Source organism: Achromobacter sp. 01N37 (genome assembly GCF_056399725.1).
The window spans coordinates 1-55,807 of the sequence record NZ_JBFTRX010000019.1 but is presented as its reverse complement, the minus strand read 5'-3'; the positions used below and the strand labels follow the sequence as shown (position 1 = coordinate 55,807).

The 55,807-nt window shown below is 64.3% G+C and carries 54 protein-coding genes and 1 other annotated feature; of the genes, 24 read left to right on the top strand and 30 right to left on the bottom strand.

Annotated elements, in window-relative coordinates; all coding sequences use genetic code 11:
- Nucleotides 1-43: 43 nt before the first annotated feature.
- A complete protein-coding gene (pdxR, locus tag AC1DSJ_RS27090; protein WP_476760422.1) occupies nt 44-1,468 on the bottom strand; it encodes a MocR-like pyridoxine biosynthesis transcription factor PdxR in 1,425 nt (474 codons plus the stop codon).
- Nucleotides 1,469-1,577: 109 nt separating this feature from the next.
- Between pdxR and AC1DSJ_RS27085 the strand changes: the two genes are divergently transcribed.
- From AC1DSJ_RS27085 to AC1DSJ_RS27075, 3 genes are all read left to right on the top strand, one after another.
- On the top strand, nt 1,578-2,024 hold the full coding sequence (locus AC1DSJ_RS27085) for a GNAT family N-acetyltransferase (RefSeq protein ID WP_054422168.1): 447 nt from the start codon (nt 1,578-1,580) through the stop codon (nt 2,022-2,024).
- Nucleotides 2,021-2,644, top strand: coding sequence for an FMN-dependent NADH-azoreductase (locus tag AC1DSJ_RS27080; RefSeq protein WP_476760421.1), 624 nt, complete (start codon nt 2,021-2,023; stop codon nt 2,642-2,644). Before AC1DSJ_RS27085 ends, AC1DSJ_RS27080 begins: the two co-directional genes overlap by 4 nt.
- Nucleotides 2,645-2,841: 197 nt before the next feature.
- A complete protein-coding gene (locus AC1DSJ_RS27075) occupies nt 2,842-3,261 on the top strand; it encodes a hypothetical protein (RefSeq protein WP_175168927.1) in 420 nt (139 codons plus the stop codon).
- Between the two features lie 10 nt (nt 3,262-3,271).
- On the opposite strand, the gene AC1DSJ_RS27070 is transcribed toward AC1DSJ_RS27075, so the two are convergent.
- The 13 genes from AC1DSJ_RS27070 to AC1DSJ_RS27010 all read right to left on the bottom strand — a co-directional run bounded on the left by AC1DSJ_RS27070 (nt 3,272) and on the right by AC1DSJ_RS27010 (nt 19,902).
- Nucleotides 3,272-5,788: a fused MFS/spermidine synthase gene (locus tag AC1DSJ_RS27070; RefSeq protein ID WP_441372172.1), complete on the bottom strand. Its 2,517-nt coding sequence runs from the start codon at nt 5,786-5,788 to the stop codon at nt 3,272-3,274.
- A gap of 88 nt (nt 5,789-5,876) precedes the next feature.
- On the bottom strand, nt 5,877-6,881 hold the full coding sequence (locus tag AC1DSJ_RS27065) for an HAD family hydrolase (RefSeq protein WP_441372171.1): 1,005 nt from the start codon (nt 6,879-6,881) through the stop codon (nt 5,877-5,879).
- Nucleotides 6,878-8,143 (bottom strand): BatD family protein, encoded by a 1,266-nt coding sequence (locus AC1DSJ_RS27060; protein WP_441372170.1) that lies wholly within the window; start codon nt 8,141-8,143, stop codon nt 6,878-6,880. Before AC1DSJ_RS27060 ends, AC1DSJ_RS27065 begins: the two co-directional genes overlap by 4 nt.
- 161 nt (nt 8,144-8,304) lie before the next feature.
- A complete protein-coding gene (locus AC1DSJ_RS27055) occupies nt 8,305-9,936 on the bottom strand; it encodes a vWA domain-containing protein (RefSeq protein ID WP_441372169.1) in 1,632 nt (543 codons plus the stop codon).
- Nucleotides 9,921-11,012 carry a vWA domain-containing protein gene (locus AC1DSJ_RS27050; RefSeq protein ID WP_441372168.1) on the bottom strand — a complete coding sequence of 364 codons (1,092 nt, stop codon included), beginning with the start codon at nt 11,010-11,012 and terminating at the stop codon, nt 9,921-9,923. The genes AC1DSJ_RS27055 and AC1DSJ_RS27050 overlap by 16 nt, the downstream gene beginning before the upstream one ends.
- Nucleotides 10,999-11,508, bottom strand: coding sequence for a DUF4381 domain-containing protein (locus AC1DSJ_RS27045; protein ID WP_441372167.1), 510 nt, complete (start codon nt 11,506-11,508; stop codon nt 10,999-11,001). Before AC1DSJ_RS27045 ends, AC1DSJ_RS27050 begins: the two co-directional genes overlap by 14 nt.
- Entirely contained in the window at nt 11,505-12,455 is a 951-nt protein-coding gene (locus tag AC1DSJ_RS27040; RefSeq protein ID WP_441372231.1) for a DUF58 domain-containing protein, read from the bottom strand. Before AC1DSJ_RS27040 ends, AC1DSJ_RS27045 begins: the two co-directional genes overlap by 4 nt.
- A gap of 8 nt (nt 12,456-12,463) precedes the next feature.
- A complete protein-coding gene (locus AC1DSJ_RS27035) occupies nt 12,464-13,435 on the bottom strand; it encodes an AAA family ATPase (protein WP_175169507.1) in 972 nt (323 codons plus the stop codon).
- A gap of 52 nt (nt 13,436-13,487) precedes the next feature.
- A complete protein-coding gene (locus AC1DSJ_RS27030; RefSeq protein ID WP_441372166.1) occupies nt 13,488-14,654 on the bottom strand; it encodes a formylglycine-generating enzyme family protein in 1,167 nt (388 codons plus the stop codon).
- Nucleotides 14,655-14,735: 81 nt separating this feature from the next.
- Nucleotides 14,736-15,749, bottom strand: a complete 1,014-nt coding sequence (locus AC1DSJ_RS27025; RefSeq protein WP_245636283.1) for a SphA family protein — start codon at nt 15,747-15,749, stop codon at nt 14,736-14,738.
- Between the two features lie 21 nt (nt 15,750-15,770).
- Nucleotides 15,771-17,147 (bottom strand): DUF1254 domain-containing protein, encoded by a 1,377-nt coding sequence (locus tag AC1DSJ_RS27020; protein WP_441372165.1) that lies wholly within the window; start codon nt 17,145-17,147, stop codon nt 15,771-15,773.
- Between the two features lie 332 nt (nt 17,148-17,479).
- Nucleotides 17,480-19,060 carry a TerC family protein gene (locus AC1DSJ_RS27015; protein WP_175168935.1) on the bottom strand — a complete coding sequence of 527 codons (1,581 nt, stop codon included), beginning with the start codon at nt 19,058-19,060 and terminating at the stop codon, nt 17,480-17,482.
- A 383-nt stretch (nt 19,061-19,443) separates the two neighbouring features.
- Nucleotides 19,444-19,902, bottom strand: coding sequence for a hypothetical protein (locus AC1DSJ_RS27010; protein ID WP_054422158.1), 459 nt, complete (start codon nt 19,900-19,902; stop codon nt 19,444-19,446).
- 116 nt (nt 19,903-20,018) lie between these two features.
- Here AC1DSJ_RS27010 and AC1DSJ_RS27005 point away from each other — a divergent pair, with 116 nt between their 5' ends.
- The gene (locus AC1DSJ_RS27005) at nt 20,019-20,825 is read left to right on the top strand and encodes a gluconate 2-dehydrogenase subunit 3 family protein (RefSeq protein ID WP_441372164.1); all 807 of its coding nucleotides are present in this window, start codon (nt 20,019-20,021) and stop codon (nt 20,823-20,825) included.
- A complete protein-coding gene (locus AC1DSJ_RS27000) occupies nt 20,818-22,584 on the top strand; it encodes a GMC family oxidoreductase (RefSeq protein ID WP_476760420.1) in 1,767 nt (588 codons plus the stop codon). The genes AC1DSJ_RS27005 and AC1DSJ_RS27000 overlap by 8 nt, the downstream gene beginning before the upstream one ends.
- 45 nt (nt 22,585-22,629) lie before the next feature.
- Here the strand turns inward: AC1DSJ_RS27000 and AC1DSJ_RS26995 are convergent, their stop codons facing one another.
- On the bottom strand, nt 22,630-22,878 hold the full coding sequence (locus tag AC1DSJ_RS26995; protein WP_441372163.1) for a hypothetical protein: 249 nt from the start codon (nt 22,876-22,878) through the stop codon (nt 22,630-22,632).
- Nucleotides 22,879-22,934: 56 nt separating this feature from the next.
- On the opposite strand from AC1DSJ_RS26995, the gene AC1DSJ_RS26990 reads away from it, so the two are divergent.
- The 6 genes from AC1DSJ_RS26990 to AC1DSJ_RS26965 all read left to right on the top strand — a co-directional run bounded on the left by AC1DSJ_RS26990 (nt 22,935) and on the right by AC1DSJ_RS26965 (nt 29,559).
- Entirely contained in the window at nt 22,935-23,579 is a 645-nt protein-coding gene (locus AC1DSJ_RS26990) for a c-type cytochrome (RefSeq protein ID WP_245636281.1), read from the top strand.
- A gap of 373 nt (nt 23,580-23,952) precedes the next feature.
- Complete coding sequence (locus AC1DSJ_RS26985; RefSeq protein WP_054422154.1) at nt 23,953-24,273, top strand: hypothetical protein; 321 nt, start codon at nt 23,953-23,955, stop codon at nt 24,271-24,273.
- Nucleotides 24,274-24,538: 265 nt separating this feature from the next.
- The gene (locus AC1DSJ_RS26980; protein ID WP_441372162.1) at nt 24,539-25,252 is read left to right on the top strand and encodes an MgtC/SapB family protein; all 714 of its coding nucleotides are present in this window, start codon (nt 24,539-24,541) and stop codon (nt 25,250-25,252) included.
- A gap of 48 nt (nt 25,253-25,300) precedes the next feature.
- A complete protein-coding gene (locus AC1DSJ_RS26975; RefSeq protein WP_342065443.1) occupies nt 25,301-25,705 on the top strand; it encodes a DUF2946 family protein in 405 nt (134 codons plus the stop codon).
- A gap of 48 nt (nt 25,706-25,753) precedes the next feature.
- On the top strand, nt 25,754-27,901 hold the full coding sequence (locus AC1DSJ_RS26970; protein ID WP_441372161.1) for a TonB-dependent receptor: 2,148 nt from the start codon (nt 25,754-25,756) through the stop codon (nt 27,899-27,901).
- A gap of 105 nt (nt 27,902-28,006) precedes the next feature.
- Nucleotides 28,007-28,059 (top strand) — a sequence feature (sul1 is cis-regulatory element that is thought to sense ions involved in sulfur or methionine metabolism; They are found in Alphaproteobacteria).
- Nucleotides 28,060-28,092: 33 nt separating this feature from the next.
- Entirely contained in the window at nt 28,093-29,559 is a 1,467-nt protein-coding gene (locus AC1DSJ_RS26965) for a SulP family inorganic anion transporter (protein WP_054422151.1), read from the top strand.
- Between the two features lie 97 nt (nt 29,560-29,656).
- Here AC1DSJ_RS26965 and AC1DSJ_RS26960 read toward each other — a convergent pair whose 3' ends face one another.
- The 4 genes from AC1DSJ_RS26960 to AC1DSJ_RS26945 form a co-directional block, all read right to left on the bottom strand.
- On the bottom strand, nt 29,657-31,330 hold the full coding sequence (locus tag AC1DSJ_RS26960) for an ABC transporter ATP-binding protein (protein WP_441372160.1): 1,674 nt from the start codon (nt 31,328-31,330) through the stop codon (nt 29,657-29,659).
- 158 nt (nt 31,331-31,488) lie between these two features.
- Nucleotides 31,489-32,592: a DUF748 domain-containing protein gene (locus AC1DSJ_RS26955; RefSeq protein ID WP_441372159.1), complete on the bottom strand. Its 1,104-nt coding sequence runs from the start codon at nt 32,590-32,592 to the stop codon at nt 31,489-31,491.
- A gap of 202 nt (nt 32,593-32,794) precedes the next feature.
- Nucleotides 32,795-32,971, bottom strand: coding sequence for a hypothetical protein (locus AC1DSJ_RS26950; RefSeq protein ID WP_175168944.1), 177 nt, complete (start codon nt 32,969-32,971; stop codon nt 32,795-32,797).
- A gap of 350 nt (nt 32,972-33,321) precedes the next feature.
- Nucleotides 33,322-34,227: an EAL domain-containing protein gene (locus AC1DSJ_RS26945; protein ID WP_054422148.1), complete on the bottom strand. Its 906-nt coding sequence runs from the start codon at nt 34,225-34,227 to the stop codon at nt 33,322-33,324.
- Nucleotides 34,228-34,532: 305 nt separating this feature from the next.
- Here AC1DSJ_RS26945 and AC1DSJ_RS26940 point away from each other — a divergent pair, with 305 nt between their 5' ends.
- Entirely contained in the window at nt 34,533-36,662 is a 2,130-nt protein-coding gene (locus AC1DSJ_RS26940; protein ID WP_476760419.1) for an FUSC family protein, read from the top strand.
- Between the two features lie 177 nt (nt 36,663-36,839).
- Entirely contained in the window at nt 36,840-37,676 is an 837-nt protein-coding gene (locus AC1DSJ_RS26935; protein ID WP_441372157.1) for a universal stress protein, read from the top strand.
- Between the two features lie 8 nt (nt 37,677-37,684).
- On the opposite strand, the gene AC1DSJ_RS26930 is transcribed toward AC1DSJ_RS26935, so the two are convergent.
- From AC1DSJ_RS26930 to AC1DSJ_RS26920, 3 genes are all read right to left on the bottom strand, one after another.
- On the bottom strand, nt 37,685-38,641 hold the full coding sequence (locus AC1DSJ_RS26930; RefSeq protein WP_441372156.1) for a 2-hydroxyacid dehydrogenase: 957 nt from the start codon (nt 38,639-38,641) through the stop codon (nt 37,685-37,687).
- Between the two features lie 178 nt (nt 38,642-38,819).
- Entirely contained in the window at nt 38,820-38,972 is a 153-nt protein-coding gene (locus AC1DSJ_RS26925; protein ID WP_006222114.1) for a DUF3309 domain-containing protein, read from the bottom strand.
- 131 nt (nt 38,973-39,103) lie between these two features.
- Complete coding sequence (locus tag AC1DSJ_RS26920; protein WP_175168948.1) at nt 39,104-39,265, bottom strand: hypothetical protein; 162 nt, start codon at nt 39,263-39,265, stop codon at nt 39,104-39,106.
- A gap of 205 nt (nt 39,266-39,470) precedes the next feature.
- On the opposite strand from AC1DSJ_RS26920, the gene AC1DSJ_RS26915 reads away from it, so the two are divergent.
- Nucleotides 39,471-40,529: a DNA topoisomerase IB gene (locus tag AC1DSJ_RS26915; protein WP_441372155.1), complete on the top strand. Its 1,059-nt coding sequence runs from the start codon at nt 39,471-39,473 to the stop codon at nt 40,527-40,529.
- Here AC1DSJ_RS26915 and AC1DSJ_RS26910 read toward each other — a convergent pair whose 3' ends face one another.
- Complete coding sequence (locus AC1DSJ_RS26910; RefSeq protein WP_054422143.1) at nt 40,530-40,781, bottom strand: hypothetical protein; 252 nt, start codon at nt 40,779-40,781, stop codon at nt 40,530-40,532.
- 148 nt (nt 40,782-40,929) lie between these two features.
- Between AC1DSJ_RS26910 and AC1DSJ_RS26905 the strand changes: the two genes are divergently transcribed.
- Nucleotides 40,930-41,262, top strand: coding sequence for a four-helix bundle copper-binding protein (locus AC1DSJ_RS26905; RefSeq protein WP_054422142.1), 333 nt, complete (start codon nt 40,930-40,932; stop codon nt 41,260-41,262).
- 76 nt (nt 41,263-41,338) lie between these two features.
- Nucleotides 41,339-41,680 (top strand): ElaB/YgaM/YqjD family protein, encoded by a 342-nt coding sequence (locus tag AC1DSJ_RS26900; RefSeq protein ID WP_054422141.1) that lies wholly within the window; start codon nt 41,339-41,341, stop codon nt 41,678-41,680.
- Nucleotides 41,681-41,752: 72 nt separating this feature from the next.
- Here AC1DSJ_RS26900 and AC1DSJ_RS26895 read toward each other — a convergent pair whose 3' ends face one another.
- Nucleotides 41,753-41,926, bottom strand: a complete 174-nt coding sequence (locus AC1DSJ_RS26895) for a CsbD family protein (RefSeq protein WP_054422140.1) — start codon at nt 41,924-41,926, stop codon at nt 41,753-41,755.
- 164 nt (nt 41,927-42,090) lie between these two features.
- On the opposite strand from AC1DSJ_RS26895, the gene AC1DSJ_RS26890 reads away from it, so the two are divergent.
- Entirely contained in the window at nt 42,091-42,978 is an 888-nt protein-coding gene (locus tag AC1DSJ_RS26890; protein WP_441372154.1) for an SDR family oxidoreductase, read from the top strand.
- Nucleotides 42,979-43,007: 29 nt separating this feature from the next.
- On the opposite strand, the gene AC1DSJ_RS26885 is transcribed toward AC1DSJ_RS26890, so the two are convergent.
- Entirely contained in the window at nt 43,008-43,598 is a 591-nt protein-coding gene (locus tag AC1DSJ_RS26885) for a hypothetical protein (RefSeq protein WP_054422139.1), read from the bottom strand.
- A gap of 144 nt (nt 43,599-43,742) precedes the next feature.
- Between AC1DSJ_RS26885 and AC1DSJ_RS26880 the strand changes: the two genes are divergently transcribed.
- Entirely contained in the window at nt 43,743-44,021 is a 279-nt protein-coding gene (locus AC1DSJ_RS26880) for a hypothetical protein (RefSeq protein WP_054422138.1), read from the top strand.
- A 28-nt stretch (nt 44,022-44,049) separates the two neighbouring features.
- Here AC1DSJ_RS26880 and AC1DSJ_RS26875 read toward each other — a convergent pair whose 3' ends face one another.
- Nucleotides 44,050-44,355 (bottom strand): hypothetical protein, encoded by a 306-nt coding sequence (locus tag AC1DSJ_RS26875; RefSeq protein WP_441372153.1) that lies wholly within the window; start codon nt 44,353-44,355, stop codon nt 44,050-44,052.
- A gap of 141 nt (nt 44,356-44,496) precedes the next feature.
- Between AC1DSJ_RS26875 and AC1DSJ_RS26870 the strand changes: the two genes are divergently transcribed.
- The gene (locus AC1DSJ_RS26870) at nt 44,497-44,880 is read left to right on the top strand and encodes a hypothetical protein (protein WP_054422137.1); all 384 of its coding nucleotides are present in this window, start codon (nt 44,497-44,499) and stop codon (nt 44,878-44,880) included.
- A gap of 120 nt (nt 44,881-45,000) precedes the next feature.
- Here the strand turns inward: AC1DSJ_RS26870 and AC1DSJ_RS26865 are convergent, their stop codons facing one another.
- The gene (locus AC1DSJ_RS26865) at nt 45,001-46,386 is read right to left on the bottom strand and encodes a sigma-54-dependent transcriptional regulator (RefSeq protein ID WP_441372152.1); all 1,386 of its coding nucleotides are present in this window, start codon (nt 46,384-46,386) and stop codon (nt 45,001-45,003) included.
- A 262-nt stretch (nt 46,387-46,648) separates the two neighbouring features.
- On the opposite strand from AC1DSJ_RS26865, the gene AC1DSJ_RS26860 reads away from it, so the two are divergent.
- Together AC1DSJ_RS26860 and AC1DSJ_RS26855 are read left to right on the top strand one after the other, a co-directional pair.
- Nucleotides 46,649-47,593: a sigma-54 interaction domain-containing protein gene (locus AC1DSJ_RS26860; protein WP_338077793.1), complete on the top strand. Its 945-nt coding sequence runs from the start codon at nt 46,649-46,651 to the stop codon at nt 47,591-47,593.
- Nucleotides 47,594-47,697: 104 nt separating this feature from the next.
- Nucleotides 47,698-49,194: an RNA polymerase factor sigma-54 gene (locus AC1DSJ_RS26855; RefSeq protein WP_054422135.1), complete on the top strand. Its 1,497-nt coding sequence runs from the start codon at nt 47,698-47,700 to the stop codon at nt 49,192-49,194.
- A 130-nt stretch (nt 49,195-49,324) separates the two neighbouring features.
- Here the strand turns inward: AC1DSJ_RS26855 and AC1DSJ_RS26850 are convergent, their stop codons facing one another.
- The 3 genes from AC1DSJ_RS26850 to AC1DSJ_RS26840 all read right to left on the bottom strand — a co-directional run bounded on the left by AC1DSJ_RS26850 (nt 49,325) and on the right by AC1DSJ_RS26840 (nt 53,596).
- Nucleotides 49,325-49,681, bottom strand: a complete 357-nt coding sequence (locus AC1DSJ_RS26850) for a superantigen-like protein SSL4 (RefSeq protein ID WP_175168951.1) — start codon at nt 49,679-49,681, stop codon at nt 49,325-49,327.
- Nucleotides 49,682-49,813: 132 nt separating this feature from the next.
- The gene (locus AC1DSJ_RS26845; protein ID WP_441372151.1) at nt 49,814-52,810 is read right to left on the bottom strand and encodes a GAF domain-containing protein; all 2,997 of its coding nucleotides are present in this window, start codon (nt 52,808-52,810) and stop codon (nt 49,814-49,816) included.
- 72 nt (nt 52,811-52,882) lie between these two features.
- Nucleotides 52,883-53,596 (bottom strand): DUF2325 domain-containing protein, encoded by a 714-nt coding sequence (locus AC1DSJ_RS26840; RefSeq protein WP_346553326.1) that lies wholly within the window; start codon nt 53,594-53,596, stop codon nt 52,883-52,885.
- A gap of 294 nt (nt 53,597-53,890) precedes the next feature.
- Here AC1DSJ_RS26840 and AC1DSJ_RS26835 point away from each other — a divergent pair, with 294 nt between their 5' ends.
- The 3 genes from AC1DSJ_RS26835 to AC1DSJ_RS26825 all read left to right on the top strand — a co-directional run.
- On the top strand, nt 53,891-54,220 hold the full coding sequence (locus tag AC1DSJ_RS26835) for a flagellar transcriptional regulator FlhD (protein WP_346553325.1): 330 nt from the start codon (nt 53,891-53,893) through the stop codon (nt 54,218-54,220).
- A 291-nt stretch (nt 54,221-54,511) separates the two neighbouring features.
- The gene (locus AC1DSJ_RS26830; RefSeq protein WP_054422131.1) at nt 54,512-55,030 is read left to right on the top strand and encodes an Hcp family type VI secretion system effector; all 519 of its coding nucleotides are present in this window, start codon (nt 54,512-54,514) and stop codon (nt 55,028-55,030) included.
- A 110-nt stretch (nt 55,031-55,140) separates the two neighbouring features.
- On the top strand, nt 55,141-55,807 hold a 667-nt coding region (locus tag AC1DSJ_RS26825), incomplete at its 3' end, for a type VI secretion system Vgr family protein (protein WP_476760418.1).

Here is a 55,807-nt window from a genome sequence, read left to right as displayed (position 1 = left end):
ACGTGGGCTCGGCTTTCCTAGGCCCCGTTCGCGACACCCCCGCCTACATCAACGCCCGGATTTGCAGGCCGAGCTCATGGGCCTGCTCTTGCGAGGCGATGTTGGTGAAGCTCAGCAGCAGCCCCGACGGCGGGTTGGGCAACGACGACCACCGCGATAAGGGATGCGCGTACATGCCCTGCTCCAGCATCCTGGCGGCCAATGACCGGTCGCTAAGCTTGCCATCCATGCGCGCCACCAGATGCATGCCGCCGGGCTGCGGTTCGATGTGCATGCTGGCGCCCAATGCCGCGCTCAACCCGGCCGCCGTGGCGTCGCGCCGTTCGCTGTACAAGCGGCGCATGCGCTGAATGTGCCGGCCAAAATGGCCTTCGGTGATGAAGGCCGACAGAATCGCTTGCGTGAAACCTGGCGCGCCACCCGACAGCAGGCGGCTGATCCGGTCGAATCGTGGCACTTGCGCGTCAGGCACCACCAGATACGCCAGCCGCATGCCGGGAAACAGCACCTTGCTGAACGACCCGGCGTACAGCACCCGCCCCTGCGTATCCAGACTTTTTAACGCCGGCAACGGCCGGCTGACATACCGGTATTCACCGTCGTAATCGTCTTCCACAATCCACGCCTGCTGCCGTTCGGCCCACTCCAGCAACGCCTGCCGGCGGGGCAGTGACAAGGACATGGACAATGGGCTTTGGTGCGCCGGCGTGACAACCGCCGCCCGCGCCTGCCCGGCGCGCGCGATGCCTTCACTGACGATCAGCCCATCTGCGTCCACCGGCACCGGCACGGCCTGCAAGCGCGCCTGCGCCAGCAATGCGCGCGTGGGYGGATAGCCGGGGTCTTCCACCCATACGCGGTCGCCCGGTTCCAATAGCGCCTGCGTGATCAGTTGCATGGAATAGTTGTAGCCCGAGGTGATGAACACTTGCGCCGGCTGGCAGTGAATGCCGCGCGCCACCTGCAAGTACGCCGCCACTGCCGTGCGCAAGCTGGCCAGGCCGTTGGCCGGCGGGTAGGACAAGTCCGGCGCTTGCAGGCTGCGCAGCTGCCGCGCGCCCAAGCGGGCCCACAGCTTGCGCGGAAACGCATCAAGCGCGGGCAAGCCCATTTGGAACGGCAGGATGCGGGCCGGCCGCTGCCAGCCGTGGTCATCGTCGGYGGCGTCGACCAGGGGCGCGGTAGCCGGTGCGGGCGGCTGGGGCTGCAAATCAGGGGTGACGATCGTGCCTGCCTGACCGCGCGTCTGGATATACCCCTCGGCGCCCAACAAGGAATAGGCGACTTCGATGGTGCCGCGCGCCACGCCCATTTCCTTGGCCAAGGCGCGCGCCGACGGAATACGGTCACCCGGTTTCAAGGTGCCTTCGGCGATGGCGTTCCGAAAGCGCTCATAGACCTGTCGGTACAAGGGTTCGGCGCTATTAGGCGCCAAGGGCGGCAGGTCATCGGCGTGATCGCTGATCATGGCATAGTCCAAAGTTCAATTTATGGCCCTTCAAATTATGGCATGGCCTTTTTACGATGAGGCCTGACGCATTCGAGCCCATTCGTACTGCCTTCTCCTGATGCCATTCATGACCGACACCGATCTCAAACACCTCGACACCGACGACGACATTCAGGCCTGCCTGCCCTTGATGCGCGAGCTACGCCCGCATTTGGCGGATGCCAGCGAGTTTGCCGCTCGCATCGGCCGCATGCGTGCGGACCACTACCGTCTGTTGGCTGGCATCGACGCGGGCCGCGCCGTGGCGCTGGCCGGCTATCGCTTCCAGGAAAACCTGATCTACGGCCGCTTCCTGTACGTGGATGATCTGGTGGTGGACAGCACGCGCCGTGGCGGCCGTTGGGGCGCGCGCCTGCTGCACGCCCTGGACGGCATTGCCCGCGAGGCCGGCTGCGCCAAGCTGGTATTGGACACAGGCTTGTCCAACGCGCTGGCCCAACGTTTTTATTTCCGGCAAGGTCTGTTGACCAGCGCCATTCGTTTCAGCAAGAACCTGGATCTTCCCACCGCATGAGCATTCTTCACATCATTTGCAGCCCGCGTGGCCGAGACGCCGAAAGCCATCGTCTGTCGCAACGCATTATTCAACGCTTGATCGCCACGGCGGGCGACACGCCGCCTGCCGTGGTTGAAATCGACGCCACCACCCTGCCCCATGTTGATCAGGACTATGCCGCCGCCTTGAGCGCCCCGATGGACCCGGCCGACGACGTATTGGCGCGCGGCGCGCTGCGGCAATCGGCTGAGTTGATTCAGGCGCTGCTCGACGCGACGCACATCGTCATCGCCACCCCCATGCACAACTTCACGGTGCCCGCATCGCTGAAGGTGTGGATCGACCACGTGGTGCGCGTGCGCAGCACGTTCCGCATCACCGCGGAAGGCAAGATTGGCAACCTGCCCGACCGGCCCGTGTATGTGGCGGTATCGTCGGGCGGCGAATTCTCGGGGGATACCGCGCGGCAGCCCGATTTCCTGACGCCGTACCTGAAGCACGTATTGGGCACGATTGGCCTGACGACCGTGACGTTCTTTTCGGTGGAAGRCACGGCGCGCGGCGAGGCGGCGCTGCATGCCGCGCGCGCGGCGGCGGATGCCGAAATTGCCGCACACCCAATCCTCGGCGCTTGGTAATTCCAGAACCGTACGCATGGACCGGGCATTTCGGCCACGTCCAACATCATGGCCGGCGTTCATCATTCACCGTTCAGATTATTTAATCGGGTCGCATTGACACTGCGGAAATCAGCGCACTACGCTAGGCCGCGACAGCTTGCGCCATCAGGCCTACGGCGTATTTTCTGACCCACTAAATATGCTGGAGACGCGTGATGATTTTGCACCGGTCATTATTTCTGGCGATCGTTTCGATTGCGATTTGGGGTGGTTTTTCTTCACCGGCTCACGCGGCATGCAGCGATAAGAAAATACTGTCGATGTCCGACGAAGGGAAATCCGTTAAAGCCATTGCCAAGTCTTGCAATATGCCGGTGGCCAAGGTGCGTGCGGTCGTCGAAAGCGATGACAACAACGACGACGTCGCCGCAGCTTCACCCTCGCCTTCCGCAGCCCCCTTGCCCCGCAAGTTGCCATCGGGTGCGGGCCTGGCCAGCTGCGACTGCAAGGGCTCCATCCCGTACGGGGAAAAAGCACCTGAACTGCGCTGCCAAAGCGGCGTCTCCATTGCCATGCCCTGCGCGGGCTATTGCCCGCCGCGCGGCATTGCGCCGTGGCGGCAGGTGTGCAGTTGACGGCTAAGCGCTATTTGCCGCCGTCCCCCATGAACCACCGGTAATAGGCGTTGTCGCCATCGTTGCGGGCCAGGCGATTGATCTCCCGGCCCCACGTTTCCCGGTCGCCCGCGTAGGCGGCCAATGCCGCCCGGTAGAAGGTGTCCAGGCGCGCGCGTTCAAGCTCGATGCCGGACAGCAGCTCTGGCGTGGCGCCTTGCAATGGCGGCTCGTTGCGCTCGGCCAGCAGCGCTGGCAATACGCGGGCAATCTCGCGAGGCCGCACCCAGGTGGCGTATTCAATACCCGGCCGGTCATCCGTGACGGCGGGCGTGTCCCCGGCGAAGCGCGCCAAGCCCTCGCGATCCGTGACCCACGTCGCCAGCAACGCCGACGCAGACGGAATGCCCACTGCCTTCAAGGCTGCCGCCGTGTTCGGCTGCGCATAGCGCGCCTGAATGCGCGCCGCGTCCAGATCCAGCGGCTGCATCGATCCCACCAACAGCATTTCATGCAGCTCGCTCGTCCATAACGACGCGTGCGGAAACACCTGGATGAAGCTGGCGATCAGCGCCCGCGTGTCTTCCTCGTTCTGCGTGGGCAATGGCAGCCATTGCGCCACAATGCCCTGCGGCGCCAGACGGCTGGCGGCCAACTGATAGAAGTCACGCGAATACAGGTTGACCACGCCCGTGGCCGACGGTGGCGGCGGTTCAAGTGTGATCAAGTCCCACTGTTCAGTGCTGGCTTGCAGCGCGCGGCGGCCGTCGCGCAGACGCTTTTCCAGCCCGGGATCGGATGCCGCCTGGAACGTGCCTTGGAAATGGGGCGCGGCGCGCAATACGGCAGGCAGCAGTTCGGCAACCGCCCGCTTGTCCAGCCCCGGGTATTGCGACAGCGCGCCCGCCGTGATGCCCGTGCCATAGCCCACGACCAACGCGGATTTCGGGTCGCCGTTGTGCACGATCAGCGGCAGCAACGCCTGCAAGCGCATATAGCGCAGCGATGGCATGGCGTCACCCGAATTCGATACGCCCTGAATGTACAAACGATGAAAGCGCGTGCCTTGGCCGGGCTGCTCAACCACCGCCACCGTGCCGCCATGGCTTTCTTCATAGAACACCAGGCCCGCGCCGCTTGCGCCCGGCAGCAGCCGCGCGAATTGGTCCACGGGCAACAGCACCGCCACGGCCAACGCCGCCATCCCGACCAGGGCCGTCGCGATACCCGAAGTGGCCGTGCCGGTCACCCGCCCGCGCCACGCCGCAATGACCCCGATCAACGCCGCCATGGCCGCAAGCACCCCCAACGTGCGCACGAGCCCCAAGGCCGGCAGCAGCAAAAATCCCGTTAGCAGCGTGCCAGCAATGCCGCCCAGCGTATTGCAGGCCAGCACCGCGCCCACCTCGCGGCCCACTTGGCGGTCGCCCACGGCAATGCGCAGCACGGCCGGAAAAGCCGCGCCCAGCAACACCGTGGGCGCCAGCACAAAGCTTGCCGCCGCCACCGCAAAGCGCGCGCACATGCCGGCGATGGCGCTGCCCGTCAGCTGCACGACGGCCGCCTCCGCATGCGTCTGCGCCACAACCAGCCACTTGCCCAACACCGCCACTTCCAGCACGGCGAGCAGGCCCGCACCGGCAATCAGGCAGCCGAACACGCCCCAGGGGTTGCGCACCCGGTGCGCGTAACGGGCGTACACGGCCGCGCCAATGGCCAAGCCAGCCAGATACGTCGCCAGCACAATCGCAAACGCAAAGGCGCGCGTGCTCATGAACGGCACGATCATCTGCGACCAAATGACTTCATAGCCCAGCGCCACGCCACCCGCTGCGGCGTACAGCGCCACCGCCAGACGCGCCTCGCCCGATAACGGGGCGGTGGCGCTTGGCGCGGGCGCGGCCAACGCCCCCGCCTTGCGGTCCAGCGTCCAGGCGCCCAGCGCGGCCAACACATTCAACGACGCCGCCGCCAACGCGGCGCCTTGCACGCCAAAACGCGGAATCAGCACAAACGCCGGCAGCAAGGCCCCCAGGATTGCGCCACAGGTGTTGGCGGCGTACAGGATGCCGCCGCGCCGGCTGGCCGCTGCATCCTGGCGATTCACGGCGCGCATCAGCACGGGCAAGGTGCCGCCCATCAGAAAGGAAGGAATGGCAAGCAGCAGCCCGATCATCAGCCAGGCGGCCAAGGGGCTGAACGACTCCACCGCCACGAACAGCGCCGCGCTATGCGCCAGCGCCACGGTGACGGCCACGCAGGACACCGCGACGCCTGCCTCCAGCCACGCGTAGAACCGCACGGGCCGATCCACGCGGTCGGCCTTGCGGCCCAGGAACCAGCCGCCCAGGGCCAGCCCTAGAAAAAACGCGCTGACCGCCCCGGCGATGGCGCTGACCTCCACGCCCACCACCAGCGACAACTGCTTGATCCACAACACCTGGAACACCAGCGCCGCCGCGCCCGACATCAACAGCAGCGCCGCCGGGCGAGCCGTTGTCAATGTGCGTGCGCCGCTATCCGGCCGTTGTGTGTCCAAGCCTTCCATTGCTGCCGTCCCCATCCGCATGCCGCTGTTCCTCTAGCGTGTTGCCCGGCGCCGTGCTGGCGTCGGCCTGGCCTTCTGGTTTCCCAACTTATCTTGGCGTTTCAAACGCGTAGACGCGTTTCCATTCGCGTGCCATGTCCACAACGACCCAGCCCTTGCTGTTGGCCTCGTCCAAGGCCTTGTCCAGTTTGCCGATTTTTGAATCGCGGTCATACGCCCATTCGCGCTTGGCGTCGGTGTGATGCACCAGACCGGCAAAGCGCTTGCCCGGCCCGGCCATCGTCCATTGCAGCATTTGCAGGTCGCCGTCCGAATTGCCAAAGGCGAAGATGGGCTGGCGGCCGATGAACTTGTTGATCGACACCGGTTTGCCCGGGCCGTCGTCGTTGTAGTCCAGCTTGGGCGTGCGCATCAGCACGGGCTTGCCGTCCTGCATTTGATATTCGGTGACAACGGTGGTGCCGATTACCTGCTCGGGCGGGATGCCGTAGACATCCTGCGCCCAGGCGCGCATGAACCCCACTTCGCCGCCTGACACGATATAGGTTTTGAAGCCGTTGCCGCGCAGATAATCGAGCAGTTCGCGCATCGGTGCGAAGGTCAAGCTGGTGTAGGGCTGCTTGAAGCGCGGGTGCTGCGCGGTCTTGACCCATTGTTTGACCTCGCCCGAGAAGGCCTGGGTTGTCATGTTGGTGTGCGTTACGCCCACGATTTTCATCAGGCCGTGCATGCCGGACTCGGCCAACGTCTTGTGGTCGCCTTCAAGCGCTGCCTTATACGGCTGCTCTTGCGACCATTCCGGGTGCTTGGGCGCCATAAGCTTGAGTTCGTCCAGCGCGAATATCAGTTCGAAGTAAAACGGCTGCTCGCTCCACAACGTGCCGTCGTTGTCGAAGACGGCGATGCGGTCGGCCGGCGCGACGTAATCCGCCCCGCCCTCTTTCGTGACCGCCGCCACGAACTCCACGATGGCTTGCCGTGACGGCCCATCGTTCCAGGACGGCAGTGGCGTCTGGGCGTGAACCATGCCGGCCAGAAACAGCAGCGCCAGCATGGCGAACAGGCGTTGTGCGGTGCGCAGGGTCAAGGTCATCGGTGCTCTCCGGAGTGGCGGTCGATCTTGCGGGGATTCAGCGGCAACAGGTCTTCTTGGTGCGCCTGGGCAACGTCGGCACGAAACGCCTTTCGCCAGCGCGGTGTGGTTTGGCGCAAAGCCTGGAGCCCTCGGGCGGGGTTCGGCGTGGCGCCGTAGCAATCGCGCATCGCCGCGGCGCCGCCGTTGCGCAGACCCGGCGGCAGGCTCGCCGTAGCGTCAGCGATCGAGACCGAGCGGCGGCTCAGGCGCAGCCAGTGATACAGCGCGTTCAAGCGTCCCTGAGGCTGGGCCAGTTCTTTGCGCATGGCGCGAGCGGCATACGGTTCCGACGCTTGCCAACGGGCGCGTAAAGCCAGCGCGCGTTCGCGTGTCCACCGTGTGATGCGGCGCCAGCTTGGCCGGCCAAGCCAGACCGCCAGCGCCACGACGATCAACACGGCCGCCACCAGCAGCCAGCCGCCGGGGATGCGAACCTGCACCTGCCGGCCAAGATCACGCAGGTCTTGCTGGATTGAAAATGGCGTCTGGTACGCGGCTCCAGCCTTGGCCTCGAACCGTTGTTCGGGCAACACGGCGCGATCCGCTTTGTTCGTGGTCAGGTTCCACCACGGCAGTTCGACGTCGGGCAACGCATAGGCGCCGGCGCGTTCAACCACGTAGTCGATCCGGTCGACCCGTTGTCCGCCCAGAAATCCGCCGCGGCTATCCGACAACTGCGTCAGCACGGGTTCTGAGCGGTACGCCTTCAGGCCCGGCACATCGGGGCTGGCAGGCGGTGGAATCAGCATGGCCTGCGCGCCTTGCGCCTGCACGGTGATGACACGGCTGATGTGGTCGCCCACCGACGGCGGTTGCGCGGAATACTGAATCTGCTGGGTCAGTTGCACAGCCGTTGCCGCCAGCAGATGCCCCGAACCCGCCGCGCCCGCCGGCGGGCCAGAAGCCTGTACGTCGAGCGGCTGGGTTTGCGTGCTTAGCGGCGCTTTGGCCTGGCCAACCTGGGCGCGGATCGACATGGCGGGCACCCGCAGCGCGCCCGCCGTCGTCGGGCTGATCAGGTACGCAAAGCGCAATCCGCTGTAGGGCACACCGTCGATGGTGTCGCGGATCAAGGTGGCGTCGCCGGTGGGGCCCGTCACCATGGCGCCGGGGATGTTCAGCGGTGGCAGTTCTGGCGGCTGGGTAAACCAGGTGGACGTCAGCACATCAACTTGCAAGGTGGCGGTGCCGCCTACCGTCAACGGTGTGTCGGTGGCCATGCGTGCCGTTGCGCGGAGTTGTGGGCCGGGGTCGGGCGGCTGGGTTTGAGTTTGAGTTTGAGTTTGCGCTTGAGCTTGAGTTTGGGGTTGGGCTTGCGCGAACGAGCCGAGCGCGATCAGCGCCAGCACCCCCATCAGCATTCGCAGCCTGAGCATCAACGTCATGGACGCGCTCCCGTGGGAACGGACGCGCCCCTGCGCGCGTCTTCAATCGCGAACTTCTGCTTCAGGAACCCGGCGGGCGACAAACTCAGGTTGCGCAGCCAGACATCATCGGACGACGCCTTGGCCACCTCGACCTGCGTCATCTTGCCCGCGCCCTTTTTGTTGTCGCGGGCCACATCGTCGGGCTTCTCGTTGTTGTTGTCGTCTTCTTGCTCGGCCTCGATGGCGGCTTGCAGTTTGGCGACAAGCTCGCGGTTCTTCTTGGCTTCGGGAAAGTCCGCGCGCTGACGCAAGGCGCGGTCATACGCGGCCAGCGCGTCGTCATAATGGCGCAACCGAGCCTGGGTATTGCCTAAATAGAAGTTCGCCTCGGCCGTGTCCAGCCGGGCAAACGCCGCCAAGGCCAATGAGTAGTCGCCCGCGTCATAGGCGGCGCGGCCCTTCCAGTACGGGTCCTGGAACAGGGCGGCGGCGCGCGTGTAATCGTGGTGCTCGTAGGCCCAGCGGCCTTGCTGGTCGGGCGTGAAGAAGGCGTTGGCGATGGCGCTGGCGACAGGGTTGGCGCTCGCGTTGGGGTTTGCGTAAGTATTGGGCGCATACAAGCCCGCCAGACTCGCCAGCATCAGCCCAGCCAGCCAGTTGACGTTCCAGCCGCGCCGCAGGCACAGCAGCGCCAGGATGGCGAGCGGCCAGCACAGCCAGTAGCCCACGTCCTTCCAGTGCACCGCCTGCCCCGCGTTCTGCACGTCCTGGAAATGCCGTTGCGCGTGCAGCGTCACCCAGTCCAGGTCATCATCATTCAACGTCAGGCTGCCCAGCGGTGCGCGGGCGGCGTCGGCCAGTTGCTTGATGGCGCCGGCGTCGAACGTGCCCAGCACGGGCTTGCCGTCCTTGTCCATGCGCGGCTGGCCCCGGGCGTCGCGCAGCACGCCGCCATCCGACGCCCCGGCGGCCAGGACCAGTATCTGGAAGTCGGCCGCTTTGGCCAGTTGCTCCACCTGCGGCAACTGGCTGGTGTCCGCGCCGTCTGTCACCAGCAACACCGTGCCGCCCGCCTGCGTGGATTTCAATACCGAGGCGGCCACGTTGATTGCCCCGGCGGCGTCCTTGCCCGGCGCGGCGATCAGCTCGGTGGATAAGGACTGGATGAACAGGTCGACAAGACTTGGGTCGTCGGTAGGCGGCAGCACCAGATGCGCGGAGCCCGCGTAGGCGATCAGCCCCGTCTTCGCGCCCGCGCGGCGCGCGAGCAGGTCATGCAGCTTGTGCTTGGCCGCCTGCAAGCGGCTGGGCGGCACGTCTGCCGCATCCATCGATGGCGATAAATCCACGGCCACGATCAGCGGCGCCTGGTTGTCGAGAAACGGCGGCAGGTCTTGCTGCCACGTCGGGCCGGCAGCCGCAATGCCGCCCAGCATCAATAGCGCCGCCACGGCATGGATCGGGCGCGGCCCCCGGCTGCCCGGTGCGTTCACGATCAGGTACGGCAACAAGGCAGGGGCAATCGTGCTGCCCCAACCCACGCGTCCGCCTTGCGCCCGGCCCAGCCAAAGCAACAGCAACGCCAGCGGTACCGCCAGCAGCCACCAGGGGCGCAGAAAATGGAAGGCGCTCAGGTCGACGTCCACGCGTCCTCCTTGGCTGCTGCACCGCCAGCACCGCGTGCTCTGTCTGCTCCACCTACTCCGCCAGCCCCGCCTGCGGTGTCTGCCCCGTCTGCCGAGCTGGCCGATCTGGCTGCCCAGCGCGCGCGCAGGCTGGCGCCCATGTGCCACACCGCCAGCAACAGCACCGCCAGACCCAGCGGAATCCAGAAAAAATCCTGCTTGGGTTGATGGCGCAGCTCGCGCACCTCGTGCGGCGTAATGTGGTCCAGCGTGGCGTACACCTGTTGCAGGGACGCCTGATCCTGCGCCGAAAAGAAGCGTCCGCCCGTGGCCTTGGCGATACGTTCCAGCGCGGCGAAATCCACCTTGTCTTCCCCCTGCGCCTGCGGGTTGCCAATCCCGATCGTGTGGACGGTGATGTGCCGGTCGGCCGCCATCGACGCCGCGCGGTCGGGCGGCACGGCGCTGCCGGTATCGTTGCCGTCCGTCAGCAAAATCAGCACCTTGTCGCGTTCTTTGGCTTGTTCAAGCTGCTTGATGGCCACCCCGATTGCATCACCGATGGCGGTGTTTGGCCCCGCCATGCCGGTCGTCACCTGGTCCAGCAGCAGGCTCAGGGTGGCGTGGTCTTGCGTCAGCGGCGCTTGCGGATACGCGGCGGTGCCGAACACGATCAGGCCCAGCCGGTCGTCCTTGCGGCGCGCGATGAAATCGGCCACCACGGCCTTGACGCCACTCAGGCGGTCCTTGCGCTGCCCCGACGGGTCAACGAAATCCTGCGTTTCCATCGACTGGGAAATGTCCAGCGCCAGCATCAGGTCGCGCACGGGCTGCCGGTGTTCCAGCGGCGGCTCAACGCGTTCCGGGCGCGCCAACGCCAACACCAGCAAGGCCCAGACCAGAACGTTCAGCGCCAGTTGCCAGCCGTCGCGCCGCACCCCGGGGCGCTGGGGAGACTGCCCTATCGTCCGCGCGACGGATTCAAAAAATGGAATGCGCAAGGCCCCACGCCGCTGCACATAGGCGGGCAGATAGCGGTACGCCAGCCACCCCAGCGGCAGCAGGATCAGCAGCCAGGGATAGTCAAGCCGCCACATGATGCCGCTCCATCCACTGCCGGCTGGCGGCAAACAAGGATTGCAAGCGCGCGGGCGGAATGGCGCGCACCGCGTCGGGCGGCGCGTAGGCCAGCACCCGCAGCAGCGCCTCGGTATCCGGCGTGAACGCGCCGCCATTGCGCGTAATAAATGCCAGCCAGGCCTCGCCCGTCATGGCTCCAACTCGCGCGCGCTCAACCTCCGGCACCGACGACAGGCCGACGCGCTTGAGCAGAACGGGTAATTCACGCGCCGCCAGCGCATCGGCCTGCGCCGCTTGCCGCAGCGCTTCCAGGCGCTGCAAGCCCGCACGGCGGTAGGCGTTGCGCTGATGCTTACGTACGGCGCGCCATGTGAGCCAGCCGCCCAGCAGTAGCGCCACGGCCAGCACCACCAGCCAGCCCCAGGTTTGCGGCCAATAGCTGACCGGCGCGGGCAACGGCAGTTGCACTAGCTGGTCCACCGAGGGCAATGCGTCGTCGGCGCTTACCGTCATGTGCGCCTCCCTGCCCCGGCTTCGCGGCCCAGTTCGCGGCGCAATTGCGTCAAGGTGTCGTCGGCGGTGTCGATAGACAGCAGCGGCACATGGCTGCGGCGCAGCAGTTCCGCCACGTCGCGCAGCCGGCCCGTGAAGAAGTCCGACAAGGGCTGATGCACCTGCCGCTTGTCGGCCGCCACCTCAACCTGCAACTCGCCTTGCGTCACCACCAAGCGGCCGCGCAACGGCATGTGCACCGCCAAGGGGTCGTAGACCAGCGTCGCAATCACGTCGTTGTGCGCGGCAAGGGTGCGAAGCAGCCGCAAGGTTTTGTCATTGGCGCCGGCAAAGTCGCTGATCAGGCAGATCAGGTTGTCGTGCGGCGCCTGGGCCAGCGCGCCCTCAAGCGCCTGGTTCAAGCGGCCGGCCGCATCCACATCCGGGGCATCTGCGCGCAACGCCTGGTTGCGCCGGACGATAGCCGCGAATAAGGCCTGGATGCGTTCGCGGCTGCGCAAGGGGCGAATCGCGTCGATGCCGTCGTCGCTGAACACCAGGCCGCCGACCCGGTCGCCCGCCTGATACCCCATCCATGCCGACATGGCCGCCAGCCTTGCCGCCACCACTGATTTGAAGCTGCGCACCGAGCCAAAGTGCATGCCCATGCGCTGATCGACCAGCACCAGCACCGGGCGGTCGCGCTCTTCGCTATAGGTGCGTATGTAGGGCTTGCCCAAACGCTGCGACGCCCGCCAGTCCAGTTGGCGCAAGTCGTCGCCCGGCAGATAGCGGCGCAGCTCTTCGAAGTCCAGCCCACGTCCGCGCAGCCGCGACCCATGCTGGCCCGCCAGGATGCTGTTGATGGGCTGCCGGCTGGAAAAGCGCAAACCGCGCGCCGCCGGTTCCAACGCCATCAGGTCCGGAATACGAACATGGACGTCGGGCGCGGGCGTGGCGGTGGGCATGGGTGCGCTCACACGGGAATTGCCACAACATCGAGCAATTTGCCGATGACCTGATCGGCCGTCACCCCATCCGCCACCGCGTCGTATGACAAGTGCAGCCGATGCCGCAGCACGGGCTTGGCTGCGGTGCGCACATCATCGGGCGACGTATAGTCCTGCCCCGCCAGCCACGCGTGGGCGCGCGCCACCTTGTCCAGCGCAATGGCGCCGCGCGGGCTTGCGCCCACCTGAATCCAGCGCGCCAGATCGGCATCGTAATCCGCGGGGTGGCGCGTGGCATTGACCAGGTCGACCAGGTAGCGGTCCAAGGTGTCAGACACATGCACCTGGTTGATCTCGGCCCGGCACGCAAAGAGCGTTTCCTGCGGCAGGCGCGCATCAGCGGGCGCCCCGCTCTGTTGTGATTCCCCGCGCAGCAGCGACAGCATGCGGATTTCGCTGGCAGCGTCGGGGTAGTCCAACACAATCTTCATGACGAAGCGGTCCATCTGCGCTTCCGGCAAGGGATACGTACCCTCTTGTTCGATCGGGTTCTGCGTGGCCAGCACCATGAACAGCGGAGGCATGCGGTGCGTGGTGCCCGCTACGGTGATCTGCCGCTCTTCCATCGCTTCCAGCAAGGCCGCCTGCACCTTGGCGGGCGCACGATTGATTTCGTCGGCCAGAATCAAATTGCCGAACAACGGACCCTGCTGGAACTGGATGCGGCTGTTTCCTTGGGCGTCCTGCTGCAAGACTTCCGCGCCGGTGATGTCGGACGGCAGCAAGTCCGGCGTGAATTGGATGCGGCTCATGTCCGCCGCCAGATGCGCGGCCAGCGCCTTGACCGTGCGGGTCTTGGCCAGGCCCGGCAGGCTTTCCAGCAGCACATGGCCATCGGCCAACAGGCCCAGCAACACCTCGCGAATCACACTGTCCTGCCCCAACACGGACTGGGCGATGGCACGCTCCAGTTCCAGGATGCTGTCGCGGTTGGCTATCGGCATGCCCTATTCCTTTGCGTGGTTCCTGCGTCGTTGCGACGCGACGGCGTCATCGGCTGGCAACGCCGTGCTTGCTGGACTGCGCCAGCTTCCATTGCTGCGTGGTCATGACCGTGCGAAAGCCCAGGTGCGACATCCCGTTCATCGGGTCCGTGCCGCGCCGTGCGCTGGTGCGGTAGCTGATGCAATAGGTATCGCTGCACAGGAACGAGCCGCCGCGCGTGACGCGCTTGGGCGCACCGGCGGGCACGATGCCGTCATCCGGGTCGAAGCTGTCTGACGGGCCGGCCGGGTCAACCGGCGGCTTGCGATACTGCGCCTGAATCTTGAAGGCGTCGGCGCGATACCAGTCTGACGTCCACTGCCAGACGTTGCCGGCCATGTCATACAAGCCATAGCCGTTTGGTGAAAAGCTGCCCACGGGCATCGTGCCCACCTGCACCTTTTCGTCTTTGACCACGGGGAATGGCTGCTGTTGCTGGGTATCCCAGATATTCGCCATGGGCTTGCCCTGCGGCAGCAACTCTTCGCCCCACGCGTAGGTGGCTTGTTCCAGGCCGCCGCGCGCCGCCATTTCCCATTCCGTCTCGGTCGGCAAACGCTTGCCCGCCCACTTCGCGTAGGCCTGGGCGTCTTCATACGACACCTGTACGACGGGGTGATCGTCCTTGCCGGCAATGGAGCTGGCCGGCCCTTGCGGATGGCGCCAGTTGGCCCCCGCCACATAACGCCACCAGCGCGAGTAATCACGCAGCGATACCTCGGACTCGGTTCCGACAAACACCATCGCGCCCGGCACCAGCAGGCTGTCATCCGGGCGCGGCGTGCCGGGGGGCAGCTGCACTTTCAAATCTTCCCATTTCGGCTTTTGCTCGGCCGTGGTGACGTAGCCAGTGGCCTCGACGAACCGGCGAAACTGCGCGTTCGTCACGTCGTTCACATCCATCCAGAAGCCGCTCACCGATACCTTGTGCGCGGGCATCTCATTGGGTTGCGCCAGCTTGTGGCTGCTGCCCATCAGGAACTCACGCGCCGGCACCCATGCCATTCCGGGCGGGCCGCTCTTGCCATCCCCCAACACCACCTTCACGGCTTCCGGGCGGCCATCGTCGCCCAATACCAAATAGGCCGTGCTGGCGGCGACACCCAGCGCCACGCCGCCCAGCAGCAATGCCCCAACCAGGCGGGCCTTGTGTTTCGTTTGCGTTGCCGTCATCTGAATCACCATCCGATATCAAAGTCATTACCGCTGCCTGCTGTCCGGCTTGCAGGCAGTCCATTGATCGACGTGGTCGCCCTAAAACACCAGCGTGGCCGTTCCCATGAACGTGCTGGTGCTGTCCAGGCGATTGGTGCTGCTGATTGTCGGCACCCAGCGCAGGCCGAGCGACAGTGAACGCTTGTCGGCCAGCTTGGTGTCGTACGTGACGATCGGGCCCAGCGCCCAATCCCTGCCTTTGAACCCGTTGAGCCTGTCGGCCGTGGGGCCGGTGTCGCTGCCCAACTGCTGAATGGTGCCCAGAATCATCCCCACACTGACGCCATTGCTGAACATCTTGCGGCCCATCACGTCCATGCTGAAGAGGGGCGCATTCTGGTAGTCGGTGGCGTTGTTCCGGGTAAAGAACTGCACGCCCGCCACCGTATCCAGCTGAAAGCCAGACTCTGGAAAGATCTTCGTATAGGCCACCTGCGGAATGAACGTCCAATTGTTCAGGCTGGGGTTGGCCATGTCCTTGGCGTTGTACTTGCCGGTGGGCGCCCACACGTTCAGGCTGAGCGCCATATGCGAGGTTTCGGAAAAGTGATAGCCCGCGATGATCGGTGAAAAATACAGATCGAACAGGTTCGAAGCCTTGTCGGTCTGCCCCACGGCGCGGCCGCCGGGGCCAGTCAATGTGGAGTCCACTTTCGTGTAGACGTACGGCAAGGTGAAGCTGGATGCAAAGTTCCAGCGCCCGGGGCCGGTGTCCCAGGTTTTGAGCACGGTGGCCAGCGTGAACGCAACCTGCCCATCCAAGCCCAACGACGTCCTGCCGCCGACCGGCACTTCACGGCTGCCGCCTACCGTGCCGTCCAGATAGATCTGGGCAAAGTTCACTGCCCAGATCGGCTCGGGCGACACGATGCCCGCGTTGGGCTGCACATTGGTGCCGGTGATCTGCCGGCCCAGTGCGCCTTCGGTGGCATGGGCCGCGCCGGATGCGCCTAGGGCCGCCAAGGCCAGTGACGGCACCAATGTGTTACGCCAGACCGATTTGGGCCAGACCGATTTTGGCCACAAATTCGAGCGCGCGTTTTTCGACTTCATTGCTTCCCCTTCCCCTACGCATCAAGGCGCCAGCTCGGCCTTGGGCAATTTCCATGTGCCATCCAGGACAGCGGGTTTCGGGCCGTAAAAGCGGGCCACGATATTGAATCGGCCTTCCGGCGCGGGAAGCCAATTTGATTCCTTGTCCTTGTCGGGGTTGGCGTGCTGCACATACAGCGTCAAGGAACCATCCTTGCCGCGTTTCAAACCGCGCGTACGGTCACCAATCGCGTAGCGATTGATCGGGTTCGCCACCAGATGGCGGCCCGGCAAGTCGTACATCGTCATGGACCAAAAGAACTGCACGGGCGGCAATTGGCCCGGTTCGAACCGGATCACGTACGACTTGGAACCGTCCAGCGGTTGCCCTTGCGCGTCTTCTTCGTATCCCAGATAGACGGCCTCTTCCGACGAATTGCCATAGATGCCCATCGCCGCGGCCACCGCCCGCTTGGTGTAGTCACCCGCCAGCGTCTCGCGCGATCCAAACAAGCCGATGGACGACCGCGTCTGTTTTTCCGCCTGCAGCAAGGCGGCCTTGCCGTCTGCAACACCCTCCTCGATCGCCTGGCGCGTGACCGGGTCCAGCTTGGACGCATCAAACGGTTTGCCCGGTGCGATGCCGATCTGGGCAAAGCGCCGCATCATGTCCTGCTCGGAAGCGGGTTGCGGCTGCGTGAACGCCAGCAACTGATTCAGATAGGCAATGAAGTCGACCGATGTCGCGCGCTGTTCGTCCCAAGGCAGCCAGTCCACATCAGGTGCAGCGGGCGGCGCGGGTTGGTGCGCAAAGACATTCAGCGGGCGCAGTTGGTACTTGGCTTGCAAGGCCTGCACGGCCTTCTCGTCGGACGGGCCGTTCAGGCTGGTGCGGCCCAGGATGGCGACGAAATCCGTCTCCGAACGCAGCACCTTCGTAATACCTTTGGGCGTATCCCCCTTCCAATGCGGCCCGGCGATCAGGTAATTGCCTGCACCAAAACCGGTCGCGCGCACCCCCGCATAGGCGAAGTTGTAGGTGTACATATCCACCATCTGGAAGACGTTGTAGCGGTCTTTCGGCGTGGCGGGCAGGCTCAACACCCAAGGCTGCGCGCGCAGATCGAGCCAGGCCCAGGAGTACGGCGTGTCGTTGTTGGGGGTGACAATCTCCCGATTTTCCGGCGTGTACGGCTGGGAGTAATGACGGAATTTTCCGAAAACGCCTACGTACTCCTTGCCGCCGGGCTGGATGGCCTGCACGGACATCGTCTTGTAGTTGTAGAGCATCGGGTAGGCATACAGGTATGCCTCTTTGGCCGCGCTGCGCAACGCTTCATCCTGGATGGGCGCGGGTTTGCTGGCGCACGCCGCCAGCGTGGCCAGCGCCGCGGCCGCCAGCAAGCTGCGCAAGGTCATCACCCAGCACAACCCAGTTCCTCTTCTGCCTAACTCCCTTGCCTGAGACCTCGTACTGCCCATGCGATGCTCTCCAAACCAGAGATAACAAAATGCAAAGACACGCCGTCGAACTAGGAATCTTCTTTTAATTGTTAATAAAGAAAATGAGAAGAGTTAAATCTGAAGCAATATTCGCACAGAGTGTTGCTTTCCCCAAGGGATGAGTCAAGGCGGATATTCCCGCCCGATCCGCTATAGAAAACGGCCCGATTGCCCATTTTGACGTTGCAAAAAAACAGCGGAGGCACCTATTGAGGTGGCTCCGCTGTGGGCGTTATAGAAGAAAATAATCAGCGCATGGGGGCATTTTCCTGCGACACCGAACGCGCATGCACCTGGTCAATGCGCAAGCCATCGCGGCGCGTGACTTCAAAGCCCCAGTCCCGCAGGGCGATGGTGTCACCCGCCTCGGGAATGCGGCCCACGGCACGCAGCAGGCAACCGGCCAGCGTGGCGTCCTCTGGATAGTCTTCGGCCAGCGCCGGGGTATTCAACAGCCGCGCGGCCTCACCTACCGACAAACGCCCTTCCAGCAACCAGGAACCGTCAGACAACTGCAAGGCTTCGGGCTGGTCTTCGCTGTGTTCGGGCAGTTCGCCCGCCACCGCGGTCAGCACGTCCATCGGCGTGACCAGGCCTTCGCAGACGCCATGCTCGTCCACCACAATCAGCATGTGGTCGCGGGAAGCGCGCAGTTCTTCCAGCACCCTTAGCACCGGCGTCGTCTCCAGCACATAGCGCGGTTCGCGAGCCATTTCCACCAGGTCAATCGGGCCGGGGTTCTGCAAGAGCGGCAGCAAGTCCTTGAAATGCAATATGCCCAGCACGTTCGACACGTCTCCCGCGCAGAGCGGCAAGCGCGAATGGCCGCTGGAGAATTTGCGCACGATGACGTCAGGCGTATCGGCCACATCCAACCAGACCATGTCCCCGCGCGGCACCATGATGGAGCGCACGTCGTGCGTGCCGACGGACAGCACGCGTTCGATCATGGAGCTTTCCTCGGGCGCAAACGCAGGTTCGTCGCCCGCGCTGTCCACCAGCGCGACCACCTCGTCGGCTTGCTGGCCCGCCTGGCCGGCGCGCCCCGCGTGCAACAGGCGCAACACGGCCCGCGCCGTGCGCTGGCGGCGTCCCAGCGCGTGCGTGCCTTTGGCGCGATTACGACGGGCTAGCTGGTTGCACAGCTCGATCAAGATCGAGAAGCCAATGGCCGCATACAGATAGCCCTTGGGCACGTGGAAGCCCAGGCCCTCGGCAACCAGGCTGAAACCGATCATCAGCAACAAGCCCAGGCACAAGATCACCACAGTCGGGTGGCGGCCCACAAACGCCATCAGCGGACGGCTCGCCACCATCATGACGGCCATCGCCACCACGACCGCAATCATCATGATGCTCAGGTCTTGCACCATGCCGACCGCGGTGATGACGGAGTCCAGCGAGAACACGGCGTCCAGCACCACGATCTGCAAGATCACCTGCCAGAACACGGCGTGCTGCGGCTTTTGGCCAGCGTCGTGGCTGGCGCTGCCTTCCACGCGTTCGTGCAGTTCCATCGTGCCCTTGAACAGCAGGAACAAGCCGCCCAGGATCAGGATCAGATCTCGTCCGGAAATTTCCGCGCCCCACACGGTGAACAGCGGCGCGGTCAGCGTCACCACCCACGCAATACTGGCCAGCAGGCCCAGACGCATCACCAGCGCCAGCGTCAGGCCGATCAGGCGTGCGCGATTGCGCTGTTCAGGCGGCAGCTTGTCGGCCAGGATGGCGATGAACACCAGGTTGTCGATGCCCAGAACAATTTCAAGAATGACCAGCGTCGCCAGGCCAAGCCAGGCGGTGGGGTCGTTCATCCAGTCGAAAATCATCGTTAGTCCGCAGTAGTCGCAGGTTCGGGGCGCGCACACACAGCGGCTCCGCCTTGCTGAAAGGTGAGTATGAGGTCAAGCGGGGAGATGCGGGCGAGGATGCCCGGTGGCGCTTGCGGCGGTGCGCGGCACGCTAATTGAGGCGTGGCTGCGACGACGCGGGCCGGATCGGCGCGCCGGGCGGAGCCGGCGGCGTATGCAAAGCGGAAGGTGGTCGGGCGCCTGGGCGCCCTGCTAGGAGGAGGGTCTTCGGTCATAGTGGGCGGCAATCGCAGGCCTGCCAGGGGCAGCCGTCACGCGAAATTACCGCCGTGCTCTCGTTCTTACAGGATGCTGAATATTACCTGAATCCGAATTCCTTGCACGGGCGGCGCAACCCCACCCTAGCGCGGATCGGCAGAACCCCCTGACCCCGACGATGCGCCCGAACCCGGCATGCCGGCGTTATCCGGGGCGCCCGTTTTACCGCCAGGCGTGGTCGATTTTCCATCCGGCATGGGCGCCTTGCCTGCGTCGGGCACACTGCGTTTGTCGCCCGGTTTGCCCTGCCCCTGGCTGCGGGTGTCTGCGCCCGGGTCATCCTGCCTGGGGCTGGAACCGGCCTTGTTCTGCGCATCCGATTCTTCCGTCGATGGCATTTTCTTCCCGTCATCCATCCGCGCGCCGGGGACGGGCTTGCCAATGGCGTTCGCGGGCGCAGTCTTTTCGTCTGCGGTAGGCATTGGCATGGTGGGCGGTGCGGCTTGCGCAACCAGCGTTGCCTCGCGCGACTGCGCGCTGGCGGCGTGCCAAGGCAACACCGCCAGTAATGTGGATAGCAGTAGCAGTTTGTGGCTTTTCATTGTTGTCTCCCAGACGTAAATAGTGACAAACTAAGCGCCGACGGATTAGCGAAGTGATGCGGTATCTCTTTCGACAAGGGGCAAGTTTCGTGCCTGCCCCGATGCTGGAGTGATGCATGGACGAGCAAGCCCCGGACAATGAATCCCCGATCAGCCCTGCGCCGGCCGATCAGCCCTTGGCAGGACGGCGCGGACTTCTCAAAGCGCTGGCGGTGGGTGTACCCGGCGCCGCATGGGCCGTGACAGCACGCGGCGCTCCAGGCGAGTCCCCACCCGCAACAGGGCATGGCGCGAGCCCGCCAGCCGCCTCCCCCACCAACCGCACCTACAAATTCTTCAATGCCCAGGAAGCGCTGGCGATGGACGCCATTGCTGCCCGGCTGATCCCCGCCGACGACTTGGGCCCGGGCGCGAAAGAGGCCGGCGTCACCAACTTCCTGGATGGCCAACTGGCCGGCGCCTGGGGCGCGGGCAGCCAGTTTTACCGGCAGGGTCCGTTTGAAAAAGGCACGCCGGAACAGGGCTATCAGTTGTCGTTCACGCCCGCCGAGATGATCCGGCGCGGGCTGGCCGCCCTGGACGCCGCCACGCGCAAGCAAGACGGCAAACCCTTTGCAGAACTCGATGAAGCCAGGCAAGACGCCTGGCTTCATGACTTGCAGGCCGGCAAACCGGATTTTTCGCCGCTGCCGTCCGATATCTTTTTCCAGGCCTTGCTGGACGCCACCATCGAAGGCTTCTTCTCGGACCCGCTCTATGGCGGCAACGCCGACATGGTCGGCTGGAAGCTGGTGGGATTTCCCGGCGCGTTCGCCTCGTTCTCAAACGACATCGAACGGCATGGCGTCATCTGGGCCGGCAAACCGGTGTCCATCGCCAATGCCGTCAGCCACAACATGAAGCCGGGAGACGGACATGGCTAAGACCTTACCCGCGGTGGACGTGGCGATCATCGGCGGCGGGTGGACCGGGTCCATCATCGGCAAGGAGCTGGCGGCGGCCAAGCAGCGCGTGGTGGTGCTGGAACGCGGGCAGGCGCGTTGGCCGTCCCCTGACTTCCAAGGCCCGAACGTGCACGATGAGTTGAAGTACACGCGCCGGCACGAGCTGCACCAGGACGCCGCCACCGAGACCTTCACGTTTCGCAATTCCACCGACCAAAAGGCGCTGCCCATGCGCCGTTGGCAATTCGCGTATCCCGGCACGCATCTGGGCGGCGCGGGCAATCACTGGTCGGGCGCGTATTACCGCTTCGACCCTACCGACTTCCGCATTCGCAGCCACTACACCGAACGCTACGGTGCGAAGATCTTCGACAAGGAACTGACCTGTCAGGACTGGCCGTTGACCTATGACGAGCTTGAGCCCTACTTCGACCGCTACGATTACCTGATCGGCGCGTCTGGCCAAGCGGGCAACATCAAGGGCCAGAAGCAGGAAGGCGGCAACCCGTTCGAGCCCTGGCGTTCGCGGCCCTACCCCAACCCGCCCATGAAAGTGCCTTACGCGCCCGCGCTCTTCGGCGAGGCCGCCAAGAAGCTGGGTTATCACCCCTATGTGCAGCCGTCAGCGCTCTGTACCCGGCCTTACGTGAACACCGAAGGCCTGCACATGAGCGCCTGTGTGTATTGCGGCTTCTGTTCAAACTTCGGCTGCGAGCACTTCGCCAAGGCCTCGCCGCAGGTGTGCATCCTGCCGGTAGCGATGAAGATGGAGAACTTTGAAATACGCACCGGCGCGCATGTGCTGCGCGTGGAGCTCACGCCGGACAAGAAGCGTGCGCGTGGCGTGACCTATGTGGATGCCGCAGGCGAAGAGGTCTTTCAGCCCGCCGAGATCGTGGTGCTCTGCGCCTTTGGTATCAACAACGTGCGCTTGCTGCTGCTGTCGGGCATCGGCAAGCCCTATGACCCCGTGACGGACACCGGCGTCGTCGGCCRCAACTACACGCACCAGACGACGTCCGGCGTGAACCTGTTCTTTGATGAGTCCGTCAACATCAACCCCTTCATGGGCGCGGGCGCCGTGGCCGTCACCATGGACGATTTCAGCGCCGACAACTTCGACCACGGGCCGCACGGGTTCGTGGGCGGCGGCTATCTGCAAATCCAGGTCGTGAGCGGCGCGCCGATTGGTTATCACCCCACCCCCAAAGGCACGCCCACCTGGGGCGCCGACTGGAAGAAGGCGGTCAAGCGTTACTACAACCACTCGGCCTCCATCACCATCACCGGCTCCGCCCAGCCCTGGCGCGGCGGCTACTTGAGCCTGGACCCGACCTACAAGGATGCATGGGGCCTGCCGCTGCTGCGCGTCACCTATGACTTTCCGGACAACGACATCCGCATGTCGGCGTTCCTGACCGACAAGGGCGATGAAATCGGGCGCGCCATGAAGGGCATTGCGCGCACCGAACCCGGGCCGCGCAAGAAACCGTTCTCGGCGACCGCGTATCAGTCGACTCACCTGACCGGCGGCGCGGCCATGGGCGACAACCCCGAGACCAGCGTCGTCAACCGCTACGGGCAAAGCTGGGACGTGCCCAACGTGTTCGTGACGGGCGCGGCGCTGTTTCCGCAGAACTCGGGCTACAACCCGACAGGCACCGTGGGCGCCACCGCCTACTGGATCGTCGAAAAAATCAAGGCGGACTACCTGCGTTCGCCGGGGCGGCTGGTGTAATCATGATCGAACATCGCAAAGGCATTACCATCGCCGTCCTGCTGATCATGGCGCCGCCTGCGGTGACGCTGATTGCCACCGCCCACCAGATGATCGGCACAGGCGGCGACGGCTTGATCCGCGCAGCCGCGGTAACGGCTGCCGCAACGCCCGCGACGGCGCCAGCACAGGCTCCGGCATCGGCACCTGCTTCGGGATCAGCTTCGGGATCAGCTTCGGCTTCAGCGCCGGCACCAGCATCGGCATCAGCATCAGCATCGTCATCAGCGCCCGCACAAGCATCGGCGCCAGCACCGGCCACCTCCCCTGCGCCAGCTCCCGCCACCGCGGCACTCAAACCGCCCACGCCTGTGCCGGGACGCAGCGCGCTGGACTTCAGCGCGTCCCGCCCGGCCTGGGAAGGATTTCTGCGCGGCGCTGATCCGGAAGCGGGCAAGCAGCTGGCCGCCAACGGCAAACCCGGCGCTGGCGTGCAAGCCTGTATCGCCTGCCATGGCCCGGCGGGCATCACGCCCACCGGCGGCATCTTCCCGAATCTGGCGGGCTTAAGCAGCGAGTACCTGGCCAAGCAATTGGCCGACTTCCGCAGCGGCACGCGCGTCCAACCCTTGATGAACACCATCGCGCGCGGGCTCACCGAACAGGAAATTGGCCAGGTCGCGGCCTATTACGGCACGTTGGCCGGCCCGCCGATGCATGTGGGCGAATTCGGCGGCGAAGCGGCCCGCAAGCTGGACGTGCAAGGCGATGGCAGCCGTGCGCTACCCGCATGCGCCAACTGCCACGGCCTGCGTGGCCTGGGCGAAGGCCCCTTGTTGCCGCGCCTGGCGGGGCAATCAAAGGAATACTTCACGGACCAGATGAACGCCTTTCGCAATGGCTCGCGCCAGAATGACGACGTGGGCGTCATGCGTGCGTTTTCGCAGCGCCTGACCGACAGCGAAATCGAAGCGCTGGCGCTGTACTACGCCGGCCCGCCTCCGCAGCCGAAGTAACGGAAAGGGTCAGGCGCAGAAAGGTCAGGCGGGCCGGATACGAAGCTCCGCCTGACCCTTCACAAACCACTGAAATTTTCCCTGGTATTTACCCTAGGTGCGCGTTAAACTCCGGGCACTTTCAACCACTTAGAGATCACTGTGGACAACGACGGATGTAGTCGAACACCGACTGCTAGCGCCGCTTGACGCAGGATTCGCGGAAACCCTCTTTCCGCTAAGTCCTGCGAACAGCCAGGACTTGGGCTCTTTGCCCCTCTCCCCCCAAAAGCTTACCGACGCGATATGCGGGCCTTGTTGCGCGCGCATTCTGCCGGTCAGGCGGCGCATGCCTGTGGACCTTCCACCGTACTCCCCCCTCAAGGAGACGAACATGCGCATCAAGCAATTCATCAAAGCGCCGGCCGCAACGCCGGTCTATCAATTCACCATCGTCAGCCTCAGCGCCGTGCTGCCCGCACTGCGCAAGCAGTTGTACTTCGAGCTGCAAGCGCTGGACCTTCCGGTGCTGACCGTGCGCGTCTCGCGCGGCGAATCCGACCAATTGGCCTCAACGGTTGTCACCCTGCGCTGCCCGCCGCACCTGCGCAAGCTGCTCAATGCCGTTGCGCTGCGCCTGGGCCAAAGCCCCGACGTGCGCCGCGTGCAGTGGGAAAGCGACGCCGGGGCTTCGATTGCCGTGCTGCCGGCCTGAGCACCACATTCTGCAAGGAGACTGTCATGAAAGACCCGTACAAGGTCTTGCTGCTGGCGCGCGTGCTTGCACTGGTGCTGATCTGGCTGATTGGGCTGGGGCTGGTCATGGAATCGATCTGGCGGCTGCCGTAGGAATGCCCGAACCACGAAGGGCCGAACTAAGAAGGGCTGAACTAAGAAGGGCTGAACCACGAAGGGCCGAACTAAGAACGCCCGACTAAGAACGCCCGACTAAGGAGGCCTGAACAAAGCAGGACACAACAATGAAAAACTTCGACAACATCCAATACCTGACGCTGGCCAATACCTTGGTCAGCCTGACGACCGCTTTCGTGCTGGGGGCCATCGTTGGCTTCGAACGCCAGTTCCGTCAACGCACGGCCGGGCTGCGCACCAATGTGCTGGTGTCGGTGGGCGCGGCCATCTTCGTCGACCTGGCCTTCCGGGTGGCGGGCGATGACGGTGGCGCCCGCGTGATTTCCTACGTGGTCTCTGGCGTGGGATTTCTGGGCGCGGGCGCCATCATGCGCGAAGGCGGCAGCATACGCGGCCTGAACACCGCGGCAACGTTGTGGGGCTCGGCCGCTATCGGCGCGTGCGCCGGGGCTTCCTTGATGCTGGAAGCCGTGGCCGCCACCGCGTTCGTGCTGGCCGCCAACACCTTGCTGCGCCCCGTGGTCAGCTATGTGAACCGCCAGCCGCTGGATTCGCAGACGTCGGAAGTCACCAACGTGATTCATGTGATTGCCAACGTCGAACACCGGCAGGCGGCGATGACCATGCTGGAAGACGTGCTCGAAGCCGAGCAACTGCCGCTGTCGGAATTGAAGATCGATCAGTTCGGCGAGAACGAAGTAGAGATTGAAGCCGCGCTCAGCGAGGCCTCGGTTGACGAGCTGGATCTGGACCGCGTCACCGCCAGCATTGCCGCATCGCCCGCGGTGCGCACGGCGTTCTGGGCCGCGCGCACGGTCTAGCGCAAGGGGCGACGCGCCTGCCGAAACGCTCTAGAATGGGCGCCGATCATGCGCAGCCCTTTTCCTTTCCTGCATCGCGGCAACGCCGGCCTATGGCTGGTGTTGATGCTGTTCGCGTTAAAGGCGATTGTGCCGCAGGGCTTCATGCCCGCCACCCATCAAGGCGGCACGCTGATCCAGCTATGTTCGGCAGCCGGCCCGATCTGGGTGCAAGGCCCGTCCAAACAAGACAACGCGCCTGACGAGCGCCACGCAGCACAGGCCGCCACCTGCCCCATGGGCATGGCGCTCACCGCCATAGCCCTGCCGTCTTCACCCGTTTTGCGGGTAGCGGCGGCCGCCATCATGGCGCATCCCTTGGCGGCACGTGCGCCGCCCGCGCCTGTCCAGGTGTCGCTCATTGGGGCGCCGCTGGGCGCGCGCGCCCCGCCCCTGCCCTCGGTATTGCGCTAATTCCGTTGCCGCCTGCGCGCGGCCTGTCATCGCTTACCGAGAGCACTCATGTCTTTTCATCCCGCCGGGGCGCATTGCGTCCTGAAGCGGCGCGTGGCCGTCTGGACGGCACTCGCCTCTGTTTTTTCCACGTCATCAGTCCTGCATGCCCAAACGGCGCCCGTCGCCACCCTGCCCGCCATTTCTGTGTCGGGCGACACGCCATCGCCGACCTTGCTCGCGCCATCGGCCACCGGCACCTTGTTGGGCCTGACGCCATTCGAGACGCCCGCCAGCATCGAGATCATCAGCAACGAACAGTTGCGTGCGCGCGGCGCCACCACCGTCACCGACGCCATCACCCAGGCCGCCGGCATCACCGCCATGCGCCACCCGGGTAACGGCGGCTCGTCATTGTCATCGCGCGGGTTTACGGATTCCAATTCGGTCGCCCAGTTGTATGACGGCGTGCGCCAGTACGGCGGCGTCGGCCAAACGTTCATGTATGACCCCTGGGCCGTGGACAGCATCGAAGTGCTGCGCGGCCCCGCCTCCGTGCTGTATGGCGAAGGCGCCATCGGCGGCGTCGTGAACGTGATTCCAAAAAAGCCCACGCGCGGCCCCATCGAAAACGAATTCATGACGGCCGTGGGCACGCACGATACCCAGCGCTTCGGCTTTGGCAGCGGCGGCGCGCTGGACGACAAGTGGTCATACCGGCTGGACGTCAGCGGCAACCACACCGATTCCGGCATCAGCCTGGGCGATTCACGCGACGCCGCCATCACCGCCGCGGTGCGCCTGGACGTGTCGCCCGAGCTGAATTTCACGCTGACGCAGGCCTACGCGTGGCAGGAGCCCACCCGCTACTTCGGCACCCCGCTGGCCGATGGCACCCTGGATTACGGGCTGGCCAAGCACAATTACAACGTCGCCGACAGCAAGATCATCTATCGCGACAGCCGCACCGAGCTGAAGGCGGAATGGTCGCCCAACCCCGCGACCCTTGTCAGAAGCCGCATCTACGCCATCGGCAGCAAGCGCGATTACCGCGACGCCGAAAACTACGCATGGGTGCCGGGCGGCATGATTGAGCGCAGTGGCTACACCGAAATCCGCCACGACCAGGAACAGGTGGGCACCGTCACCGACGCCGCCTTTGACGGGCATCTGTTCGGCCTGGCCAACAAGGTGGCGGTGGGGTTCGAACTGAACCGCGCCTCGCTCAAGCACACCAACAACTCGCCCTATTCCGGCACGTCGCTGGTGGACCCGTATGACGTCGACCATGGCCGCTTCATCAACATCGCCGGCACCACGCCGCGGTACCGCAACACGGCCAGCCAGTACGCGTTCTTTGCCGAAGACCGCTTGATGCTGAACTCGCGCTGGTCGGTGCTGGCCGGGTTGCGCTATGACCATATCGACCTGAAGCGCCGCGATCTCGTTGCCGACGAAACCGCCTTTCGTACCACCTACAGCAACGTGGGCTGGCGCGTAGGGACGGTGTACGACGTGCTGCCCACGGTGTCGGTCTACGCGCAATACGCCCAGGCCGCCGACCCCATCGGCAGCCTGCTGCTGCTGTCGCCCGCCAATAAGAACTACGAGCTCTCGCAAGGCAAGCAGTTGGAGATCGGCGTCAAGCAGACCTTCTGGGACAACAAGGGCCAATGGACCTTGGCCGCCTATCACATCAAGAAGAACAACCTGGTCACGCGTGACCCCAACGACCCGGCGCTGCGCATCCAGATCGGTGAGCAATCGTCGCGCGGGGTGGAGGCCACGCTGGGTGTGGAACTGACTCCGGCCTGGCGCTTGGACTTGAACGCCGTGGCGCTGCGCGCCCGCTATGACGACTTCAACGAATCGGTGGGCGGCGTGTCGGTCTCGCGCAATGGCAATGTGCCGACCGATGTGCCGGAGCGCGTGGCCAATGCCTGGCTCAGCTGGAAGTTCGCGCCGCAATGGACGGCCAGCGCGGGCGTGCGTTACGTGGGCAAGCGCTATGCGGACGCGGCCAACCGCTTGGAAATGGCGGGCTACACCACCACCAACCTGGCGCTGCAATGGGAACCCCGCCGCGACCTGAGCCTGGCGCTGCGCGCCTTCAATGTGTTTGACCGCCAGTACGCGGAAACCGCTTACTACAACCAGACGCAATGGCTGGTGGGTGAAGGCCGGCGCGTGGAGCTCAGCGCGAATTACCGCTTCTAAGACCCGCCAGCACCCCGCCTAAGGCCCTCTCCCGCCCGTACGACGGGGTGTACAATTCCGCCCGCCGCCTCTGCAACGGAGGTGGCGGACCGACATCGCGGTCCTCGTGGACCCGGCATGCCGGGTGGCTCGGCCGGGCGCCTATCCCTCGGACAACTCCAAGCGATCTCGGACGCATTCCGAGCCCACACATGTCTTTTTTCTTGCAGCTTCGCAGCCGCTGGATGTCCAATCCGCGTGGCGACATCCTGGCGGGCATTCTTGTCGCGCTTGCCCTCATTCCTGAAGCCATCGGCTTTTCGATCATCGCTGGCGTCGACCCCAGCGTCGGGCTGTACGCCTCGTTTTCCATTGCGTTGATCATCGCCTTCACGGGCGGCCGCCCGGGCATGATCTCGGCGGCGACGGCCGCGGTCGCCGTGCTGGTTGCGCCGCTGGTGCGCGAGCACGGCATCGGCTACCTGTTCGCCGCCACCGTCCTGATGGGCGTCGTGCAGATCGCGGCCGGTTTCTTGCGGCTGGACTTGCTGATGCAATACGTGTCGCGCTCCGTCGTGACGGGCTTCGTCAACGCGCTGGCCATTTTGATCTTCATGGCGCAATTGCCCCAACTGACCGGCGTGACGTGGGTCGCCTACGCCATGGTTGCGGGCGCGCTGGCCATCATCTACCTGCTGCCGCGCGTCACCACGGCGGTGCCGTCGCCGCTGGTGGCCATCATCGCCATGACCGCGGTGTCGATCTATGGCGGGCTGGACGTCAACACGGTGGGCGACATGGGCGCACTGCCGTCGGCCCTGCCCTCGTTCATGATTCCCGACGTGCCGTTCACGCTGGACACGCTGCGCATCATCTTGCCGTACTCGGTGACGATGGCCGCCGTGGGCCTGCTGGAATCCATGATGACGGCGCAAATCGTCGATGACATGACCGATACCCACAGCGACAAACGCCGTGAATGCAAGGGCCAGGGCATCGCCAATATCGTCACGGGCTTTCTGGGCGGCATGGGCGGTTGCGCCATGATCGGGCAGTCGGTCATCAATGTGCGTTCGGGCGGACGCACCCGCTTGTCCACCTTGGTCGCCGGCACGTTTCTGCTGTTCCTGATTGTGGTGCTGGGGCCGCTTGTGGCCCGCATTCCGATGCCGGCGCTGGTGGCGGTGATGATCATGGTGTCGATTGGCACGTTCAACTGGCGCTCGTTCCGCAACCTGCGCTCGCATCCGTGGCAGTCGTCGGTGGTGATGCTGGCGACCGTGCTGGTGGTGCTCTGGACGCACGACCTTGCCCGGGGCGTGTTCACAGGCGTGGTCCTGAGCGGTTTGTTCTTTGCCGGCAAGGTGAAGCGCATGCTGAACGTCACGTCGCACCTGTCGGCAGACGGCGCCACGCGCACGTATCGCTACGCGGGGCAGATCTTTTTTGCATCGGCCAGCCGCTTTGCGGCCGCCATCGATTTCCACGAGCCGGTCAAGACGGTGGTGATTGATCTGTCGGCCGCCCACTTCTGGGACATTTCGGCCGTGGACGCGTTGGAGAAGACTGTGGCCAAACTGCGCCGCGCCGGCCGGGCCGTGGACGTCATCGGGCTGAATGAAGCCAGCGCGACGCTCGTGGGCAAGCATGGCGCGCCGGCAGCACCGGGCGCGCATTGAGGTGGCTTTGAGTCTGTGGCTTTGAGTCTGTGGCTTTTGAGTCTTGGGCTTTGAGTCTGCGTCTTTGAGTCTGCGGCTTGCAGTTGGCAGCTCCGCCTCAGGCCGCCAGGCGCAGCGTGACTTCGGCCGGGTTCCACTTCTTGCCCGGCACCGCCGCCAGCAACGCTTGCGTGTAGGGGTGGGCGGGCTGGCGGAATACGTCGGCGCACGCGCCAGATTCCACCACGCGGCCGCTCTTCATGACCGCGATGTGGTCGCACACCTGCGCGGCCACGCGCAAGTCGTGCGTGATGAAGACGATGGACAAGCCCAACTGGTCGCGCAGCCGCGCCAGCAAGGCCAGCACCTGCGCTTGCACCGACACGTCCAGCGCCGAAACGGGCTCGTCCGCAATCAGCACGCGCGGCTGCATCGCCAGCGCGCGCGCCAGGCCCACTCGCTGCCGTTGCCCCCCGGAGAATTCGTGCGGGTAACGACGGATGGCGTCCGCCGACAATCCCACCAGTTCAAATAATTCGGCGACGCGCGCCATGGCTTCGCGCCGTGGCGTGCCGTGCACCATCGGGCCTTGCGCCACGATTTCGCCCACGCGCTGACGCGGGTTCAATGACCCATACGGGTCCTGGAACACCATCTGCACGCGCCGTGCATGGTCTCGATGGGCGCTTCCACCCTTGAACACCAACGGTTTGCCCGCCAGCGTGATGGCGCCCGCATCGGGCGGCACCAGACCGAGCAAGGTCCGCGCCAGCGTGGATTTTCCAGACCCGCTTTCCCCCACGATGCCTAACGTGCCGCCTTCGCGCAGCGTGATGGACACGCCGTCGACCGCATGCGTTACTCGGCCCGCACGGCCCAGCCAGCCGCGCTTGCGGTAGGTCTTGGACAGCGCGTCGGTACTGAGAATGACCGGCGCATCGTCGAAGCTGCCTGCTCTTGCCGCAGCCGGCTCCAAGGGCGGCACGGCAGCGATCAGCGCACAGGTGTACGGGTGGCGCGGGTGCTCCAGCACTTGTTCGGCCGTGCCGCTTTCCACCAGCACACCGCGCTGCATCACGGCCACCCGGTCAGCGATCTCGGCCACGACACCAAAGTCATGCGTGATGAACAGCACCGCCGTGCCTTTGCGGCGTTGCAGGTCGTGGATCAAATGCAGAATCTGCGCCTGCGTGGTCACGTCGAGCGCGGTGGTGGGCTCGTCCGCAATCAGCAATGCGGGTTCCAGCGCCAGCGCCATCGCGATCATGGCGCGTTGGCGTTGTCCGCCCGACAATTCATGCGGGTACGCCTCCAGCGCCTGCGCCGGTTCGGGCAGCCGCACCGACTCCAGCAGGGCCAGCGTCCGCTCGCGGATGTCGGCGCGGCCCAGGCGGGTATGCGTACGAAACACCTCGGCAATCTGGTCGCCAATGGTGCGCAGCGGGTTCAACGCCGTCATCGGTTCTTGGAAGATCATGCCAATGCCCTGGCCGCGCAAACGCCGCATGGCCTCAGCCGGCAGGCGCAGCAGATCTTGTTCGCCCTGCCACAAAATCTGGCCGGCGCTCGCGCGCACGTCCTGCGGCAGCAGGCCAAGAATGGCGCCCGCGGTCAGCGATTTCCCCGATCCGCTTTCCCCCACCACGCAAAGGATTTCGCCGGAATTGATCGTCAGGGATACGTCTTTCAACGCATGTTGGCGGTCGGCGCCCGGCGGCAGGTCTACCGTCAGGTTCTTGATCTGCAGCAAGGGGCGCGATGACGACGGGGGCAGCTGGGACGGGGTGCGCATGAGACGGCTCGGCAGTTCGGATAAGACAAGCTGCCGATGATAGGTCTGCGCCCCAGCGCCGGGAAATGCCGATTCCTCATTTGCTCATGCGGCCCGCGCGGCATCGCTTGCATCTGCCGCTTGCGCCTGCTGCTCACGCCTGCTGCTCGCGCCGCACTTCAGGGGCTGAGCATGTCTGATATGGCGTCGCCCAATTCCTTGACCGCGCCGCTCACCCCTTCCGCCGCGCCTTCCGCGCCGATACCGATCGCACGCCCGAAGCCCCGCGCCACTTGCGCCGCGAAGCCGCGCGTCACCGAGAACTTGGGGTTGTCCAGGCTGCCGCGCAATGCGAACTCGAAGCGCAGCACGCCAGACTTGTCTTTCATGGCGGCCAACACCGCTTTGCGCGGCAACGAAAACAGCGAGCCATCACCACTGAACTGCAAACCGCGCAAGGCCACCGTGCCTGCGGCGCGCAACTCTTGTTTGGCGATCTTGGTGGTCATGTCCAGATCCATGGTGCCGCCCGTCAGCGTGCCGGCGCCGTTTGCCGACAAGTACGGCGCGGCATGGCGGATATCCATATTGCGCACGGCCACCTTCATATCGGCGTCCGTGCTGCCCACGGCCAGCCAGCCCTGCGCATGGACCGTGGATTCGCCGTTGCGGTTGTCTTCGACGATCCCATTGAATTCAAAGTCGCTTTGCGTGCCATCGCCCGGGATCGCGACGGGGCTCAATCGGGCCTGTACATTTTTAAAGGGGATGCGATGCGGGGGCTTGGCGACCGCGGCGTCCAGATAATCCAGGCGGCCGTCGCGCAGGATGAGCTCGCCCATGTGGATCGGCATGGGCCGCCGCGATTTACCATCGCCGCCGTCGCCCGAGTGCAGCGCGGTTTGCAAGGCGGGAGCAATCTGCATGTCGCCGTCCGCGCCACGTATCACCGAAAAATCGAACCCTTCCACCACCACCGACTTGAACACGGTTTCATGCCGCAAAAAGGCGGACCACTCCGGCTCCAGCACGACGCGCTTTGCGCGCACCGCAGTCTGATTGGCCGAGCCGGGCACGTTGACGTCCGTCAGCACGACTTGGCGAAATCCCACCTGGATGTCAGCGACCTGGCCGCGCGGCCCGAGCATGCCCGCAATACGCTGCTCGACGATGCGGGTTGCCGCGAACGCCAGCACGGCAGCCAGCGCTATCAGCACAAGCAGCACCCCCATCGTGGTGCCCAAGGCGGATCGCTGGCGTGGCGCAACGGCGTTCGTGCTCATAGAGTTCCTGGATGGATTGGGGTGGACAGGTGCAAGGTCAACAGCGCATCGTCAGAGATCGCGCGGCAAGTTTCAATGGCCAAAAAGGATGATGGCAGCTAAGCCGTCCCCAATGCAAACGGCCCCGTCCGCGCTTGCTGGCACGGACGGGGCCGCCGGGATACGCGCTGCCGGTATGCGGACTCAAGGCGCGATCAAGATGCTAGCGTTGGGTCTTGTTTTGCTGGCCCGGATTTTGGCCCGCTTGCCCTTGACCCTTGTCGGCGGTCTGGCCGGCTTGACCGGGCTGCTGACCCGGCTGGTTGCGGTCCTTGGGATTTTCCTGGGCCTGTTGCTTTTGGGGCTGCTTTTGCTGGTCCGGCTGATTCTGGTTGGACATTACAAGTCTCCTAGTAGGCGGAAAGGACTCCCGCGCTATCAGGGGTAGCAACTGACGTGCCCAAGCGCCGGTTAGGGGTGGAAAAGGATGCAGGTTCTGAGCGGCCCCGTTTCTTCGGGGTGAGCGGCGTGCCGGCGCCGGTAAGAATTACCGCCCCGCCCGCCAGCGCTGCCCATTACGGGGTGGCAGCGCCCTTATGGGGTGGCAGCGCCCATATGGGATAAAGATGCCCTCATTGCGTGACGACGCCTTCAAGGGATAAAGATGCCCTTATTGCGTGACGACGCCCTTAGTGCGTGTAAAGACGCCCTTATTGCGTGACGACGCCCTTAGTGCGTGTAAAGACGCCCTTATTGCGTGACGACGCCCTTCGGAATGACCGGTTCGGCTTCGCTGCCGTCAAAGGCCTCGAGCCAGGACGAGGCGTAACTGGCCGGCGCTGACAAGGGCTCGACGCCGTCGCGTTGGCTGCGCAGGCGCAGCATCAACGCGTCCAGCGGCATCGGGCGGCCTAGTGCATAGCCTTGGCCGTAACGGCAGCCCGCAGCGCGCAAGGCAGGCACGTCGGCCACATTTTCCACGCCTTCGGCGACGACGCGCCAGCCCATGCGGGTAGCCAGTTCGGCCGCCGAGCGCAAGACTTCGAACGCCACGGCGCTGCGCCGCATGCGGGTGACGAAATATTGGTCGATCTTCACTTCAGACAACGGAATGGCCGACAGCAGCTTGAGCGATGCGTGGCCCGTGCCAAAGTCGTCCAGGCTGACCTCGCAGCCCGCCTCTTCCAGCTTCAACAGCGAGGCGCGCAGCACATCCAGTTCTTTGATGGGTTCGTCTTCGGTCAGTTCGATACGCACCAAAGACGCGGGCAGCTCGGCCGCGCGTATGCGGTCAAGCAAAAAATTCACGGCGTTTTCATCTGACAAGGTGGTGGCGGGCGCATTGACGGCAATCGGCACCGCCACGCCGGCGCGGCGCATCGTCAACAGCATGTCGATGACTCGCAGGCAAACCCGTTCGAACAAATGCCGGTCCAGGCCCATGCGATTGATGGCGGGGATGAATTCAGCAGGCATGACCAGCCCCAAGCGGGGATGCTGCCATCGCGCCAGTGCTTCCGCCGACACGATCTTGCCGGTCAGCAAATCCATCTGCGGCTGCAACAGCACCCGCAATCCCTCTTTACCTGCCACCATGGCCGCGATTTCGTCATCGCTGACCACCGAGCTCGTGGAAGCCTCGTGATTCGGCGTCATGTCTACGCTCCTCGCGCGCCTCTGATAAATGGCCTGCGCTGTCCGGGCGCAGATAGAGGCACATTGGGACATGAGTATTCACTTCGGGCTTACCGCAAGCGCGCCGACGAAAAATTCGGCGCGCTGAACCGCTAGTGTTTTTTATGCCATTTTGCGCAATTGTTCCAGCCAATTTTGCACAAATGATGTCGTAAGGTCACATGGATGTAACCATACGTTATGCCGACGTCCACGCGCACGCCTTGTCGACATGGTAGGGTTTGCGTCTTTCGGCCTTCGGGCCTAATTGCTGCTTCAAGATCAGCGTGACGAATCTGCTTTCCCGTTGGCGCGCATCGCTGCGCAATGTCCTGTGGCTGGACGCCCTGCAAGCCGCCGCCATCAGCGCGGCCCCTGTCATTCTTGCCGTGCTGGCGCACGAGCCGCGCCTGGGCTGGACCGCCATCGCGGCGTTCTGGGCCTGCTTCGGCGACCCCGGCGGCCCGCTGCGGCAACGTGCCGGCTCCATGCTGGCGTTGGGGCTGATTGGCGCCCTCTTCTGTTTTCTGGCCAGCGCCAGCGCCGGGCATTTATGGCTGCTGTTGCCGCTGACGTTCATCTGCTGCACGTTTGGCGGGCTGCTGCGCGTGCTGGGACCGGCGGCCGCCATTGTCGGCACGCTGCTGTCAGCCGGCTTCGTCGTCGCCGCCGAGTTACCCGCGCCGACACTCACTGAAAGCCTGTCCTACACGCTGTTCTTCCTGGCCGGCGCCGTCTGGGCCATTTTGATGACGGCGCTGGTCTGGCGCCGCCGCCCCTGGAAGGACGCCACCCATGCCGTTGCGCATTGCTATCGTGGCCTGGCCGATTTTGCCGACGCGCTGGCGCGCATGTATTCAGGCTTGACGCCCGCCGCCGGGCCGCAAGCCTGGACGGCCGTCACCAAGCCCCAACGCAGCGCCCAGCGCGCGGCCTTGGAAGCCGCCCGCGTTCGCATCCGCGAAGTGCAAGACACCCGCCCGTCGCGGCGCGCCCGCGCCCACCAGCTGATGTATTTACTGGACAGCGCCGAAGACAGCTTCATCGCCCTGGTTGCGGCGGCGGACCTGCTGGAATCCAATGCGCCGCGCTGGCTGGGCCGCAGCGCCGGCGCGCACCTGTCCCATGCGCTGCACCGCTACGCCAGCGTCTGCAACGCCATCGCCAGCACGTCGGACGTCAGCGACGCCAAGCAGGCCGAGTGCCTGCGCGAACGGCTGGCCCATTACAGCGCGGGCCTGCACGACTTGCGCGGCGGCGCCATGGCGTATGCGCCCGATCTGGCCACCGTGGTGCCGGTGCTGGACCGCCTGCTGCACACCGCGCAATCCGTGATGCAGGCCCTGTTCGACCAGGGCGACGCCCCTGCCGCGCCCGCGCAAGGCCCCGCCGTGAGCAGCCGCGCGCGCCAGGCCTGGCGCACGTTGCGCCAAAACCTGGGCGTCGAGTCCGACGCGTTCCGCCACGCGTTGCGGGTGGGCATCGGCGCGACCATCGCCGTGGCCTTGTCCAAGACGTTCGCCGTCAACCATGGCTATTGGATGTCGTTGACGCTGGTGTTCATCCTGCAACCGTACTTCGCCACCACCTGGCAGCGCACCGTCGAACGCGTGATCGGCAGCGTGGCCGGCGCCATTGGCGCGTCGCTGCTGGGCCTGTTGCTAAGCACACCGTTGTCGGTTGCGCTGGCTGTACTGCCCATTGCCTTGGGCACATTCGCCGCCCGCACGATTCACTACGCGCTGTTCACATTCTTTCTGACGTCGCAGTTCGTGCTGGTCAGCCATATTCAGCAGCCGGATATCTATGAACCCATGCTGGCTGCGCTGCGCGCGTTCAACAGCGTACTGGGCGGCATCCTGGCCTTGCTGGTGGGCTTTCTGGTGTGGCCGGAAAAAGAACCCCGCCAACTGGCAGGCGCCCTGACCCGCGCACTGGAACGCCACGCCGCCTACGCCTTGGCGCTGATCCGGCAGAAAAGCGGCGAGCCGGATGCGCTAGGCGAGCCGGACATCGTCGGCTTGCGCCGCCTGGCCTGCCTATCTGCCGACAATGCCGAGGCCTCGTTGCAGCGCTTGCAGCAAAACCCTGTGCACCGCGACCGCAACGTGGACACGGCCGTGAATTTGCTGAATGCCATGCGGCGGATCACCGCGGCAGGCACCGTACTGGAAATCCAGCCAGCGCTTCCCGCGCAAGCACCGACTGCGGACGCGCTACGCGAATACGGTCTGGTGCTGGCGCATGCGCTGCATCCGCAGGACGGCGCCCAGGATGTGCCGCCGCGCCAACTGGCGGTGCCGCCCGCGATTGCGGCGGCCGACCCGGCGCTGGCCGGGCCGCTGGACCGCATCGCGCAGCAGGCGCGCCAGGTTCGACAACTGCGGGACCGCGTCGAAAAGGAACCGGCCCGATAGCCAGACCTTCAGCCGGCCCCAGCGATATATTGACCCGGCCCCGGCCATATCTTGACCCGGCTCCGGCCATCTCTTGACCCGGCCCCGGCAATATCAAGACGGCTTGATACGCATCAATAGCGGCCTTCACGGAAAGCGCAACCATGCAGATATGGAACGCTTAATAAGGAGGCCGCCATGTATCGCCGCATTTCCGTCCATCTGGACCACGGATTCGATTGCACCCGCCGCACGGCATTGGCGCTGTCACTCGCCAAGCGCCACAAGGCCGAGCTCGTTGGCATCTACGCCAGCGCCGCACCGCCACAGTATTACTACGGCGAATCCGTGCTGATGTCGCGCACGCTGAGCGTGATGAAGGAAATCCAGGCGCAAAATCGGGGCGCGGTTCAGAACGCGTTCCTGGAAGCGGCCGCCGCCGCCGATGTGCCGGCTGTGGTGCGCGCCGGAGAGGCCTCCCCCAGCGCCAGCGTGGCCCTCTACGCCCGCACGAGCGACCTGGTCATCGTCAGCCAGTTCAACCCGGACGACGTGGAAGCCGCGCACGAAACCGAATTTGTCGAACAGATGTTGTTGACCGCGGGCCGCCCCGTGCTGGTGCTGCCTTCCAGCGGGAATTTTTCCGCCGTGGGCGAGCGCGTGCTGGTGTGCTGGGACGGCAGCCGTGAAGCCGCCCGCGCGCTGGCCGACGCCGCGCCCGCGTTACGTCTGGCGTCGCGTCTGGTGGTGCTGACCATGGACGAAGGCGGCGCCTCGTCAAAAGGCGAAGCCGTACCGTTCGAAGACCTGGCCACCTACTGCGTCGCCCAGGGCATGCCGGCGCCCGACCACGTGCGCCGCGATATCAAGGGCGTTGGCGTGGGCAGCACCATCCTGAACGCTGCTGCCGACCATAGCGCCGACCTGATCGTCATGGGCGCCTATGGTCACAGCAAGTTCCGCGAATGGGCGATGGGCGGGGCCACCGCCTCTATCCTTAAGAGCATGACCGTACCGATCATGTTCTCGCACTAAGCCCGCGATCAGGCGGCTTCGGCGTGCGCGTCCAACACGGGCGTCAGCACGGCTTGGCCGCTGAAATGCGCCGTGGCGTTTTGCAGGAACAACGTCACGGTGGCTTCGACCGCTTCGGGCGAACGGCCGGCGCTGTGCGGCGTCAGCACCACGTTCGTCAACGCCTTGAGCGCATCGGGAATGGTGGGTTCGCCGTCAACCACGTCCAGCCCCGCGCCCGCAATGCGGCCGTTGGCCAACGCGGCGATCAATGCGTCGGTATCCACGACGCTGCCGCGCGCAATGTTCACCAAGTAGCCCTGGGGGCCCAACGCATCCAGCACATCGGCATTCACCAGATGACGCGTACCCGCGCCGCCGGGCGTCGCCACCACCAGGAAGTCTGACGCCGCAGCAAGATCGCGCGCGTTATCGAAATAGGTGTAGCCGGATTCCGGGCGAGCGCGCCGGTTGTAATAGCCAACGCTCATGCCAAAGCCATTGGCGCCGCGCTTGGCAATTTCCAGGCCGATGGTGCCCAGGCCCAAAATGCCCAGCCGTTTGCCGGTGACTTGCGGCCCCATGAACCCGCTCCAGTGGCCTTGACGCACCCAGGCGTCGGCTTGGGGCAGATGGCGCGCAGCGCCCAGCAGCAACGCCATGGCGTGGTCGGCCACCGACACCGCATTGGCCCCGGGGCCGTTGGTGACAATAATGCCGCGCGCGGCGGCGGCGGCCAGATCAATATTCTCGTAGCCCACGCCAAGCGAACAGATCAGTTCAAGCTTGGGCAGCGCCGCCATCTCGTCGGCGCGAAAACCTGTGGCGCCGCGGGTCAACACCACGCGGATATCGTCCGCATGTTGCGCGATTGCGTCCGCGCGAGCCTGGGCGGTGGGAGCGTACACGGCTTGAAAGCCGCGGGCTTCAATGGCGGGCAGATAGTCATGCACGCTGTCGATCAAAATCAATAAGGGAATGGTCATGTTGGCGTAACGGGGTGAGCGAAGGTCGGTATCAAGGCGGGGAAATCTTACGCCTCGTCCCGCCCCTTCGCTACCCGGTACCGCCACCCGCCGTCCAGCGAGCGACCATTCCCGGTAAACCAAGTTGTCTGACCCGGCTTGCCGCGTGGCAAGCCGCCGTCAGTCAACCGTCAGGCGCTTATATTCGCCCCATCAGCAGCATCACGATCAGCACGATCACGACGATGCCGAGCAAGCCGCTGGGGTAATAGCCCCAGCCCTTGCTGTGCGGCCAAGCGGGCACGGCGCCGATAAGCAGCAGGATCAGAATGATCAGCAGGATGGTCGACATGATGACTCCTCGTCTTGTTTGATTCGATCTTGGTTATTCGATCTTAGTGATTCGATCTTGGTGATACGAATTTACGGACTTCGATCTTGTTGATTCGTTTTATTCAAGGGCGAGATCCAGCATCACTGGCATCAACGCTTGGGCGGATCAATTTCCCTGATTGGGGGAGACAGCGGCGGCAGGTCCACCTCCGGCTCATCCGTATCCGGTTCCACCGGCAAATCACCCGGCGGCGATCCGGGCGGAATCGGGTCGGGTTTGGGCGGCACATGTAGTTGCATTGAGTCTTGCATGGCACTCTCCTTAAAGGGCTTCGGGTCTTTGTCTTGCTGCCCGACCCTTCAGCAAGCGCCGTGCCCAAGCCCCGCCGCCCTGCGGGAAAGCGTTGGATGGCACGCCGCTTGCTAGGACTTGCTAAGCGCCAGAGCCTGGTCAGCCGTCCAAGCAGCCGCTCATTACAGCCACCCCGTGCAGCCGCCCAACGCAGCCGGAGAACGAATGGATACCCGCATATCGCCCGCCGAACCGGCCCTTTGCGCCGCCGTCGAACCTCCGCTGGTTTATGTAGACGACTCGCAGCCCGGCTACCGGCGCGTTCGTGTCAACGGCAGCACGTTCCACTACGTGGATGCGCAGGGCAAGCGGGTTAAGGATGCCGCCGAAATTGCCCGCATCCATGCCCTGGTCATTCCGCCCGCCTACGAAGATGTGTGGATCTGCGCCCTTCCCCATGGCCATCTGCAAGCGACTGGGCGCGATGCCCGCGGACGCAAGCAATACCGGTATCACCCCGCCTGGGCCACGATGCGCGATGCGGGCAAATATCAGAATCTGCTGGCCTTCAGTTTGGCGCTGCCGCGCATTCGCCGCCAGGTCGCCCGGGATATGCAGGCGCCGGGGTTGGCGCAAGAGAAAGTGATTGCCACCTTGGTGCGCTTGCTGGAAACCACGCTGATCCGCATCGGCGCGCGGGAATACGCGCGCGAGAACAAATCGTATGGCCTGACAACGTTGACGCGGCGGCACACCACCGTAGCCGGCAGCCAGTTCCGGTTTCGATTTCAAGGCAAGAGCGGCGTGCCGCATGACGTGACAGTCAGAGACCGCCGCGTGGCGCGCATCATCAAGCGCTGCCTGGAAATTCCGGGGCAGCAGCTATTCCAATACCTGGATGAAGATGGCGGCAAACATCCGGTGGATTCGGGGGCCGTCAATGCGTACCTGCGTGCGGCGGGCGACGGCGATTTCACCGCCAAGCACTATCGCACCTGGGCCGGTTCCGTGTTGGCGTACGCCGCGCTGCAAGCCCGGCCATTTGAGAACGACGCGCAGGCCAAGCAGACGGTCGTAGACGTGATCAAGGACGTGTCCAAGCGTTTGGCCAACACGCCTGCGGTATGCCGGGCATGCTATGTCCACCCCGCCGTGCTGGACGCCTATCTGGCCGGCGCCTTGCCCGCCAAGGCGCGTGCGCCAGCCGGGCCACGCGGACTGGATGCCAGCGAGCGGCGGCTGTTGGCCTTTCTTCAGAAGCTGCCGCCCGCCGCCCCGGCCTGATCAGAACAAGGATGAGCGCGCGTTCTTCGCGCGCGGCTGCGGCGCGGCCCCATCGGCCCAGTTCGACTCGGTCTGGTTATCCACCACCGCTCGCTTGTCGCGCGCCGCTTCGTCGGGTGTCGAGGCGTCTGGTTTAACCGGTTGATTTGGCACGTCGACGGGCCCCTGCGGGGGCAGTATCTTAGCGTTGTCCTGCACAGGCGCCGCCTGCTTGGCGGAAGCAGCGGGTTTCGAATCGGATCGGGATGTCATGGGGGTCTCCTGCCTGGTTTCGAGCTTTCATCCTACGGCCTACTGCCTCGTCAAAGCACTGGCACCCACTTCAAATTGCAAGCGGATGTGGCCGGGCAACCTCGCACACGCCTTGGCCGGCCACCCTGGGCACTCACAAGGAGATGCAATGCGAGACCCAAACTTCGAGCAATGTGTGCAAGCCTGCTACGAATGCGCGGTGGCATGTGACCAGTGTGCCGCGACCAGCCTGGAGATCAACGCGGCTCGCATGAAGCGCTGCATCAGCCTGGCGATTGATTGCGCCAGCGTGTGCCGCTTGTGCGCCGCCATGCTGGCGCGTGACGGAGAATTTTCTACCGCGCTATGTACTTTGTGCGCCTTGGTCTGCGATGCCTGCGCCCGCGCATGCGCCCCGCACCAGGACATGGAGCATTGCCAGATTTGCGCCGGGGCATGCCTGGCGTGCACGCTGGCTTGCCAAGACATGCTCGAGGCTTGACGCCTCGGCACGCCACGCGGCCGCACGGGCCGGATCGCGCTGGCGGATATTGCGCCCGACTGCCAGGAGCTTTCAGATGGCCTCTACGAACACCCCTCTGCCTTCCGATTTCCCCGAGAATGGCCCGGATAATCGTGGGTTGCGCAGGCGCGCACGCCATCCGGAAAGTTGGATCGATGAAATTGAAGCGACCTTGCGTGATGCCGATCCCGGCGATCTTGATGCGCTGAAGGCGCGCCTGGCCGATCAGTTAGCGGCCACGCGAAGTAGCCTGCGCGAGGCCTCTGAAAATGCCGGCGATCTGATGCGCGAAACCATCGACTGCACCGAGGAATACATCCACGCTCGCCCCTGGCAAGCCGTCGGGCTTGTCGCGGGCGCAGCATTCCTGTTCGGCGTGATTGTCGGACGTCAGTAAGCCCGCCCTCGCACATTCGCCAAAAAAAAGCCGGGGCATTCCCCGGCTTTTTTCGTACTGGCCAAGTGCGTCTTACGACTTTTCGACCTTGTCCTTGGCATCGCCGTAAGCGGCCTGCGTCTTGCCGGCCACCTTTTGCGCCGTCCCCTTCAATTCGGTGGACGTGCTGCCGGTCGCTTTGCCAGCGACTTCTTTCGCCTTGCCAACGGCCTCATTGACTCTGCCCTTCACCTGGTCCTTGTTCATGGCTTTCTCACTTTTCATCGCGTTGATAGGTTAGTGGCGCTGTCGCCAGCACCTGCCCCTCTACAGCAAGCGGCGTGCCCAAACCGCCCAAGCGGGAACAGGGATTGCTCACGCCCCAGGGCAGCGCGCCCAGAGCGCCAACCCCAATCATCAGGAGCCATGCCATGAGCAAGCCGAAAAACGCCGGTACGGGCGCCCGCCCGCACCCCACGCCACCCATGCCCGACCAGCACCTGAGCAAACCCGGCAACGAGGCCGACATGGAACTGAAGCCTCAGTACCAGGCGCCCGGCTATCACGGCAGCGGCAAGCTGCAAGACATGGCGGCCATCATCACGGGCGGTGACTCGGGAATCGGCCGCGCCGTGGCCGTTTTATTCGCGCGCGAAGGCGCCGACGTGGCGGTCGTGTACCTGAACGAACATGAAGACGCCGAAGACACCCGCCAAGCCGTTGAAGCCGAGGGCCGGCGCTGCGTGCTGATCGCGGGCGACGTGCAAGACTCATCTTTCTGCAACGACGCCGTGGCGCAAGCGGTCAAGGCGTTCGGCAAGCTTGATGTTCTGGTCAACAACGCGGCCTATCAACAACACACTGACACGCTGGCCGAGATCAGCGACGACAAGTGGGACAAGACGCTGCGCACCAATATCACCGGCTATTTCTATATGGCGCGCGCCGCGCTGCCGCATTTGAAAGCCGGCGCGGCAATCGTCAATACGGGATCGGTGACGGGCTTGCGCGGCAGCGCCAAACTACTGGACTACTCGTCAACCAAAGGGGCGATACACGCCTTCACCCGTTCGCTTGCCGCCAATCTGGCCGAGCGCGGCGTCCGCGTGAACGCGGTAGCGCCAGGCCCCGTCTGGACGCCATTGAATCCGGCGGATCAAAGCCCCGAGAAGATCAAGGAATTCGGCAAGCACACCGATCTGGGCCGGCCGGCGCAGCCGGAAGAAATCTCGCCGGCTTACGTCTTCCTGGCCTCGCCCGTGTGCGCCAGCTACATCACGGGCATCGTCCTGCCCATCACCGGCAGCGCGGGCGACTGAAGCGGATCAGGCCGCGGGGCGCCCCGCGATCAAGGCAGCGTGGACGCCTCCTCAACCGGGTGCGGCGGCTTGAGCGGATCAAAGTCTTCCCACTTGCCGCCCTGCCAGCGGCCTTGTGCGCGCTCGATGTCGCGGCCGCCGGATTCCCGAAGCACTCGCCGCGCCAACGCATCCTGGCCCGGGGCCACGTGCAGGGCCAGCATCACGCCAGCCGGCCTTACCGCCGGGTGCACCTCTTGCGCGCGCGGTGTGTTGGCCGCCTTGCGCTTGTTCCGTCCGATGATCCAAAGCGCGCCCGCCAACGCACCCAGGTAGGCCCCGACGCCCGCCGCCGCGATCACGACAAAGATCGACGCGGCCACACGCGCCGCGATCAAGCCGCCTGCCAAGGCGAACACCAGCCCCAGCACCGACGCGCCCGCGACGGCACCCAGGTGCCCGCCCTTTGAATCCGGGTCTGCCAGCCGGTCACCGCCCAAGGGGTAGCGGCCATGCTCACCCGCCGAATTGATATAGAAGGTGTGCACATCGTCTTCGGTGAAGCCTTCCGCGAAGAGCTTCTGTGCGGCCACCGTGGCCTGGTCGAAGGTTTGAAATCGTGCAGCGACGATTAGTGACATGGCGATCTCCCGTTTTGTCCTGCGGTTTGCTTTGCCAAGGCCAGCAATTGCCATACCCGCCTTAAAGCGGCACGACGATTGCTGTGTAGGTGCAAGCACGGGCGTCCTGCCCAGGCTTCTGCCTTCACCTTCCCGGAGACCGCCATGTCACGCACCCCACCCCCCGATTTCCCTGAACTGGACCCAAGCGGGCGCCCGGATCTAGGCCCCAGCGATTCGTCTGATTCCGCCAGCGACCTACCTCCCGGGATGGCCCACACGGACAGCGATTCCCAGGCCACGGGCGATCGCGAAAGCGTAGACCCCAATCTGCGCGACGACGATGGCCGCGATATCGCACCCGACCGCGTCACAGGCGAAGACGAAGCTGGCGTTTCCCATTCACCGCCCAACCCGGTGCGCAATGGCGGAACGGCTGATTGAAAAAAACCGGGCAAGGCGCCCGGTTTTTTTACTTCCCCTCGGGCCGCTTGCCCGGGTACTGCCCGCCTTCCTCGTACTCCGGTCCCTGCTGGTTGGGTTGTTTGTCCGCGTGGCGCTTGCTCGCCGGCGGCGCTTTGCCAAACCCGGGCTTGTCCGCGCCGAACTGGCCGCTGCGATGCGCGGTGTCGGTGTCATCGGTAGGTGTGTTGGCCTGGGGTTTTGCCGGATCGTTGGCCGGGTCGTTGGCCGGGTTTTTGGCCGGGTTTTTGGCAGGGTTTCTGGCCTGGCCGTTGGCCGAGTCATTCACTTGATCACTGCGCGAGTGCGGTTCCATCTCTTTCTCCATATGGCGTCATGCGCAGGCTGTGGCGCAAGTGCCGTGCCTGCGCCGTGCCTGGCCCCGCGCGGGAACGGCGCTTGCTAAGGGGTGGTTGAGGTCCAGCCTAACCCGGACCCATATCCAAAGGAGTCAGTCATGAATCTGTCCAGAACCGTTTGCCCCGCCATCGCTCTCTGCCTGTCCGCCGTGGCGTTCCAAGCGTCCGCGCAAACCACGCAAGGCGGTTCTCCGCCCGTTCGCACGAACGATCAGATCGACAATCAATACAAGATGGACAAAAAGGCGTGCGACGGTATGAAGGGCAATCAAAAGGACGTTTGCCAGCAGCAGGCCGAAGCCAATCGCGACAAGGCGAAGGCCGATGCCAAGGCGGGCAAGGAAAAGGCCGAAGCCAACCATGACGCAGCCAAAGTCAAGAACGACGCCGATTACAAGGTGGGCAAGGAAAAATGCGACGCCATGTCGGGTAACGCCAAAGACGCGTGTATGGCTGACCTGAAGACGCGCCACGGCAAGTAAGGCGGGTCGAGGCGGCGGCGCGATGCTTGCCGCCTCAGTTCAGCAAGGCCCTATGTGGATTCCGGGGGCCTCAGCCGAGAAAGGCCCTATACGGAATTGCGGGGCCTCTTCCGAAAGACCTTATGCGGAATTCCGGGAATTGCGCGCGCCGCCGGCGTCTTCACCTGGCAGCGCATACCCGGCCGCCGCATATTCTTCCAGGCGGTTATAGAGCGTCTTCGGACTGATGCCCAGCATCAACGCCGCCTGCTTCTTCACGCCATTGCAGCGTTCAAGCGTGGCCAGGATCAAGCGCCGGTCTGCTTCAGCCAGCGTTTCGCCCACGGGCACACTGACCTGCGCAGCGTCCGCGTCGCCGCCCGGCGACACATGCGGCGCCAGCATATCCACGTCCAGCAAATCACCGTCGGCCAGAATGAAGGCGCGGCGCACGAAGTTCTTCAACTCGCGCACGTTACCCGGCCATTCGTATTGCTTGAGCACCTCGTCGGCCTGCGGTGAAAACGCTTTGTTCTTGCCCGATTCCTGGTTTTGGGCCTGCAAAAAGCGCCGCGCCAGGAACAGGATGTCGTCACCGCGCTCGCGCAGCGCGGGCAATTGAATGGGGAACACGCTAAGCCGGTAGTACAAATCTTCGCGCAGCTTGCCTTCCTGCACCGCCTGCTCGGGGTTGCGATTGGTGGCGGCGATGATCCGGATGTCGCAGCTGATTTCGCGGTTGGTTCCCACCCGCATGAACCGCCCGGTCTCCAGCACGCGCAGCAGCTTCACCTGCAAGTCCAACGGCATTTCGGTGACTTCGTCCAGGAACAAGGTGCCGCCATCGGCGCGTTCGAAATAGCCCTTGTGCTGACGATCGGCGCCGGTAAAGCTGCCCCGTTCGTGCCCAAACATCTCGCTTTCGATCAGGTTCGGAGAGATCGCGCCGCAGTTCACCGCAATGAACGGGCGTTGGCGCCGCGTGCTCAGTTCATGAATGGCATGGGCGGCCAGTTCCTTGCCCGTACCGCTTTCGCCGATCAGCAAGGTCGTGACATTGGTGGGGGCCACGCGCCCCAGTTGCCGGTACAGCTCCAGCATGCGCTCAGACTGGCCGAACAGCTTGCCAAAGCGTCCCGGCTCTTCAAACGGCATACCGGGCAAATCCCCGCCGGCATTGGTGACGACGCGGGTCAGGATTTCATTGAGCCGTTCCATGCAGATGGGCTTGACCAGGAAATCGCTGGCGCCCAGGCGCAACGCCTGCACCGCGTAGTCGACCGAGCCGTGCCCCGTCATCACAACGACTTCGGCACTGGCGATCGCCACGTTGTTGAAAATGTCCATGCCATTGCCGCCCGGCAGACGGACATCGGTCAGGACCAGATCCGGCGCTTGGCGCTCGAGCTGAATCAGCGCGTCTTTGACGCTGCCCGCGACCGCAACCGAAAACCCGCTATCGCGGCCCATCTCGGCCAGTGTTTCCCGAATCGCATCATCGTCGTCGACGATTAGCAGGTGTGGCATAGCTTCTCCGTATTGCCCTGCGCGGCGCGACATGTGCGCGCGCGTTTGCATGAGATTGAGAATAGTCACTCTGACGGCGAGAAGCGTAAATTTTCGATACCGTCCACTAAAGTTTTCGAATACTTGCAACTGGTCGCAATCGGCGCAGCACCGCCCTACTACCATGGAAATATCGCGAGCAGGCCCGGCGGGCCGAGGTATCAGCATGGTAAATCGCACCACCACCGGGCGCGAGGATGCGGTTGCGTCCCCCCCGACCCTTATGGACGTGACGGGGCTGTCGCCCGTCATGCAAAAACTAGGGGCCCAGTTGCAACTGGCCGCCTCAACCGACGCCAGCGTGTTCATCGTTGGAGAAAGTGGCGCGGGCAAGGAAATTGTTGCGCGCGCGATTCACGACGCCAGCGAACGGCGCGACCAGCCCTTCGTGGCGGTCAACTGCGGCGCTATCAGCGGCACGCTTGCCCATGCCGAACTTTTCGGCCATGAGAAAGGCAGCTTTACCGGCGCGGTGTCGCAGAATGCAGGCTATTTCGAATACGCCAGCGGCGGCACCCTCTTCCTGGATGAAGTCACCGAAATGCCGCCCGACATGCAGGTGCATTTCCTGCGCGTGCTGGAAGCCGGCACCTATCAACGCGTCGGCGGCTCGGACTTGCTGCGCGCGAACGTGCGCATCATCTGCGCCAGCAATCGCGATCCGGGCGTCTCGGTGGCTGAAGGCCGGCTACGGCAAGATTTCCTGCATCGGCTGCTGGTCGTGCCGCTGCGCGTGCCACCGTTGCGCGAGCGCGGCGACGATGCATTGATTCTGGCGCACCGGTTCCTGGATACCCTGAATACGCAGCACCGCACGGAAAAGACGTTTTCCAAAGCCATGCTGGACGCCATTGCGCAGCACGACTGGCCGGGTAACGTCCGCGAATTGCGCAACGTCGTGCAGCGCGCCTACATCTTGTCGGACGCGCAACTGGATACCCCACTACTCACCCGCGCAACCGCGCACTCGCAAGCCGAAGTTCGCGATGGCGCGTTGAACTTCCCGGTAGGCATGCCGCTGGGCCGCGCGCAACGCGCATTCATCCTGGCGACATTGGCGCATCACGATGGCGACAAGCGCTTGGCGGCCGACACCTTGGGCGTCAGCCTGAAGACCTTGTACAACCGCCTGGACGTGTACGAAAAAGAAGGCGCAGCCGGGCACTGAGCAGTTCTTACCGCCCGCTTGTAATACGGTGGCGCAAGCCGGCGGTGCGCACCTTGCTTTCCGCCCGGCAACGCAGTTGGCACAGTTCTTGCATGAGTACCAGGATGCGCCGCCCTTTGGCGGCTTCCATTCAGGAGACTCGTTTGGGCCACCCTACGCAAGAATTGCGCCTGCGCCAGCAAATGACGCTGGCGCCCCGCTTGCAGCAGTCCGTCAAGCTGCTGCAAATGTCAGCGCTGGAGTTCACGACTGCGGTGGAACACGCGCTTGCCACCAACCCGTTTCTTGAGGATATCGACGAGCTCGATAACGACCAGCCGTCCATCGGCGCGGTTCCCTTGAGTAGCGTCCATGGTGGCGGCGAAACGGAACACGTTGCGGAACCGGCCAGCCCGGCCACGGCCGAGGCCGATGACACGCCACCCGACGCGCCCGCCTATTCCGGCGACTATCCCACGCAATCTGCCAGCGGCGGCGACACCAAGGACATGGGCCAATGGGTCAGCGCGTCCGTGTCGATGCGCGAACGTCTGTCGGCGGATTTGGGTAACTATCATCTGCAGCCGCGCGACCGCTTGCTTGCCGAATTCATCATTGATGCGTTAGACGACGACGGCTATCTGCGCGCGCCGCTCACCAGCCTGTGCAGCACAGAGCATCCCGAGTTCAGCCCCCCGCCCGACGAAGGCGAATGGCTGGCGGCGCTGCGTCTGGTGCAACAGCTGGATGCCCCGGGCCTGGCCGCGCGCGATCTGGCGGAATGCCTGTCGCTGCAATTGGCGACCGTTCGCGCCGTTGACGCGTCGATCCGCGATCTGGCCTTGCGTATCGTGAATGAGCATCTGGACCGCCTGGGCAAGAATGACTGCGTCGGCCTGCGCCGCGTGCTCGGGTGTTCCGACGACGAGGTGCGCGACGCCTGCGCATTGATCCGCAGTCTGAACCCCAAACCGGGTTCGCGCTACAGCGTGGACGAGCCCGTCTATGTGGTGCCTGATGTGTTCGTGGATAAATGGCAAGGCCGTTGGCGCGTGCTGCCCAACCGCAACGCCATGCCGCATGCGCGGCTGCACCGCACCTATGCCGACCTGTTCCGCCGCGCGCGGCTGGATGACCGCAGCCCCATGGCGCAGGAATTGCAGGAAGCGCGTTGGCTGGTGCGCAATGTCGAACAGCGCTACACCACGATCCAACGCGTGGCCGAGGCCATCGTCAAACGTCAGCAGACCTTTTTTGAATACGGCGAGGTGGCGCTGCGCCCGCTGATGTTGCGCGAAGTGGCCGACGATTTGAACATGCACGAATCCACGGTCTCGCGCGCCACAGTCGGCAAGTACATGGTGACGCCCCGTGGCGTCTTCGAGTTTCGCCACTTCTTCTCGCGCGAGCTGGCGACTGAATCCGGCGGCTCTTGTTCCGCTGCCGCCGTGCGTGCGCTGATCAAGGAAATGGTGGAAGCGGAAGACCCGTCCATGCCCTTGTCAGACGTGGCGCTGACGCAGCAATTGGCGGCAAGCGGCATTCTGTTGGCTCGCCGGACGGTATCGAAGTATCGCGGCCAGTTGCGCGTGCCGCCTGCGGAGTTGCGCCGGCAGCACTAGCAATGCGTCACGGTGGGCCGTGAACGATGAACGGTCAATGGTCTGGCTGCAAATCATCAGGCTGGTCAGGCCGCCAATCATCACGCCAAAAAAAGGCTTCCCGAAGGAAGCCTTTTTCGTGGCGGGCTACTTACTTCGAGCCGCCCGAGTTCGGGTATCCCGGAGGGGGTGCCGCACCGGCCGCAGGCGTGCGCGGCACGTTATCGTTCGCTTCGCGCGGGCGCTTCGGCGTTTCTTCCGAATGCTTCTTACCCGACGACATCGTGCCACTGTGCTGCGTGCTGGGCGGCGTGGTGCCGGTGGACGGCGTCGCGTTGGGTGCGGGCGCCATCTGCCCCGGCGGCAGCGCACGATTCGGCTGCGCGGCGGACGCATCGTTCGGCGTGGAAGACGGCGTGGTCGGCGCGGCGGATTGGGCCAACACCGTGCCGGCGGACGTCAGGCCGGCCATCAGTACAAAAGCGCAAGTCAGGGCACGAGATTTCATGGTCAGGCTCCTAGGTTGGAATGCACTTTCCATTAAGCAAGCCCCGTTCCCGGCCCTGCCGCCGGGCGTTCCGCCCCAGGAAACTGGCAGAGCAGCGTGAACAGGTATTTTTTACCTGCCTTTGCAACGCCGTCACCCCGCAGCGCCATCACCCTCGTTGGAATCCAGCATCCGCTGCACCCTTTCACCCAGCACGTCCAGCGAAAATGGCTTCACGATCAGTTCAAGTCCGCGTTCCAGGAAGCCGCCATCGCGGGCCGCGCTTTCTGCGTAGCCTGTCATCAACAGAACCTTCAGGCCAGGGTGCGCCGCCCGCGCGGCATCGGCCAATTGCCGGCCGTTCAGCGCAGGCAACCCGACATCGGTGACAAGCAAATCAATGTCGGCCGTGCCCAGCACCAGTTCAAGTCCTGCTTCGCCGTCTGAGGCCGTCAGCACTTGCATGCCCAGCTCGGCCAGGCACTCGTGCACCATCTCGCGCACGTTGTCGTCATCTTCCACCACCACCACCAGCGACTGCCGCCCCACGCCTGCGGTTTGCGGCGTGGACGGTTCAGACAACTGTGCGGCATCCGGCGCGCCGTCGAACCTGGGCAAAAGCAGCCTGACCGTAGTGCCTTGGCCCACCGCGCTTTCCAGCGTGGCCATGCCGCCGGCCTGCTTGGCAAAGCCGTAGATCATTGACAAGCCCAGGCCCGTGCCCTCGCCCAGCGGCTTGGTGGTGAAGAAGGGGTCGAAGGCGTGGGCCAGCACGTCTGGCGGCATCCCGCAGCCAACGTCGGTGACCGACACCTCGACGAAGTCGCCCGGTTTCACGCCGGGATAAGGGCGCAACGCCACCCCATCCAAGGGTTTGTTCAATGCCGATACCGTCAGCGCGCCACCGTTGGGCATGGCGTCGCAGGCGTTGATGACCAGATTCAGCACCGCATTTTCAAATTGGTTCCTGTCACAACGCACCGTCCAAAGCGTGGGTTCCAAATTGAATAGCAGGCGCACGCTTTCGCCGGTGTAGCGATGGAAAAGATCCGCCATGGATTGCAGCGTCGAGGCCACGCTGAACGGCTTCGGGTCGATGGGTTGGCGGCGCGAAAACGTCAACAGCCGCTGCGTCAGATGCGCGGCGCGGTTCGCCGAATCCATGGCGACATTGATGAATCGTTGCGCCTGCTCCGGCGTGCCAGCGGCCAGCTTGCGCTGGATCAGGTACAGGGCGCCCGTGATGCCCTGAAGCATGTTGTTGAAGTCATGCGCGATACCGCCCGTCAAGCGGCCCACCGCTTCCATCTTTTGCGATTGACGCAGCGCCTGTTCGGTTTCGCGCAGGGTCTCGGCCTGCACTTTCAAATCGGTATCGTCCCGGCCGGTCATGTACAAGCTGTCTTGCGACCACGACATGCTCCACGTAATCCACCGGTAGCTGCCATCGCGTTTCAGCAACCGGTTTTCCATGTGCCTGACGGCTTGGGCCGGGTTACCCCGCGAGGCTTGCGCAATGGCGTTGCGCGTGGCGGCCTGATCATCGGGGTGGATCACTTCGGCCAAGCCCATAGACAGGAACTGTTCCGGCGTCCAGCCAAGAATCGGGCGCACAGCCGGGTTGACGCTGACAAAGCGCTCGGTGCCATCGACGACGGCAAGCAGCTCAGGAGACAAGCGCCAGATCCGATCTCGTTCGGCGATGGCATTTTCCACGCGCTGCTCAAGCATGCGCGCATACTGCGAACGCTCGACGGCGTCGCACAGCCGCTCGGACACCTCTTCAATGAACGCAATGTCACCGGCCTTGAGCCGGCTGTTGACCAGCGGGCGAACCAGCAGCGCGCCACCCTGCCGGCCCCATCGGCGCATCGGCACCACGATCGCAGACGGGCGGACTTCCCCGCCCGGCTCCGCCACCAGCGGTTGCAGATACGCCGTGCGCCCCTTGCGGAGCGCCTCGGTAAAATCGCTGCCCAATTTTTCGGGCGCCAGGGCTTGCTGCCCCGCCAAGTCCGCTTCCGAACGCCAAGAGGTGGACACGGTGGCCGGCTCGGCGTCGCCCGACCAGTCCAGCACGGCGACCATGCCCAGCGCCAGATGCTGGCCCAGGCCCTCGCAGGCGGCCTGTTCGATCTCTTCCTGAAAATGCAGTTCGCGCATGCGGTCGCCCAGCGCCAGCAGGAAATTCTTGCGATGCTGCCCTTCCCACAGCTCGGTCTCGGCCGCCTTGCGCGCGGTAACGTCCAGGAACAGAGCCATCATGCGATCGGGCCCATCCTTGCGCGCACGCGCTTCGTACCACGACTCTTTCGGCGCGGGCACGGCAAATTCAAACTGCGTCGGCTCGCCCGTTTCAACGACCTGCGCGAAGGCGTCCATGATCTGTCCGGGCACACCGGGAATCATCTCGCGCAAGGTGTGGCCCAGCGTGTCGCCCTCTTTCATACCGGTCTGCCGTTCGAAGGCGGGGTTCACCTCTAGAAAACGAAAGTCCACAATGCGGCCGTCTTCATCGCGCAGGGCCTCGCTAAGAAAAAACGCTTCCTGCATGCCATCAAACATGGCCCGCCAGCGTTCCCCGCTGCTGCGTAACGCCTCTTCCGTCAGATGGCGCTCGATGGCCAGCGCCGCGCTGCGGGTCACCAGCGCAATCGCGTCGATGTCGTAGGCCGAGGGTGAGCGCACCGCGCTGTAGTAGTTCGAGAACACGCCCAACAAGCGGCCGTCCGGCGCTTTGATCGGGGTGGACCAGCAGGCCCGCAATCCATGCGCCAAGGCCAAGTCACGCCAGCGCGCCCAATCGGGGTGCGATGCGATGTCGTCCACATAAACGGGGCTGCCGGTGTAAGCGGCCGTGCCCCAGGATGCGATATTTGGCCCGATGGGCGTGCGTTGCACCGCTTCGCTGAACTCCGCCGGCAGGCTGGGCGCGGCGCCATGAAGCAGGAACGTTCCGGTTTCATCGATCAGGGCGATGGCGGCGCGCAGTTCAACGCTGGACTGGGCCTCAATGGCATTCAACACATGTTCAAGCACGTGCGCCAGCGGCATGCCGGCGGCAATGCGCTGCAACATGATGCGCTCATCTTCCAGACGTGCAAGCGTGTCCGTCCAGGGAAGCGCCACGCGGTCCCGCTTTTTCAACATGTCTGCCCCTTTGCCAACGCCTACTGTATTGCGGGGGGACGCCATGATGCGGAAACGCAAGGTAACGCGACGCTACCGTTCCTGCTCGGCTTCCAGACGCAAGGCGTTCAGGGCTTCCGGCTTGTCCACCAGCACGCATTGCTTGCCGGTGCGCGTGCAATGGTCTTTGACGCGCCAGTAAGCGCCATGGCTGACGCATCCCGTCTGGCAGATGACCAGATCGGCCTGGACAAGGCTGGCTTCCAGGGTGGCGCCGTCCAGATCATCGCCACCACTATGGCCAAGGTAGCGGCCCCCTGCCATTTCAACGACCTTGCGCGTCAGCATCAACGCCATCGCATCTTCGCCTACGCAGAGTACGGATTTTTCGCGTAACGCCACCGCCGCCACCGTGGCCCCCGACGCGCGGGCGGCCGGGGTGTCCGCAAGGGTCGTCGTGGGCTTGACGCGCGCCTGGCTGATCCAGTCCTGCCATGCGAGCCGTTCGCGCATCAGCGTCTGAACACGTTCCACCAGTTGGGCCACGCGGCGCGACAACGCGACGCGTTTGGGCAAGCCGGGAATCGACGCTTCCAACGCGGCACGGTCAGCGCGCGACCACGCCAACGCGGTGTCCCTGACGATAAGCGCCGCGCGCAAGCGCATTGTTTCCGCTTCCAGGTGCACGATTCGAGCCGCCTGCGCGCTCAGCAGCTGGCTGCAATGCGCCTGCGCGTGGCCATATGCGGCAAGCAGCGCGGCATGCTCGCGTTGCAACGTCTGGCTGTCTTGGAAAGAGGATGTCATCGCGCGCCTTGGGTTGAAACGAGAAACCGCGCGCCGTCATTCTTCGGCGCGCGCCACTTGGCATGCGCCGAATTATAAATGAGAATGCGTCGTTTTTAGAATATGTAGATATGCCGGCGCGCCGTACAGGGAAATCCATTACTGACGCGTCAGAGTCGCTTAAATATGATCGACAAACCATATCGGCACGCAAGCCCGTCTCGGGTTTGAAATAGACGTTCTCCTGAGGACGCCACGCGCCATTCCGCCTTGGCCGCGGCCATGTTGTGGAATCAACGAAGTCTGGGGTGCCCGATGCCGAGATCCACCGAACTTCTGCGCGATATCCACGAAACCAATCTGATGTACCTGCTGCTATTGCAGCGCTTGGCGCGCTCGGGTGAGGCCGGCGCTATGGCGGGGGTGCCGCTGTCGCCTGAGGCCTGTCTGTGGCTGGCGGCGTTGCAGCCCGAGGCGCTGGTGAAGCTGGCGCAGAACAGCGTGTTGCTGGCGCAACTGAATCTGGCGCCGCATCTGCTTCTGACGGCGCTTAGCCAGGGCATTGACACCACATTGACCGCACGCGCTCGTACCGAATTGCCCGACGGGCAACCTACCCCGGCGGCTTCCCTGGGCCAGATTTGACTCGGTCGGGCCAGTTTTGGCCCGCCCCAAGTTATTGATTCATAAGCGCTTATTTTTATTCGGGTCAAATGTGGCCTGATTTTCGGCTGAAAACCCGCTATTCGCGGGTTTTTTTGCGATTTCGTTTTTTCGTAATCGTCCTAAACCCCTTTCAACCCATTGATTTCATTGTTATTTTTTTGACTCCACAGCACCTGGCACGGATGTTGCGTATGTCCTCGTAGCGCCTCCTTCGGGAAGCATCCCGGCCTTGAACGGCCATTCATTACTACGACGACAACGGAGTCTGTCATGCCTACCCCCGCCTACATCAGCATTTCCGGCAAAACCCAAGGCAACCTCACCGAAGGCGCCTTCACCGCTGATTCGGTCGGCAACGTCTATGTAGAAGGTCACGAGGACCAAATCCTGGTCCAGGAAATCGAGCACCGCGTCAACACCCCGACCGACCCGCAAAGTGGTCAGCCGTCGGGCCAGCGCGTGCACAAGCCCTTCACGTTTACCAGCGCGTTGAACAAGGCCACGCCGCTGCTGTATCAAGCCCTGGCCTCCGGCGAAATGCTGCCCGAAGTGGAAGTGAAGTGGTACCGCACTTCTATCGACGGCAAGCAGGAGCACTTCTTCACCACCGCCCTGGAAGACGCCACGATCGTGGACATCACCAGCGTGCTCCCGCACGCGCAAGACCCCAGCAAGGCGGAATTCACGCAACTGATCAAGGTAGCCATGGCCTACCGCAAGATCACGTGGACGCATGAGATCGCCGGCACGGAAGCCTCGGACGACTGGCGCAAACCGCTGGAAAGCTAAGGCATGCCGCCGCGGCTGCGAATGGGCGCAGCCGCGGTTTTTCATGCGGCGCTCCTGCCTGTTGATCTGCACAGTTCTTCCGCACACTTCGTTCGTCCTGAGAGGCCTTGATGCCCCGCCAATCCGATTTGCGCTTCACCTTCACGCCCTCTAGCCGCGGTCTGGATTTCGACGTCATCGAATTCACGCTGGACGAGGCGCTGTCCGAGACCTATCGGCTGGAATTGGACCTATCCAGCTTCAACCCCGCCATCGACTTCGGCGCCATGCTGGATGAGCCCGCGTTGTTCACGATTTGGCGCGGCGATCAGGCGGTGCGCCATGTGCATGGCATCGTGACGGCCTTTCAACAAGGCGACACCGGTTTTCGGCGCACTCGCTATCGCGCCGTGGTCGAGCCATCACTTGCGCGCGCGGCATTGTGTTCGGACTGGCGCGTGTTTCAGCAGCTGTCCGTGCCAGAGATTTTGGCTGATGTATTGAAGCGCCACGGCATCACCGACTACGAACAGGTCACCACGAACGAGCACTTGCCCCGCGAATATTGTGTGCAGGCGGGTGAGGCCGATCTGGCATTTCTGAACCGGCTGGCCGCCGAAGAAGGCTACTTCCATCGCTACGAACATACCGAGAAAAGCCATCGGCTGATTCACGGCGACCGCATCTACATCCACGGCGAAATCGCCGGCGGCCCGGTCGTATACGTGCCGCTTGCAGGCGGCGACCCGGCTCAGCCCGCGCTGCATCGTTTCACCTATACCGAGCAGCTGCGCACCG

Excerpts from the sequence above, each read along its gene's own strand:
- AC1DSJ_RS27085 (WP_054422168.1), top strand. The coding sequence starts at position 1,578 with ATGACCGACACCGATCTCAAACACCTCGACACCGACGACGACATTCAG.
- AC1DSJ_RS27075 (WP_175168927.1), top strand. The coding sequence starts at position 2,842 with ATGATTTTGCACCGGTCATTATTTCTGGCGATCGTTTCGATTGCGATT.
- AC1DSJ_RS27070 (WP_441372172.1), bottom strand. The coding sequence starts at position 5,788 with ATGGAAGGCTTGGACACACAACGGCCGGATAGCGGCGCACGCACATTG.
- AC1DSJ_RS27065 (WP_441372171.1), bottom strand. The coding sequence starts at position 6,881 with ATGACCTTGACCCTGCGCACCGCACAACGCCTGTTCGCCATGCTGGCG.
- AC1DSJ_RS27060 (WP_441372170.1), bottom strand. The coding sequence starts at position 8,143 with ATGGCCACCGACACACCGTTGACGGTAGGCGGCACCGCCACCTTGCAA.
- AC1DSJ_RS27050 (WP_441372168.1), bottom strand. The coding sequence starts at position 11,012 with ATGTGGCGGCTTGACTATCCCTGGCTGCTGATCCTGCTGCCGCTGGGG.
- AC1DSJ_RS27045 (WP_441372167.1), bottom strand. The coding sequence starts at position 11,508 with ATGACGGTAAGCGCCGACGACGCATTGCCCTCGGTGGACCAGCTAGTG.
- AC1DSJ_RS27040 (WP_441372231.1), bottom strand. The coding sequence starts at position 12,455 with ATGCCCACCGCCACGCCCGCGCCCGACGTCCATGTTCGTATTCCGGAC.
- AC1DSJ_RS27030 (WP_441372166.1), bottom strand. The coding sequence starts at position 14,654 with ATGACGGCAACGCAAACGAAACACAAGGCCCGCCTGGTTGGGGCATTG.
- AC1DSJ_RS27025 (WP_245636283.1), bottom strand. The coding sequence starts at position 15,749 with ATGAAGTCGAAAAACGCGCGCTCGAATTTGTGGCCAAAATCGGTCTGG.
- AC1DSJ_RS27020 (WP_441372165.1), bottom strand. The coding sequence starts at position 17,147 with ATGACCTTGCGCAGCTTGCTGGCGGCCGCGGCGCTGGCCACGCTGGCG.
- AC1DSJ_RS27015 (WP_175168935.1), bottom strand. The coding sequence starts at position 19,060 with ATGATTTTCGACTGGATGAACGACCCCACCGCCTGGCTTGGCCTGGCG.
- AC1DSJ_RS27010 (WP_054422158.1), bottom strand. The coding sequence starts at position 19,902 with ATGAAAAGCCACAAACTGCTACTGCTATCCACATTACTGGCGGTGTTG.
- AC1DSJ_RS27005 (WP_441372164.1), top strand. The coding sequence starts at position 20,019 with ATGGACGAGCAAGCCCCGGACAATGAATCCCCGATCAGCCCTGCGCCG.
- AC1DSJ_RS26985 (WP_054422154.1), top strand. The coding sequence starts at position 23,953 with ATGCGCATCAAGCAATTCATCAAAGCGCCGGCCGCAACGCCGGTCTAT.
- AC1DSJ_RS26980 (WP_441372162.1), top strand. The coding sequence starts at position 24,539 with ATGAAAAACTTCGACAACATCCAATACCTGACGCTGGCCAATACCTTG.
- AC1DSJ_RS26975 (WP_342065443.1), top strand. The coding sequence starts at position 25,301 with ATGCGCAGCCCTTTTCCTTTCCTGCATCGCGGCAACGCCGGCCTATGG.
- AC1DSJ_RS26970 (WP_441372161.1), top strand. The coding sequence starts at position 25,754 with ATGTCTTTTCATCCCGCCGGGGCGCATTGCGTCCTGAAGCGGCGCGTG.
- AC1DSJ_RS26965 (WP_054422151.1), top strand. The coding sequence starts at position 28,093 with ATGTCTTTTTTCTTGCAGCTTCGCAGCCGCTGGATGTCCAATCCGCGT.
- AC1DSJ_RS26960 (WP_441372160.1), bottom strand. The coding sequence starts at position 31,330 with ATGCGCACCCCGTCCCAGCTGCCCCCGTCGTCATCGCGCCCCTTGCTG.
- AC1DSJ_RS26955 (WP_441372159.1), bottom strand. The coding sequence starts at position 32,592 with ATGAGCACGAACGCCGTTGCGCCACGCCAGCGATCCGCCTTGGGCACC.
- AC1DSJ_RS26950 (WP_175168944.1), bottom strand. The coding sequence starts at position 32,971 with ATGTCCAACCAGAATCAGCCGGACCAGCAAAAGCAGCCCCAAAAGCAA.
- AC1DSJ_RS26945 (WP_054422148.1), bottom strand. The coding sequence starts at position 34,227 with ATGACGCCGAATCACGAGGCTTCCACGAGCTCGGTGGTCAGCGATGAC.
- AC1DSJ_RS26935 (WP_441372157.1), top strand. The coding sequence starts at position 36,840 with ATGTATCGCCGCATTTCCGTCCATCTGGACCACGGATTCGATTGCACC.
- AC1DSJ_RS26930 (WP_441372156.1), bottom strand. The coding sequence starts at position 38,641 with ATGACCATTCCCTTATTGATTTTGATCGACAGCGTGCATGACTATCTG.
- AC1DSJ_RS26925 (WP_006222114.1), bottom strand. The coding sequence starts at position 38,972 with ATGTCGACCATCCTGCTGATCATTCTGATCCTGCTGCTTATCGGCGCC.
- AC1DSJ_RS26920 (WP_175168948.1), bottom strand. The coding sequence starts at position 39,265 with ATGCAAGACTCAATGCAACTACATGTGCCGCCCAAACCCGACCCGATT.
- AC1DSJ_RS26915 (WP_441372155.1), top strand. The coding sequence starts at position 39,471 with ATGGATACCCGCATATCGCCCGCCGAACCGGCCCTTTGCGCCGCCGTC.
- AC1DSJ_RS26910 (WP_054422143.1), bottom strand. The coding sequence starts at position 40,781 with ATGACATCCCGATCCGATTCGAAACCCGCTGCTTCCGCCAAGCAGGCG.
- AC1DSJ_RS26905 (WP_054422142.1), top strand. The coding sequence starts at position 40,930 with ATGCGAGACCCAAACTTCGAGCAATGTGTGCAAGCCTGCTACGAATGC.
- AC1DSJ_RS26900 (WP_054422141.1), top strand. The coding sequence starts at position 41,339 with ATGGCCTCTACGAACACCCCTCTGCCTTCCGATTTCCCCGAGAATGGC.
- AC1DSJ_RS26895 (WP_054422140.1), bottom strand. The coding sequence starts at position 41,926 with ATGAACAAGGACCAGGTGAAGGGCAGAGTCAATGAGGCCGTTGGCAAG.
- AC1DSJ_RS26890 (WP_441372154.1), top strand. The coding sequence starts at position 42,091 with ATGAGCAAGCCGAAAAACGCCGGTACGGGCGCCCGCCCGCACCCCACG.
- AC1DSJ_RS26885 (WP_054422139.1), bottom strand. The coding sequence starts at position 43,598 with ATGTCACTAATCGTCGCTGCACGATTTCAAACCTTCGACCAGGCCACG.
- AC1DSJ_RS26880 (WP_054422138.1), top strand. The coding sequence starts at position 43,743 with ATGTCACGCACCCCACCCCCCGATTTCCCTGAACTGGACCCAAGCGGG.
- AC1DSJ_RS26875 (WP_441372153.1), bottom strand. The coding sequence starts at position 44,355 with ATGGAACCGCACTCGCGCAGTGATCAAGTGAATGACTCGGCCAACGGC.
- AC1DSJ_RS26870 (WP_054422137.1), top strand. The coding sequence starts at position 44,497 with ATGAATCTGTCCAGAACCGTTTGCCCCGCCATCGCTCTCTGCCTGTCC.
- AC1DSJ_RS26865 (WP_441372152.1), bottom strand. The coding sequence starts at position 46,386 with ATGCCACACCTGCTAATCGTCGACGACGATGATGCGATTCGGGAAACA.
- AC1DSJ_RS26860 (WP_338077793.1), top strand. The coding sequence starts at position 46,649 with ATGGACGTGACGGGGCTGTCGCCCGTCATGCAAAAACTAGGGGCCCAG.
- AC1DSJ_RS26855 (WP_054422135.1), top strand. The coding sequence starts at position 47,698 with ATGCGCCGCCCTTTGGCGGCTTCCATTCAGGAGACTCGTTTGGGCCAC.
- AC1DSJ_RS26850 (WP_175168951.1), bottom strand. The coding sequence starts at position 49,681 with ATGAAATCTCGTGCCCTGACTTGCGCTTTTGTACTGATGGCCGGCCTG.
- AC1DSJ_RS26845 (WP_441372151.1), bottom strand. The coding sequence starts at position 52,810 with ATGTTGAAAAAGCGGGACCGCGTGGCGCTTCCCTGGACGGACACGCTT.
- AC1DSJ_RS26840 (WP_346553326.1), bottom strand. The coding sequence starts at position 53,596 with ATGACATCCTCTTTCCAAGACAGCCAGACGTTGCAACGCGAGCATGCC.
- AC1DSJ_RS26835 (WP_346553325.1), top strand. The coding sequence starts at position 53,891 with ATGCCGAGATCCACCGAACTTCTGCGCGATATCCACGAAACCAATCTG.
- AC1DSJ_RS26830 (WP_054422131.1), top strand. The coding sequence starts at position 54,512 with ATGCCTACCCCCGCCTACATCAGCATTTCCGGCAAAACCCAAGGCAAC.